The sequence below is a fragment of the Streptomyces sp. DH37 genome, from assembly GCF_029813835.1.
GTDB lineage: Bacteria > Actinomycetota > Actinomycetes > Streptomycetales > Streptomycetaceae > Streptomyces.
Genome location: NZ_JARVKV010000011.1, coordinates 57,042 through 113,400 on the forward strand (window position 1 = coordinate 57,042; position 56,359 = coordinate 113,400).

Genomic DNA, 56,359 nt, shown 5'->3' on the forward strand with positions numbered 1-56,359 from the left:
GAAGTCGCGTCCCTCCCGGCACCACCGGTGCAGTCCGTCGGCGATGTCCAGCATGGCGCTCTCCTCTCGATGCCGTACCGGTCCGGCGTCTCCGGCGCGGTCCGCTGCCGGTTCACTCCCCCGCTCCGCCGGTCCCCACCGCGAAGTGGACGAGGAACACCGCCGTCAGCAGCCACATGAGCGGGCCCGGTTCGCGCCACCGCCCCTGCGCGACCCGGACGGCGGTGTAGGCGATGACGCCCGCGCCGACGCCGGTGGTGATGGAGTAGGTGAAGGGCATCAGGACGACGGTGAGGAAGACCGGGATCGCCGTGGCGCGGTCGGTCCAGTCCACGTACCGGGAGTTCTGCATCATCATCGCGCCGATGACGACCAGCGCGGCGGAGGCCACCTGGCCGGGGACGATCAGCGCCAGCGGGGTGAACAGCAGCGCCGCCGCGAACAGCAGCCCGGTGACGACGGCGGACAGCCCGGTGCGGGCGCCCTCGCCCACGCCCGTGGCCGACTCGATGAAGACGGTCTGGCCCGAGGCGCTCGCCACGCCGCCGACCACCCCGCCCGCGCCGTCCACCAGCAGCGCCCGGCCCAGCCCCGGCATCCGCTCCCGCTCGTCGGTGAGGCCCGCCTGGTGGCCGACGGCGATGATGGTGGCCATCGCGTCGAAGAACCCGGCCAGCACCAGCGTGAAGACGATCATGGTGAAGCCGGTGGCGCCCAGGGCGGCCAGGCCGCCGATCTCCACGTTCCCCAGCAGGCCGAAGTCGGGGGCGGAGACCAGCCGTTCGGGAAGCTCGGGGACGGCGCCGCCCCACTCCTCGTCCCCGATGCCGAAGGCGGCGGTGGCGGCCATCGAGGCGAGGGTGCCGGCGGCGATGCCGACGAGGAGGGCGCCGGGCACCCCCCGGGCCAGCAGCATGAAGATCAGCAGCAGGGTGACGCAGAAGGCGAGCACCGGCCAGCCGGTCAGATGCCCGCCCCTGCCGAGGGTGACCGGGGAGCCGGGCTCGCCCAGGCCGACGAACCCGGCGTTGACCAGGCCGACCATCGCGATGAACAGGCCGATGCCGATGGTGATGGCGTGCTTGAGCGCCGCCGGGATCGCGTCCATGATGCGCTCGCGCAGTCCGGTGACCACCAGCAGGATGATCACCGACCCGTAGATCACGCACATCCCCATCGCCTGCGGCCAGCTCACCTCGGGGGCGACCTGGGTGGCCAGGACGCCCGAGACGCCCAGCCCGGCGGCCAGCGCCAGCGGGGCCCGGCCGATCAGGCCCATGGCGACGGTGGTGACGGCGGCGGCCAGCGCGGTCGCGGTGATCACTTCGGCCGGGTCGAGCCGGTTCCCGTGGCGGTCGGGGACGGACAGCAGCACGGGGTTGAGCAGCAGGATGTACGCCATCGCCATGAAGGTGGTGACGCCGCCGCGCACCTCCCGCGCGACCGTGGAGCCGCGGCGGGAGACGTGGAACCAGCGGTCGAGCGGGGACCGCACGGCCGCCGGGCCGCCGGGGTTCCGGGGTTTCCCGGAGGCCCCGGGCCTCCCGGGGTCCTGCGGGCTCATGTGCCGGTCAGGTGCTCGGGGCGGACGGGCACGCGGGTCAGGGCCCGCCCGGTGGCCGCGCGGATCGCCGCGACGACGGCCGGGGTGGACGACAGGGTGGGGGCCTCCCCGACGCCGCGCAGCCCGTAGGGGGCGTGCTCGTCGGCCAGTTCCAGGTAGTCCACCGGGATGGCCGGGGTGTCGGGGAACGTGGGGATCAGGTAGTCGGTGAAGGAGGGGTTGCGGACCGCTCCCGAGGAGTCCACGAGGATCTCCTCCATCACCGCCAGCCCCAGCCCCTGGACGGTGCCGCCCTGGATCTGGCCGACCACCGCCGAGGGGTTGACCGCCTTCCCCACGTCCTGGGCGCAGGCCAGCTCCACCACCTTGACCAGGCCCAGCCCGGTGTCGACCTCCACGACCGCGCGGTGGGCGGCGAAGGAGTACTGGACGTGGCCGGAGCCCTGGCCGGTGGCCGGGTCGAACGGCTCGGTGGGGCGGTGCCGGAACTCCAGCTCCAGCTCCACCGCCTCCTCCCCCAGCACGTCGGCGAGGGGGGCGAGGACCTCCCCGTCGCGCGAGACGACCTTGCCGCCCTCCAGCCTCAGCCCGTCCGCACCCCACGCCGGGTGGTCCGCGCCGAACCGGCCGCGGCCGATGCGGAGGACCTCCTCGCGCACCGCCCGGCAGGCGTTCCGGACCGCGCCGCCGGTCATGTACGTCTGGCGGGAGGCGGAGGTGGAGCCGGCCGAGCCGACCCGGGTGTCGGCGGGGCGTACGACGACGCGGGCGACGCCCAGCTCGGTGCGGGCGATCTGGGCCTGCACGGTGACGCCGCCCTGCCCGACCTCGGCCATCGCGGTGTGCACCGAGGCGACCGGCTCGCCGCCCACCGCCTCCAGGCGGACCCGGGCGGTGGAGTAGTCGTCGAAGCCCTCGGAGAAGCCGACGTTCTTGATGCCGACGGCGTAGCCGACGCCGCGCACCACGTCCTCGCCGCGGGTGGCGTTGGACGGGCCGCCGGGCAGGAGCCGTACGTCCGCCGTTCCGGGACCGGTCTGCCAGGCGCGTTCCGGCGGCAGCGGCCTCTCCCGCACCCGGCGCAGCAGCTCGGCCACGGGGGCCGGGGAGTCGACGACCTGGCCGGTGGGCATCACCGAGCCCTGCGTCATGGCGTTGCGCCGCCGCAGCTCGACGGGGTCCATGCCCAGCCTCTCGGCCAGCCTGTCCATCTGGGACTCGTAGGCGAAGCACGCCTGGACGGCGCCGAAGCCGCGCATCGCGCCGCAGGGCGGGTTGTTGGTGTACAGGGCCAGGGCCTCGACGTCGACGTTCTCCACCTCGTAGGGGCCGACCCCGAGCGAGGCGGCGTTGCCGACGACGGCCGGGGAGGAGGAGGCGTAGGCGCCGCCGTCCAGCACGATCCGGGCGGCGACGTACAGCAGCCTCCCGTCGCGCGTGGCGCCGTGCTCGTAGCGGAGCCTGGCGGGGTGGCGGTGGACGTGGCCGAAGAAGGACTCGTACCGGTCGTAGACCATCTTGACGGGGCGTCCGGTGCGCAGCGCCAGCAGGCAGGCGTGGGCCTGCATCGACAGGTCCTCGCGGGCGCCGAACGCGCCGCCCACGCCGGAGAGCGTCAGCCGCACCCTCTCCTGCGGCAGGCCGAGGACGGGGGCGAGCTGGGCGCGGTCGACGTGCAGCCACTGGGTGGCGACGTAGAGGTCGACGCCGCCGTCCTCGGCGGGCACGGCCAGGCCCGACTCGGGGCCGAGGAACGCCTGGTCCTGCATCCCCACCTCGTACTCGCCGGTGACGACCGCCGCCGCGCGCTGCCGGGCGGCGGCCACGTCGCCGCGCCGCACCGGCTGGCGGTGGACGATGTTGGGGTGCGGCACGTGGGCGGCCCGGTGGTCGGTGCGGCGGGGGTGGAGGACGGGCGCGCCGGGGGCGGTGGCGGACGCCTCGTCGGTGACGGGCGGCAGCTCGGCGTACTCCACGCGGATGCGCCCGGCGGCGCGGCGGGCGGTCTCGGGGTGGTCGGCGGCCACCAGGGCCACCGGCTCGCCCTGGTGGCGCACCACGTCCTCCGCCAGCACGGGCTGGTCGCGGAACTCCAGGCCGTAGTGGGTCTCGGCGGGCAGGTCGGCGTGGGTGAGGACGGCGTGGACGCCGGGGACGGCCAGGGCCGCGGAGACGTCGACCGAGCGGATCCGGGCGTGCGGGTGGGGGCTGCGCAGGGTGCGGCCCCACAGCATGTCCTCGTGCCACAGGTCGGAGGAGTAGGCGAACGCGCCCGTCACCTTCAGGACGCCGTCCGGGCGGGGGGCGCAGTCGCCGACCCCTCCTCCGGCGTCCCGTCCGGCGGCGGGGGCGCCGGTCCGGGAGGCGTCCGGGGCGTCCGGGGTGCCCGTGGTGCCCATCTCACTCCCCCTTCCGCGCGGCGCCGGCCGCGGTACGGGCCGCCGCCAGGCGTACGGCGTCCAGGATCTTCTCGTAGCCGGTGCAGCGGCACAGGTTGCCCGCGAGCGCCTCGCGGATGTCGGCGTCCGACGGCGTGGGGTTCCGCTCGATCAGCTCGTCGGCGGCGACCAGCAGCCCGGGGGTGCAGAAGCCGCACTGGACGGCCCCGGTCTCGAGGAACGCCCGCTGCACGGGGGCGAGCCCGTCGTGGCCGTCGTGGCCGCCGTCCTCCCCGGACCGGGGCGCCTGCCCGGGCGCGGGACCGTCCCCGGCGGCTCGCCGCCGCGCCGGGCCGGCCAGCCCCTCGACGGTGACGACCTCGCGGCCCTCGGCCTGCCCGGCCGCGACCAGGCACGCGCAGACGGGCCTCCCGTCCAGGCGGACGGTGCACGAGCCGCACTCGCCCTGTTCGCAGGCGTTCTTCGAACCGGGCAGGCCCAGGCGCTCGCGCAGCACGTAGAGCAGGCTCTCGCCCTCCCAGACGTCGTCGGCCCGGTACGGGCGGCCGTTGACCGTGAGGTTCACGCGCATCGCGCGCCTCCCTCCGCCGGGCCGGCCGCTCCGGGGCCGGCGCGGTGCTCCTCCCAGGCCCAGGCGAGCGTGCGGCGGGCCATGACCGCGACCGCGTGGCGGCGGTAGGCCGCGGTGCCGCGCACGTCGTCGATGGGGGCGCAGGAGTCGGCGCACAACCGCGCGAAGTGCTCCGCGACCGAGGGGGCGATGGCCCGGCGGCTGTCCCACAGGCGCTCCTCGGCCAGCGCGCCGTTCAGGAAGTCCTCGGCCCGCCGGGCGCGCACCGGGGTGGGGGCGGCCGAACCGATGCCGGTGCGCACGGTGCGGGTGGCCGGGTGCAGGGCGAGGGCGAAGGCGCACACGGCGATCACCATGGCGTTGCGGGTGCCGGCCTTGGAGAACTGCTGCGGTCCGTCGGCCCTGGCGACGTGGACGGCCCTGATCAGCTCGTCGGGGGCGAGGGCGTTGCGCTTGACCCCGGTGTAGAACTCCTCCACGGGGATGGACCGGGTGCCGCGCACCGAGACCGCCTCGACCTCGGCGCCCGCGGCCAGCAGCGGCGGGTGGGAGTCGCCGGCCGGGGAGGCGGCGCCCAGGTTGCCGCCGACGCTGCCGCGGTTGCGGATCTGCGGGGAGCCGACGGTGCGGGCGGCCATGGCCAGGCCGGGCAGCTGGGCGCGCAGGTGCTCCATGATCCGCGCGTAGGGGACGGCGGCGCCCAGCCGGACGCTCCCCGGACCGGTCTCCCACTCGTGCAGCTCGGCGACGCGTCCGAGGTCCAGCAGCCGCTCGGGGCGCCGCCGCCCGAAGTTGAGCTCGACCATGACGTCGGTGCCGCCCGCGATGGGCACGGCGTCGGGGTGCTCGGCCTTGGCGGCGAGCGCCTCCTCCCAGCTGGCGGGACGCAGGAACTCCATGCTGTGGTCTCTTCTCGGTCGGCCACGGGGCGCCCGCGCCGGGGGCCGTGGCGGGGATCGTGTGCGGGAGGGGACGGGAGAAGGCGGGGAGGGGACGGAAAAGGACGGGGGAAGGCGGGAAGGGGGCGGAGGAAGGCGGGAAGGGGGCGGAGGAGGGGATGCGAACGGGCTACCCCCGTGTTTCACCCGCGTGCACCCAGTGAACCGGCCCGTCGCCCGGCCGGTGCAGTCACCGATGGCATGAAGCACCTGTCTGGCCCATGAACCGGTCTTGTAGATTCGAACGAAGACCGGGGCGTGTCCCGCGTCCCACACACACGAGCGGTACGAGAGATCGGCGGACGACGAGGATGCGGTTGCGCGCGCTGCTGGACAGCCCCTCCCTGGGACTGCGGCTCCTGAGCGGCGAGGAGGAGCTCGACCGGCAGGTGCGGGGCGTGATGACCACCGACCTGCGCGACCCGAGCCGCTACCTGTCGGGCGGCGAGCTGGTCCTGACGGGGCTGGCCTGGCGGCACGGCCCCGAGGACTCCGAGCCGTTCGTCCGCATCCTCACCTCCGCGGGCGTCGCCGGGCTGGCGGCGGGCGAGGCGGAGCTGGGCCCGGTGCCCGCCGATCTGGTGGCGGCCTGCGCACGGCACCGGCTGCCGCTGTTCTCGGTGGACGAGAAGGTCGCCTTCGCCACCGTCACCGAGCACGTGGTGCGGCAGGTCTCGGGCGAGCGGGCCGGTGACCTGGCCGCCGTGGTGGAGCGGCACCGGCGGCTGATGTCCTCCGGCCCCGCCGGGGGCGGCCCGGACGTGGTGCTGGACCTGCTGGGCTCCGACCTGGACCTGCGCGCGTGGGTGCTCTCCCCCACCGGCCGCCCGGTCGCCGGGTCCGGCGCGGACCGGCTGCCGGCCCCCGTCCGCGCGCGGCTGGCCGGCGAGCACCTGGCGGCGGTGCGGGCGGGACGGCACGGGCCGTACCGCGCGGTGGCCGGCGAGACGGTGTACTCGCTGTTCCCCGTGGGCAGCCCCCCGGCCGGGGCGGGCGGGGCGGAGGGGGCCGAGGGGGCGGACGCGCCCGATCCCCGGCGGGCGGTGCTGTCGGCGCTGTCGGGCTGGCTGCTGGCCGTGGAGGCCGACGCGGACGAGTGGCCCGCCGAGCGGCTGGACCTGCTGCACGGCGTCACCCGGCTGATCGCGGTCGAGCGCGAGCGGCGGGACGCCTCCCGCGCGGTGGGGCGGCGCCTGGCCCAGGAGGTGCTGGAACTGGTCCGCACCGGCGCGCCGCCAGCCGAGGTCGCCGCCCGGCTGCGCCTCACGGCCCCCGTGCTGCTGCCCGGAGCCGGCGACGCCCCGCTGTGGCAGGCGGTCGTCGCCCGGCTGGACTGGGAGGGCGGCGCCGGCCCGTCCGAGGAGGAGCGGGCCCGGGCCGCCGGGGCGCTGCTGGAGGAGGCGCTGACCGGCCCCGGCGGCGGGGAGGGGACGGACGGGCGGGTCGCGGTGGCGCCGGACGGCGGGGAGGCCGTCGCGCTCGTACCGCTTCCGAAGGCCGCCGGGGAGGCGGCAGAGGCAGGGGCCGCCGGAGAGGCGGCAGGAGCAGAGGCCGCCGGAGAGGCGGCAGAGGCAGAGGCCGCCGGGGAGGCGGCGGGTGCGGAGGCCGCCGGGTCCGCCCGGGCCGCGGGCGCGTTCGGCGCCGCCGCCCTGCTCGACTCCCTGCGGGGCCCGCTGGAGCGCGGCCTGGACGTCCCCGGCGGGCCCGGCGGCCGGCTGACCCTGGGGGTCAGCGCCGCCGTCCACTCCCCCGAGGGCCTGCGCGGCGCCCTGGAGGAGGCCCGCCACGCGCGGCGCGTGGCCGCCGCCCGCCCGGGGCGGGTGTGCGCGGCGGGGCACGAGGAGCTGGCCTCGCACGTCCTGCTGCTGCCCTTCGTGCCCGACGACGTGCGCCGCGCCTTCACCGCCCGGCTGCTGGACCCGCTGCGCGAGTACGACCTCCGCCACCGCGCCGAGCTGATCCCCACCCTGGAGGCGTTCCTCGCCTCCGACGGCTCCTGGACGCGCTGCGCGTCCCGCCTCCACCTGCACGTCAACACCCTGCGCTACCGGGTGGGCCGCATCGAGCAGCTCACCGGCCGCGACCTGTCCCGGCTGGAGGACAAGGTGGACTTCTTCCTGGCCCTGCGCATGAGCTGACGCCCCGCCGACCCGCCCGGGGAGCGGGAACGGACCCCGGGCCTACGCTGGAAGGGTGTACGCGCGCAGGCGGCACCGCTACTTCGCGCTGATGGCCCTGTGCCTGCCCTGGTGCCTGCCCTGGTGCCTGCCCTCTTCGTCGGCGCCTGGGCCTTCGTGCGCCTGTGGTCGGTCCCGCTGGCCATCGGGATGTGCCTGGTGGCCATGGTGATCCCGCCGGTCGCGGCGGTCGTCGCCGACCGGCGCGGGCCGGACGACCGCTGGTGGGACGAGCGGGAGCACCCGCGGGAGCGGTGAGCGGCCCCGTCCCCCGCCGCCTCCCTCCCCCGGCGTACGGGCCGCGGCGTGCGGGAGGAGCCCGTCCGCGGGACGGCGGACGGAGGCGTTTCCGGGCCGTGTCAAGAGCCGACCAAGATTGTGAAACCGTTCACACTTACCCCTTGGCCGGACCCCGGTGTTCGTGCTGAGATTCGCTCACATCCGGCTCGACGGCGCGCTTGGGGAGGCACTGTGGCGGAGACCGCCATGTCACGTTCGGTACGGCTGGAGGGTTCGGGCTCGGGTGCGCAGGCGGACGGTGATCCGCTCGACCACGCGGTGTGGCGGCTGAGGTCTCGCGGCTGCTGGGAGGACGCGGCGGCGCTGCTGGAGTCGCGCGTCGCGCGGGAGGACGCGGGGGCGGCGCTGCGGCGGGCGGCGCTGCTGGTGGAGCGCTGCATGTTCACCGCCGACGGCTGGGAGCGCGCCGAGGAGGCGCTGCGCACCGCCGAGGCCATGGCGTCGACGGACGAGGAGCGGGGCGGGGCAGCCTGCGAGCGCGGCCATCTGGCCTATGCCGCGACGGTGCTGGGGGTGCGCGACCGGGCCGACGAGGCCCGTGCCGCGCTGGGGCGGGCCGCGGCGCTGCTGCCGCCCACCTCCCCCCGGCGGGCGATGCTGGACTTCCGGCGCGGGCTGATGACCGAGCACTTCGGCGACAACCCCCAGGCGGCGCGGGCGGCGTACCGCCGGGCGCACGCGGCGGCGACCGCGCAGGGCGACGCGCTGCTGTGCTCCTTCACCTGGCGACACCTGGCCGGCCTGGCCCTGCGCGCCGGCGAGCTGGCCGAGGCCCGGCACGGCTTCGCCGAGTCGCTGCGGCTGCGCGAGGAGCTGGGCTACCTGGTGGGCATGGCGCCGGCCCTGGTGGCCCTGGCGGACGTCCGGCCGGAGCCGGAGGCGGAGCGGCTGCGGGCCGAGGCGCAGCGGCTGTTCCGCCTGCTGGACGGAGTGCCGAGCTGGCTGGCCGACCGGCTGGCGGCGTCCGGGGACCGGCCGGAGGCCCCGGACGCCACCCCGGAGGCCGCCGCCCCGGACGCCACCCCGAACGCTGCCGCCCCGGACGCCGCCCCGGAGTGACGCGCGCCACTCGTACGGCCGGGCACTGGAGACGGCACGGATCGATTGAGCTAAGGTAAGCCTTACCTGTTATAGCCGTCGATTCGGTGGTACTCGCATGGCCATGTGCACCCTCGCTCCCGCCCTCGCGCCCGAGGCGTCCACCGCGTCGCCCTTCTCCGCCGCCTACGAACGGCTGACCGAGGTCTTCCCGAGCCTGCGGATCACCGAGGTGCGGGACGCGGGCGACCTGCCGCGCGGCGGCGGCTGGGTGCGGGCCGCGGAGCTGGCCGGGGGCGGCGCCGCCCTGGACGCCTTCCTGGCCTGGGACGACGAGCAGGTGCGGCGCGACTACGGGGAGCGGGCCCGGCCCGACGTGGTCGCCAGCTTCGGCCTGCACCGCTACGCCTGGTCGGCCTGCCTGCTGGTGACCCTCCCCTGGTTCCTGCACCGCCGGGTGCCGCGCGTCCCGGTGGAGTCGGTCGCCTACGACCGCGCCTCGGGCCGGCTGGCGGTGTGCGTCCGGGAGTTCTCCTGCCTGCCCGGCGACCCGGCCGCCGCCCTGCCCGGCGCCCGCGTCGTGGAGGGCGAGGAGGCGCTGCGCGCGGCCGTGCGGGAGGCCGCCGCCGAGCACCTCGGCCCCGTCCTCGACGGTTTCCGGCCGCACATGCGCCGCGGGCCGCGCGCCCTGTGGGGCATGGCGACGGACGAGATCACCGAGGGCCTGTGGTACGTCGGCCACCTGCTGGGCGAGGAGCGGCGCGCGATGGCCGAGGCGGAACTGCTGCTGCCGGGCTCGGTCGCCCCGTTCCCGCGGGGCGCCGCCTTCCGGGAGCTGTCCGGGCCGGACGGCGAGACGTACTCCACCCGGGACCGGGCGAGCTGCTGCATGTTCTACACGCTGCGCCCGGAGGACACCTGCGTCACCTGCCCGCGCACCTGCGACGCCGACCGGGTCAGGCGGCTGAGCGGTTCGCGCGCCTGAGCCGGCCGAACCCTCCGGGACATTCGATCGTCTGACCGGTTATCGACGAGCAGAACGGCTCGCTACACTCCTGTTCGCACGTTCTGGCCACCGTTGGCGGTTTTCTGGGCCCAAAGGGCCTGCCACACAATCTTTTTTCCGCCAGGATGCTGCGGGTCAACGAAGCCAACGCGAGCACGGCGGGGCCGTTCCACGGCATGCCGCCAGGCAAGGGACACCCCCGGATGAGATTGACGGACATATCGATGAACTGGGTGCTGGCGGGTGCCGTACTGCTCGTCGGCGCCCTGGTCGCGGTCGTGTTGATGGGCCGTGGAAAAGGCCGCCACAGGACCGAGGAAGACCAGAACGCGGACTCCTGGGAGCGGATGGAGGAGCGCCGCCGCCGCAAGGAGACGGTCTACGCCATCGCCTCCTACGTCCTGCTCTTCTGCTGCGCCGGCGTCGCCGCCGCACTCTCCTTCCACGGCCTGGTCGGCTTCGGACGGGAGAACCTGGGACTGTCGGGCGGCTGGGAGTTCCTGGTCCCCTTCGGTCTGGACGGCGCGGCCATGTTCTCCGCCGTCATCGCCGTCCGCGAGGCCAGCCACGGTGACGCCTCCCTCGGCTCCCGGCTGCTGGTGTGGCTGTTCGCGGGCGCCGCGGCGTGGTTCAACTGGGTGCACGCCCCGCGCGGCGACGAGCACGCGGGCGCCCCGCAGTTCTTCGCCGGCATGTCGATCGCGGCGGCCATCCTCTTCGACCGGGCGCTCAAGCAGACCCGGCGCGCCGCCCTGCGCGAGCAGGGACTGGTGCCGCGTCCGCTGCCGCAGATCCGGGTCGTGCGCTGGCTGCGCGCGCCGCGCGAGACCTACGCCGCCTGGTCGCTGATGCTGCTGGAGGGCGTGCGGACGCTGGACGAGGCGGTCGACGAGGTCCGCGAGGACCGCCGCCGCAAGGAGGAGGAGCACGCCCGCAAGCGCGAGCAGCGCAAGCTGGAGCGGGCCCGGCTGCGGGCGATCAGCCGGCTGGGCCGCGGCGGCGCCGACGGCCAGCAGGTGGAGCTGGAGGTCAGCGCGGGCACCCCGCAGCCCGCACGGCCGCGCGCCGCGCTCCAGGCCGCCTCGGACGACGCCGCGGGCGGCGGGCGGGGCGCGGACGGGCTGCGCAAGGTCGATCCTCCCCGCCCGGCGGACCCGTTCGGTTCGGACGAGAGCCTGACCAGCCCCCGGCTGGACTCGCTGGAGGCCAAACTCGCCGCCATAGAGAAGCAGTTCGGCTGATCCTCCCAGCCCCTCGCGTACGGCCGCCGCGGTCAGTGTTCCCAGACCGCGGCGGCCGTACGGTCTTCCGCGCACCCCTCGGCCGGCGGCCGTACGCCGGTCAGGAAGTCGGCCAGCCCGGGGGGCTCGGGGGCGGACCAGCGCTCGGCCAGCCGGGCGGCGAGGCCGCCCCCGCCCCGCATCGGCCCGGCCAGTCCCGGTCCGCACATCAGCAGGGTGTCCCCGGGACGGGCGACGGACGCCCGGAAGCGGAACGGCGGCCCCGGCGGCGGCCCGGCCTCCCGCCCCGACCCGGGACCCGGCCTGGGATCCGCTTCCGGCTCCGGTGCGGCGGCGGGCTCGAGGTCCTGCCAGACCCCGTCCCGCAGCCGGAACAGCCCGCCGCCGCCCGTCCCGAAGAACACCCGTGTGCGGCACCGGGGGTCGACGGGCACCAGCAGGCAGCGCACGCCGGCGGCGCGCTCGTCCGCCTCCGGGTCCGGTTCCGCCGTGTCGGCGCGCAGCCCGCCGTAGGCGCGGCCGGTCAGCCGGTGCAGACCGGACTTCAGGGCTCCGCGGCGGGCCCCGCGGATGTCCTCCACCAGCCGCGCGTGGCTGCGGCCGACGAGTTCGCCCAGCCGGTGGCAGACCTCCCGCGCGGCCCGGTGCGCCCCGGGGGCCGTACGGGCGCCGCGGGCGACGGCGACCATCACCAGCGCGTCGTCGCCGCCGCCGAACCGGGCGGTGAGCAGGGTCTCGCGGCGCGGCTCGCCCCGGTGGCGGGCGGTGTCACCGCGGGTGGAGGCGGCGCGCAGGGTGAAGCAGCCGTGGCGCGCCCCGTCGAGCGCGGTGTCGGGTGCCAGGGCGGGCAGTTCGCCGGGGTCGGCCGCGGGCAGGGCGGCCGGTTCGGAGCCGCCCGCGGGCGGGGCGCCGTCGGCGAAGCCGGGGACGGGGGACCGCGGCGGCGGTGCCTGCTGTGTCGTCTGCGATGCTGCCCGCGGTGTCGCCTGCGCTGTCTCCTCCGATGCTGCCCGCGGTGTCGCCTGCGGGCGGCCCCGGCCGACCGTGCGGGCGGCGGAGGCGAACCGCTCGTCGACGCTGTCCCGTGCCGGCGCCCCGCCGGTGTCCGGCGTGTCGCCGTCGTAGAGCCGGCTCCACCAGTCGGGCCCGTCCGCGCGCTCACCTCGTTGGCTCATGTCCCCGATTGTCCACGCCCCGCGCGGGCGGGCCACCCCGCACGTACCGCCCGGACAGGGCGTGTTGGGGCCGTGCGGCCCCGCCCCGGCGGTCCGGGGCGGGGCCCGGAGACCGGCCCCGCCGGTCAGCGGTTCACAGCGCCCCTTCGAGGGAGAGGAGCAGCTTCTTGCGCTCCAGGCCGCCCGCGTACCCCGTCAGCGTTCCGCTCGCGCCGATGACGCGGTGGCAGGGGCGCACCACCATCAGCGGGTTGGCGCCGACCGCGCCCCCGACGGCCCGCACCGACCGCGGTTCCAGCCCCGCCATGGCGGCCAGTTCGCCGTAGCTGACGGTGGCTCCGTAGGGGATCCGCTCCAGGGCGGCCCAGACCCGCTCGCGGAACTCCGATCCCCCGGCGGCCGGGGTGAGGTCGAACTCCTTCAGCTCTCCGGCGAAGTAGGCGTCCAACTGCCGCACGACGCCGGTGAAGGCGGCGTCGTCGCGCCGCCAGCCGGGCAGTACGCGGGCGCCGCCCTTCTGCCCGGGCACGGTGACCGAGGCCGTCACACCGGGCTCGGGGCCCGCGATCAGCAGCTCGCCCAGCGGACTGGGGTGGGTGGTGTAGAAGGTGCTCATCGGTCCTCCGGGGTCTCGGGTCCGGCCGGGGCGAGGGGGGCGTTCCACAGGTGGTGCAGGGCGTAGGAGCGCCAGGGCCGCCAGCCCTCGGCGTCCCGCGCGGCGGCCCCGATCCGCTCCAGCCCGTGCCGTACGCCCGCGTCGCCGGGCAGGAAGACGTCGGGGTCGCCCAGCGCGCGCATCCGGACGTAGCCGGCCGTCCAGGGCCCGATGCCGCGCAGCGCGAGCAGCGCCCGCTCGGCCTCGTCGCGGTCGGCGCCGGGGTCGAGGACGAGGGCGCCGTCGGCGAGGGCGGCGGCGACGGCGCGGACCGCCCGGCGGCGGGAGTCGGGCATCGGCAGCTCGGTCAGGGGCGCCTCGGCGAGGCTGCCGGGGTCGGGGAAGAGGTGGGTGAGGGCGCCGTCGGGGGCGGGCAGCGGCTTGCCGTACGCCGCCACCAGCGCGCCCGCCGGCGTACGGGCCGCGCCCACGGTGACCTGCTGGCCGAGCACGGCGCGCACCGCCAGCTCGTGCGGGTCGGCCGCGCCCGGCGAGCGCAGTCCCGGCCGCCTCCGGACCAGGGGGCCGAGCAGCGGGTCGGCGCCCAGGCGGTCCTCGACGGCGTACGGGTCGGCGTCCAGGTCGAACAGCCGCCGCACCCGCTGCACGGCGGTGGTCAGGTCCCGCAGGTCGGCCAGGTGCAGCCGGCACGGCAGCCAGCCGCCGCCCGTCCCGTCCGTCCCGCCCGTCCCGCCCGTCCCGTCCGCCCTCTCCCGGACCTCCGCGACGCCGTGGCCGTACGGCAGGGCGAGGGTGCGCCGGTAGGTGCGGGCCCCCGGCGCCCCGGTGACCTCCTCGACGCCGGGGACGGCCCGCCGCTCGAAGAAGTCCAGGATCCCGGCGGCGTCGTACGGGCCCCGGTAGGCCAGCCGCAGCGCCACTCCCCCGCCCTCGGCCGGGTCCCCGGCGGACCCGGCGCGGCTGCGGGCGCGCAGTTCGCGCGGGGTGCAGGCGTGGGCCTCGCGGATCGTGTCGTTGAACTGCCGCACGCTGGCGAAGCCGGAGGCGAAGGCGATCTCGGTGACCGGCAGCGCCGTCGTCTGGAGCAGCACCCGGGCGGTGTGGGCCCGCTGCGCGCGGGCCAGGGCGACGGGCCCGGCGCCGAGTTCGGCGGTGAGCTGGCGGCGCACCTGGCGGACGCTGTAGCCCAGCCGCCGGGCGAGCCCCTCGACGCCCTCGCGGTCCACGACCCCGTCGGCGATCATCCGCATCGCGCGGCCGGTGAGGTCGGCCCGCACGTTCCACTCGGCCGACCCCGGCACGGCGTCGGGGCGGCAGCGGCGGCAGGCCCGCAGCCCCGCCCGCTGGGCGGCGGCGGCCGAGGGGAAGAACCGCACGTTGCACCGCTTGGGAGTGACGGCCGGGCAGCTGGGACGGCAGTAGATCCCGGTGGTGAGCACACCGGTGAAGAACACGCCGTCGAACCGCCCGTCGCGGCTGCGGACCGCCTCGTACCTGGTCTCGTCGTCCATCACGCGATCCAGTGTGCGCCGCGCGGCGGGCTCCCACTGGCGGAAATCGGACGCGGCGCTGGGCCTCTGCGCCGGGCACGGGGAATGCCATGCAAAGGAAGCGTTGCAAAATTTCCTTTGCACCCTTACCGTCGTCGTATGACGGACGCCGACGCCAGGTCCCCCATCCGTTCGCTCGATCCGCGCTCCCTGCGCGCGCTCGCCCACCCCCTGCGCATCCGCATCCTCGACGCCCTGCACGAGTACGGCCCCGCCACGGCCTCCCGCCTGGCCGGCCGGCTCGACGAGTCCAGCGGAGCGACGAGCTACCACCTGCGGCAGCTCGCCGCGCACGGCTTCGTCGAGGAGGACACCGGGCGCGGCACCGCGCGCGAACGCTGGTGGCGGGCCGCGCAGCGGGGCACGCGGCTGGACGACGTCGGGGAGTTCGACCGGCACCCCGACCCCGAGGTGCGGGGCGCGCTGGCCCTGCTCATGCACGAGACGGCCACCCGCCACTCACGCGATCTGAGCACCTGGCTCGGCACGATGCACGACTGGCCCGAGGAGTGGCGGCGGGCCGCCGACCTCAGCAGCTTCACCCTGCGGCTGACGCCCGAACTGGCCAGTGAGCTGAACGACAGGCTCCACGCGCTGGTCGAGAGCTACCGGGAGCGGGCCGGGGACGACGGGCGCGCCGAACGCGTCCGCGTCCACCTGCACTCCTTCCCGCGCGCCGAGGACTGACCGGCCCGGCCCGACCCGACCCCGGAGGCATCCGTGCGCCCTCCCCATCCCGACCTCCACCCCGACCTCCACCCCGATGCCCGTCCCGACCCCCACCCCGATGCCCGTCTCCGCCTCGCCCGGAACCGCGCCGCGGAGTCACGGCGCCGGGCGTCGGCCCGGCGCCCGGCCCTGCCGGGCCGGAGCGCGGCGGCGTCATGACCGCCGACCGCCGGCCGCTCGCCCTGATGCTGGCCGCCCACGCCGTCTCGGTCGCCGGCAACGCGCTGACGGTCATCGCCGTCCCCTGGTTCGTCCTCCAGACCACCGGCAGCGCCGCCCGCGCCGGGCTGGTCGCGTTCTGCGCCACGCTGCCGGTGGTCGTCTCGGCCGTCGCCGCCGGGCCCGTGATCGACCGGCTGGGGCGGCGGCGCGCCAGCGTCGTCTCCGACGCCGTCTGCGCCGCCGCCGTCGGCGCCGTGCCGCTGCTGCACCACACCGGGGCGCTGCGCTTCTGGCACCTGTGCGTCCTGATGGCGCTCAGCGGGCTGTTCCACGCCCCCGGCGAGACCGCGCGCGGGGTCCTCCTGCCCGATCTGGCGGAGCGCGCCGGGACGACGCTGCCCAGGGCCGCGAGCCTCCACGACGGGGCCACGCGCGGCGCCCGGATGCTGGGCGCCGCGGCGGGCGGGGTGCTCATCGCGCTGCTGGGCGCGGAGACGGCGCTGCTGCTGGACGCCGCCACCTTCGCCGTCTCCGCGCTGCTGGTGGCCGCCGGGCTGCGCGCCCTGCCGGCCGCCGCCCCGCGCCGCGCGGCCCCGTCCGGCCCGCCGCACTCCCGGCAGGCGTACCTCGCCGAGCTGCGCGAGGGCTGCTCCTACGTGCTGCGCACACCGCTGGTCCTGGGCATCACCCTGATGGTGATGGTCACCAACGGCCTGGACCAGGCGTGGAACGCGGTCCTGCTGCCGGCGCACGCACAGCAGGGTCCGGGCGGGGCCCGGGAGCTGGGTCTGCTGGTGTCCCTGATGGGCGGCGGCGCGCTGGCCGGGGCGCTGCTGTACGGCGCGTTCGGGCACCGGCTGCCGCGCCGGCCGGTGTTCGCCGTCTGCTTCCTGCTGGCCGGGCTGCCCCGCTTCGCCACGGCCGCGTTCACCGACGGCTTCGCCGCCCTGGCGGTGGTGATGGCCCTCTCCGGGCTGGCGGCGGGGGCGCTCAACCCGATCCTGTCCACGGTGCTGTTCGAGACCGTGCCCGGCGCGCTGCGCAGCCGGGTGCTGGGCGTGACGACGGCCGGGGTGCTGGCGGTGACGCCGCTGGGCGGAGCGGCGGCCGGGCTCGCGGTGGAGGGCGTCGGGCTCGCGCCCGCGCTGCTGGCCGCGGGAGGTCTCTACCTCGTGGCGACGCTGAGTCCGCTGGTCCTCCCCGTCTGGCGGACGATGGACCGCCCGGCAGGGGCGGAGACGGAGGCGCAGGCGCGGGCAGGAGACGCCGGGAAGGGCGTCAGCGCTCCGGGAGCCGCTGGAGCAGCCCCCAGGTGAACTCCGCGATCACCTCGTGCCGTCCGCCCGCGCGGTCAGGGGCGGTGAAGGCCAGCCGCCACCGGGTGGGCGCCGAGCCCTCCATCGGGCGGGCGGGCGCGAAGGCGCGGGCGACCTCCTCGACCGTGCACGTCCACGGCAGCAGGTCCTCCACCGTGCGCGGCTCGGGGCCGGGCGCTCCCGGGGCGCGCACCAGCCACTCGTTCCACACCGCGCCGCCCGGCGCGGTCAGCACCTCCAGGCGCAGATCCGGCCAGAGGGGCACCGGCCAGCGCAGCGCCCGGCAGTCCAGGTCGCCGACGCGGCGCGGCAGGTCGGTCTCGGGTTCGCCGAGCACCGAGCGGTAGCGGGCCGCCGCGCCGCGGGCGCGCGGGGAGCCGCCCGCCCGGCTCCAGGCCTGCCAGCGGCGGTTGGCCTCGCGCATCTCGGCCCGGTCGGCGCCCAGTTCGCGCAGCGCGTCGAGCACCAGCTCCGGCTGGAAGTCGGCCATCCGGCGCAGCAGGACGAGCTGGAACTGCCGGGGGCCGAACGGCTGGGCGGGGACGTCGTTCCGGGTGGGCATGGGGGCGACGGTAGCAACCGGCTTCCGCCGCCCCCGTGCCCGCGTCGCGCGGGTCAGCGGCGCGGGCCGCGCTTGCGCTCCATCATGTGGCGGCCCAGCGCCTGCTTCTGCTTCCAGTCGCGCCGCAGCTCCGCCCGCAGCCGGGCGTCGGTGCGGGCCGCGAGGTACTGGTTCTCGCGCAGCAGCTTGCGGTAGCTGTCCAGGCGCCGCTCGGGCAGGACACCCTCGCCGACGGCGGCGAGGACGGCGCAGCCCGGCTCGGTGGTGTGCGCGCAGTCGTGGAAGCGGCAGGCGCGCGCCAGTTCCTCCACGTCCGCGAAGGCCCGGCCGACGCCCTCCTCGGCGTCCCACAGCCCGACGCCGCGCAGCCCCGGGGTGTCGATGACCACCCCGCCGCCGGACAGCGCGAACAGCTCGCGGGTGACCGTGGTGTGCCGGCCCTTGCCGTCACGGGCACGTGTCTCCCGCACGTCCAGCACCTCCTCCCCGACCAGTGCGTTGACCAGGGTGGACTTGCCCGCCCCGGACTGCCCGAGCACCACGGCGGTGCCGCCGGCGAGCGCGGCGGCGAGCACGTCCAGCCCCTCCCCGGTGACGGCGCTGACGGACAGCACCGTCACGCCCGGCGCGACGGCCTCGGCGTCCGCGGCGGCGTGGGCGGCGTCCGGGGCCAGGTCGGTCTTGGTGAGGGCGACCAGCGGCTGGGCGCCGCTCTCCCAGGCCAGCGCGAGGAACCGCTCCAGCCGTCCCGGGTCGAGCGGGACGGCCAGCGAGACGGTGATGACGACGTGGTCGACGTTGGCGGCCAGCACCTGCCCCTCGGAGCGGGTGGAGGAGGTGGACCGCACGAAGGCGGTGCGGCGGGGCAGCAGGGCGCGGGCCGTCCACGGCGCCTCCTGCCCGCCGGGTTCGAGGGCGGCCCAGTCGCCGGTGCAGACGGTGAGCATCGGATCCGGGGAGGTGACGGGCGCGGTGCCGGCCCGTACGGGGCCGTCGGCGGTGGCGGCGTCGCACCGCCCGCGGTCCACACGGACCACGCGGGCGGGGACCATGCCCTGGCGCCCGTACGGGGCGAAGGCCTCGGCGGTGTGCTCGTTCCAGCCGTAGCGGGCGAGCGGGTGTGCGGAGAGGTCGAGAGGACTCAACGCGGATGACCCTTCGGGGAGGGCGGTCCCGGCACGGCGGCGCGTGAGAGGCGTGAGACGCCTGAGAGAGGAGCCGGACGTGGTCAGCCGGAGACCGCGGAAGTGGAACGGACGGGCTCGTTGCCGCGGGCGGTGCCCGCGGCGGCGGTGACGGCGGCCATGAACCCCACCTCCTCGTTCCCCGGTCGTCGACGGCTTCTTCGGGAACCGTGTCCCCGGTCCCCTCGCGCCGCCGAGCCTAGGGCGGCGGCGGGCTCGCGCGCCACCGGTTTTTCCGGCCCCCTCCCGCGCCCGGGGGGACCGCACGGATCCGGTGAACACGGGCGCTCCCCGGGAAGACACACAGCCTCATGTGGTGGAAAATAGGGCATAAGGGTGAAAGTCTCAGAGGAGGTGGCTCCCATGGCCACACCCACGTCGCGCATCGAGGAACACCCTGACCTGATCGGGATGCGTGCACGCTACGCGGAGGCGGCGGCCTCGCCCACGGCGCAGGGGATGGAGGCGCTGACCGTGCTGGCCGGCGTCTTCCTGCTGGCGTCTCCATGGATCGTGGGGTTCAGCCAGTTCAACTCGCTGACCGTCAACAACTTCGTCACCGGCATCGCGCTCGCCGTGATCGGGCTGGCGCTCGCCGTGGCCTTCGAGCGGGCCTACGGCCTGAGCATGGCCGTCTGCGCGATCGGCGCCTGGACGGTCATCTCGCCCTGGCTGACGGCCGGCAACGTGGACACCGCCAGGACGATCCTCACCAACGTGATCACCGGAGGCATCGTCTTCCTCCTCGGGCTGGCGCTCCTGGCCGTCGGCAGGAAGGGCGGCAAGGGCAGCCGCGCGCACAAGAGGGGGTGACCCGGCCTGACGACGACCGCCGGCGCACGGGCCCGGGACGCCGCACGGCGCCCCGGGCCCGTCCCCGCCGGTCCGCCGGCCGGCGGACCGGCCGTCAGCCGCGGCGGCGGGAGCGCAGCCGGGAGCGTATGTCGGTCGGCGGCAGGAACTTCGTCCAGCGCTCGGGGAACTCCGCGGGCGGCTCTCCCCTCTCCCCGTCCCCGTCGGCGCCGCCCTCCGCCTCCCGCATCGCGCGCCGGGCGGCGGCCGCGGCGACGACCTCGGCCGCGGCCTGCTCGCGGGCCCGCTCGCTGGCGCGGCGGGCGGCGGCCGTGGTGACCGAGGGCCACACGTGGTCGATGGCGGCGTTGACGGCCGCGCCGACCAGGACGGCGAAGGCCGATATCCCGATCCACAGCAGCACCGCCACGGGCGCGGCCAGCGACCCGTACAGCGACGGCCCCTCCACCGTGCGGACGAGGTAGACGCGCAGCAGGACGCTGCCCAGGATCCACATCAGCAGGGCGACCAGCGCGCCGGGGATGTCCTCCGCCCAGGGCGAGCGGACGGGCACGGAGACGTGGTAGAGCGTGGTGAGGAAGACGACGGAGACCACCACCACCACGGGCCAGTAGAAGACCGCGACCAGCGGCTCCAGCTGCGGCACCCAGCCGACCACCGCGTCCGGCCCGACGATCATCAGCGGCAGGGCGACCGCGCCCAGCGGCAGCGCGACCAGGTACAGCCCGAAGGCCAGCAGCCGGGTCGCGACGATGCCGCGGTGGCCGTCGAGGCCGTACATGACGGTGATGGTGTCGATGAAGACGTTCACCGCGCGCGATCCGGACCACAGGGCCAGGGCGAAGCCGAAGGAGATGACGTCGGGCCGCCCGCCCTCGATCACGTCGTCGATCAGCGGTTCCGCGATCTGGCTGACGCCCCGGTCGGAGAGGACGGCGGCGGACGCGTTGAGGATGTTGGCGCGGACGCTGTCGATGGTGTCGGTGCCGATCCAGGCGTCGAGGTAGCCGAGCAGCCCGATCAGGCCCAGGAGCAGCGGCGGCAGCGACAGCAGGGTGAAGAAGGCCGCCTCGGCGGCCAGCCCCAGGACTCGGTACTCCATGCAGGAGTTGACGGTGTCCTTCAGCAGCAGCCACGCGAGCTTCCGCTTGGGGACGTTGCGGTACAGGGCGCGTACCCTGCGCAGCGGGTTCGAGGACGGCTTCGGGGGAGAGGGGGCCGGTTGCACGCCCTTAACGTATCCGGCCCGGCGATCGCGACTCACACCGTGGCCTGCCGGTTTCCCCCGGAACCGCGCGGTTCGCACACCGGTGCGGTGGCTCACACGGCGTGGAGGCCGTGCGCGGCGAAGACCTCGCGGGCCCGCGCCACCTGCCCGGGGGTGGGGACCGGGGTGCCGGCCAGGGGGAAGGCACGGCCGACGGCCTCCCACTTGGCGGCCCCCAGCGTGTGGAAGGGCAGGACGTCGACGCGGGTGACGTTGCCGAGGGAGGCCGTGAAGGCGGCGACGCCCTCGATGTCGTCGGGTCCGTCCGTCAGCCCGGGGACCAGCACGAACCGCACCCACACCTCGTTGCCCAGCAGCGCCAGGCGGCGGGCGAAGTCCACGGTGGGGGCGAGTTCGCCCCGGCCGCCGGTGACCTTCCGGTACAGCTCCGGGTCCCAGGCCTTGACGTCCAGCAGCACCAGGTCGGTGTCGGCCAGCAGGGCGTCGGAGGCGCGGGCGCCGAGGAAGCCGGAGGTGTCCAGGGCGGTGTGCAGGCCCAGCTCGTGCTTGAAGCGGTGCAGCAGCTCCCCGGCGAAGACCGGCTGGAGCAGCGGCTCGCCGCCGCTGAGGGTGGCGCCGCCGCCCGCGGCCCGGATGAACGCCGTGTACTTCGCGGCCTCGGCCACCAGCTCGTCGGCGGTGGTGCGCCTGCCGTGGCGCAGCCGCCAGGTGTCGGGATTGTGGCAGTACAGGCAGGCCAGCGGGCAGCCGGCGAGGAAGGCGGTGAAGCGGGTGCCGGGGCCGTCCACGCCGGTGGACAGGTCCCAGGAGTGCACCGATCCGGTGACCGGGCGGCGGGTGGCCGCCCCGGCGGGGGTGGCGGCCCCCGCCGGCGCGGTCGCCCGGATCGGTCCCGTGCCGGCGGGCGCGGTCATCACAGGGCTCCGTGGAAGGTGCGGGCGATGACGTCGAGCTGCTGCTCGCGGGTGAGCTTGACGAAGTTCACCGCGTAGCCGCTGACGCGGACGGTGAGCTGCGGGTACTTCTCCGGGTGCTCCATGGCGTCCGCCAGCGTCCCCCGGTCCAGGACGTTGACGTTCATGTGGAAGCCCCCGGCGGCGGTGTAGCCGTCCAGCACCCCGGCGAGGTTCCCGGCGCGCTCGGCCGGGGTGCGGCCCAGGGCGTCGGGGGTGATGGTGTTGGTCAGCGAGATGCCGTCCTCGGCGTCGTCGTAGTCCAGCTTGGCCACCGACAGGGCCGAGGCGACGTAGCCGTGGCGGTCCCGGCCGTTCATCGGGTTGGCGCCGGGGGCGAAGGGGGCGCCGGCGCGGCGGCCGTCGGGGGTGTTGCCGGTCTTCTTCCCGTAGACGACGTTGGAGGTGATGGTCAGCACCGACTGGGTGTGGACCGCGCCCCGGTAGGTGGGGTGGCGGCGCACCTTCTCCATGAAGCCGTGGACCAGGCCGCGGGCGATCTCGTCGGCGCGGTCGTCGTTGTTGCCGTACGCCGGGTAGTCGCCCTCGATCTCGTAGTCGACGGCCAGCCCGGTGGCGTCGCGGATCACCCGCACCCGCGCGTGCTTGATCGCCGAGAGCGAGTCGGCGGCCACCGACAGCCCGGCGATGCCGCAGGCCATGGTCCGCAGCACCTCGCGGTCGTGCAGGGCCATCTCCAGCCGCTCGTACGCGTAGCGGTCGTGCATGTAGTGGATGACGTTGAGGGCGTGGACGTACGTCCTGGCCAGCCACTCCAGCATCGCGTCGTAGCGCCCGGCGACGGTGGCGTAGTCCAGGTACTCGCCCTCGACCGGCCGGAAGCCCGCGACGACCCGCTCGCCGGTCATCTCGTCGCGGCCGCCGTTGATGGCGTAGAGCAGGGCCTTGGCGATGTTGACGCGGGCTCCGAAGAACTGCATCTGCTTCCCCGTGGCCATCGCCGAGACGCAGCAGGCGATGGCGGTGTCGTCGCCGTACTTGGGGCGCGTCAGCTCGTCGGACTCGAACTGCAGGGCGCTGGTGTCGACCGCGACGCGCGCCGCGAACTCCTTGAAGCCCTTCGGCAGCGCCCGCGACCAGAGGACCGTCAGGTTGGGCTCCGGCGCGGGGCCGAGGTTGTACAGGGCCTGCAGGGCGCGGAAGGCGGTGCGGGTGACCAGCGGGCGGCCGTCCTCGCCCATCCCGGCCAGCGACCAGGTGACCCAGGTGGGGTCGCCGGAGTAGAGCTGGTTGTACTCGGGGGTGCGCAGGAAGCGCACGATGCGGAGCTTGACCACGAAGTCGTCGACCAGCTCCTGGGCCCCGCTCTCGGTCAGCAGCCCGCGCTCGATGTCGCGCTGGAGGTAGACGTCGAGGAAGGCGTCGATGCGGCCGATGGACATGGCCGCGCCGTTCTGCTCCTTCACGGCGGCCAGGTAGGCGAAGTACAGCCACTGGACGGCCTCGCGGCCGGTGGCGGCCGGGCGGGAGACGTCGTACCCGTAGGAGGCCGCCATCTCCTTCAGCTCGCGCAGCGCCCGGATCTGCTCGGCGTTCTCCTCGCGGTCGCGGATGACGTCCTCGGTGGGCCAGCGGCCGTCCAGCAGCGCCCGGTCGGCCTGCTTGCCGGCGATCAGCCGGTCCACGCCGTACAGGGCGACGCGGCGGTAGTCGCCGATGATGCGGCCGCGGCCGTAGGCGTCGGGCAGGCCGGTGATGATGCCGGCCGAGCGGCAGGCGCGGATCTCGGGGGTGTAGGCGTCGAAGACGCCGTCGTTGTGGGTCTTGCGGTAGGAGGTGAAGATCTTCCTCACCTCCGGGTCGGGCTCGTGGCCGTACGCCTTCAGGGCCGCCTCGACCATCCGCCAGCCGCCGGTCGGCATGATCGCCCGCTTGAGCGGGGCGTCGGTCTGGAGGCCGACGATCAGGTCGAGGTCCTCGTCGACGTAGCCGGGGCCGAAGGCGGTGATGGCGGAGGGGGTGGCGGTGTCCACGTCGTACACGCCGCGCTCGCGCTCGCGGGGGAGCATCGCCAGCAGCTTGTTCCACACGGCGGTGGTGCGGTGGGTGGGCCCGGCGAGGAAGGAGCCGTCGCCCTCGTAGGGGGTGTAGTTCCGCTGGACGAAGTCGCGGACGTCGACGGCGTCCCGCCACAGCCCGCCGCGGAAGCCCTTCCAGGCGTCCTGCTCGGCGGGGCGGCCGGGTGCGGCGGCGCCGCGGCGGTACGGGGACTGCGGCTGCGGGATGGTCGTCATGGCTGGTCTCCTGGGGTTCCCGAGGGGGCGGTCAGGCGGCCGGGGTGCGGCCGTAGTAGGCCTGGCGCATCAGCGCCTGCATCTCGTCGAGCATCGGCATCCGGGGGTTGGCGGGGGCGCACTGGTCGGCGTAGGCGTTGCGGGCCTGCCGGGGCAGGGCCGCGACGAAGGCCCTCTCGTCCACGCCCGCCTCCTGGAAGGAGGCCGGGATGCCGCAGAGGGCCCGCAGGTCCTCCACGGCCCGCGCGTAGGACTCCACGCCCTCCTCGGGGGTGGCGGCCGGCAGGCCGAGCGTCTTGGCGATCTCCTGGAAGCGCTCGTGGGCCCGGTAGGTCTCGTACTTCGGCCAGCCGGTGAGCTTGGTCGGGACGCGGCCGTTGTGGCGGATGACGTGCGGCAGCAGCAGCGCGTTGGTCCGGCCGTGGGTGAGGTGGAAGGTGTTGCCGAGGGTGTGGGACATGGCGTGCACCAGGCCGAGGAAGGCGTTGGCGAAGGCCATGCCGGCGATGGTGGAGGCGTTGTGCATCCGCTCGCGGGCCCGGGGGTCCTCGGGGCCGTGGGTGACGCAGCGCTCCAGGTTCTCGAAGATCAGGCGGATGGCCTGGAGGCACAGCCCGTCGGTGTAGTCGTTGGCGTAGACCGAGACGTACGCCTCGGTGGCGTGGGTGAGGGCGTCGAAGCCGGAGTCGGCGGTGACGGCGGGCGGCAGGGACGCGGTCAGCACCGGGTCGACGATGGCGACGTCGGGGGTGAGGGCGTAGTCGGCCAGCGGGTACTTGCGGGCGGCGGCCGGGTCGGAGATGACGGCGAAGGGGGTGACCTCGGCGCCGGTGCCGGAGGTGGTCGGGACCGCGATCAGCTTCGCCCTCTCCCCCAGCGGCGGGAAGGTGAAGGCGCGCTTGCGGATGTCGGAGAACTTCTCCTTGGTGTCGGCGAAGGCGATCTCGGGGTGCTCGTACATCAGCCACATCACCTTCGCGGCGTCGATGGGCGAGCCGCCGCCGAGGGCGACGATGGTGTCGGGCTCGAACTCGCGCATCCGCTCGGCGCCGCGCTCGACGGTGGCCAGCTCCGGGTTGGGCTCGACGTCGTCGATGATCTGCAGGTGCACCGGGTCCCGGCGGGAGCGCAGGATGTCCTTGACGCGGGTGAGGTAGCCCAGCCGGTCCATGTTCCGGTCGGTGACGACGGTGACGCGCCGCATGCCGCGCATGTCGCCGAGGTGGCGCAGGGAGTGGCGCTCGAAGTAGATCTTCGGCGGGACCTTGAACCACTGCATGTTGGTGTTGCGGCGCCCCACGCGCTTGATGTTGAGCAGGTCGACGGCGGTGACGTTGCCGGAGACGGAGTTGCGGCCGTAGGAGCCGCAGCCCAGGGTCATCGAGGGCGGGAAGGAGTTGTAGACGTCGCCGATGCCGCCGAGGCTGGAGGGCGCGTTGGCGATGATGCGCACGGCCTTGACGCGGCGGCCGAACTCCTCGGTCAGCGCCTCGTCGTCGGTGTGGATCACCGCGCTGTGGCCCAGCCCGTCGAACTCGACCATCCGCGCGGCCAGTTCGATGCCGTGCTCGGTGCTCTCCGCGCGCAGCAGGGCCAGCACCGGGGAGAGCTTCTCGCGGCTGAGCGGCTCGGCGGGGCCGACGGCGCCGATCTCGGCGAGGATCACGGAGGTGTCCTCGGGCACGGTGAAGCCCGCCTGTTCGGCGATCCAGTGGGGCGGGCGGCCGACGGCGTCGGCGTTGAGCCTCGCCTCGGCGCAGTTGGCCCCCCGGGCGGTGGCGCCGAAGAGGAACCGCTCCAGCTTCTCCTTCTCCTCGGGGGTGGCCAGGTGGGCGTGGAGCCCGCGGAACTCGGCCACGGCCCGCTCGTAGACCCCGGCGTCCAGGATCGCGGCCTGCTCGGAGGCGCAGATCATGCCGTTGTCGAAGGCCTTGGACAGGACGATGTCGTGCACGGCGCGGGCGACGTCGGCGGTGCGGTGGACGTAGGCGGGGACGTTGCCCGCGCCGACGCCGAGGGCCGGCTTGCCGCAGGAGTAGGCGGCCCGGACCATGGCGTTGCCGCCGGTGGCCAGGATGGTGGAGACGTCCTCGTGGTTCATCAGGCGCCGGGTGGCCTCCATCGACGGCTCCTCGATCCACTGCACGCAGTGCTCGGGGGCGCCCGCCGCCACGGCCGCGTCGCGCACGATCCGGGCCGCCTCGGCGCTGCACCGCTGGGCCGAGGGGTGGAAGGCGAAGACGATCGGGTTGCGGGTCTTGAGCGCGATCAGCGCCTTGAAGATCGTGGTGGAGGTGGGGTTGGTCACCGGGGTCATGGCGCAGACGACGCCGACGGGCTCGGCGATCTCGGTGATCCCGTTCAGCTCGTCGCGGCGCACGACGCCGACGGTCCGCAGTCCGTCCATCGAGTGGGTGACGTGCTCGCAGGCGAAGAGGTTCTTCATCGCCTTGTCCTCGAACACGCCCCGGCCGGTCTCGGCGACGGCCAGCTCGGCCAGTTCGCAGTGCTCGGCCAGGGCGGCCAGGGAGGCCTTCCGCACGATGTGGTCGACCTGCTCCTGGGTGAACGACGCGTACTCCTCGAGGGACTTGACGGCGTGTGCGACCAGGGTGTCGACGGTCGTCTCGGCATCCGCCGGTGCGGCGGGACGTGCGGTGGCTTCTGCCATGGGGATCACCTCTGGTCGGGGGCCTCGGTGATCCCATTGCACGCCGCCGGGGCCGCCGGGCGCAGTCGCCGAAGGGGCCCCGCCCGGCGGCCGAAGGTCCCGTTCCCGGGCGGGACGCGGGCCGAAGGTCCCGGCGCCCGCCGGCGGGCGCTCATCCGTGCGCGGGCCGCCCCGTCCGGTGCGCCCACGGCGGGTCGGCGCCCCGCACCGCGCAGGTGGCGGCGGCGACGGCGGCGCCGGTGGCCAGGGCTTCCTCCAGGGCTTCGGCGGTCAGCGAGTCCAGCCGCCCGCCGAGGGCGCCGCCGGTGTGGAGGGAGTGCAGGAAACCGGCCGTGAACGCGTCGCCGGCGCCGACGGTGTCCACCACGGTGGTGGGCGGGGCGGGCACCCGCAGCCGCAGCCGCCCCGCGCCGCCCGCGCGCTCCATCGAGGCGTAGGCGCCCTCGGGGCCGAGGGTGACGACGACCAGGGGGACGCCGTGGCCGTGGAGGGTGTCGGCGGCCTCCTCCACGCCGGCGCCGGGCAGGAGGTGGCCGAGGTCGTCGCCGGACAGGCGCAGGAGGTCGGCCGCCGCGCACCAGCGCGGCAGCCGCTCGCGGTAGACGGCCGGATCCACCAGGAGCGGCCGGACGTTGGGGTCGATCGAGACGGTGGCCCGCCGCCGCACCCGTTCCAGCAGCCGTTCCACCGCCTCGCCGCCGGGCGGCCTGACCAGTGCCAGTGATCCGGTGTGCAGGCACGCGGCGGGACCGGCCGCCGCCGTCGCCAGCTCCTCGTCCGTCCAGGCCCAGTCGGCGGTGCCCTCGGCGTGGAAGGAGTACTCGGCGCGGCCCTCGGCGTCGACGTCGGCGACGGCCAGGGTGCTGGGCTCGGAGGCCTCCACCACCGCTTCCAGGCCGGCCCCGGAGGCGGCCAGGTGCTCGCGGAAGAGCCGGCCGAAGACGTCCGTCGACAGTCTGCCCAGGAAACGGGTGGGTGTGCCGAGCCGGGCGAGCGCCACGGCGGTGTTGGCGGGGCCGCCGCCGGGCAGGACCTCCAGGCCGATCGCGGGGGTGGACGGCCCGGGGGCGCCGGGCGCGCGGCCCTGCGGCGGGACGGTGAAGGCGTCGGCGACGCACTCCCCCAGGACGGCGACGGGGGCGGCGGACGGGGGGACGGGTTCGGGGGCGCCGTTCGGACGGCTGCTGGTCGGGGGCATGGGGGCATTGTGGTACGCGGCCCGCCCCGCCGCCCGCGCCCCGGGGCCGGGCCCCGGCAGCCGAAGCCGGCGTGTTTCACTGCCCGGTATGAGCAGCACCGTCACCGTCACCACCTGGTCGCTGGAGCAGACCTCCCCCTCCGACCTCTCCCCCGCCCACACTCCGGACGCCGAGTCCGGCATCCGGATCGCCCGGGCGGAGGTCCCCAGCCCGGAGTTCAGCCGCTTCCTCTACACCGCCGTCGGCGCGGACGTCACCTGGACGGACCGGCTGGGCTGGACGTACGCGCGGTGGCGGGAGTTCCTGGAGCGGCCCGCCGTGGAGACGTGGGTGGCGTACGATCGCGGCACCCCGGCCGGGTACCTCGAACTGGACCCGCAGCCCGAGGGGAACGTGGAGATCAGCTACTTCGGCCTGATCGCCGCCTTCCGCGGCCGGCGCATCGGCGGGCACCTGCTGTCGTACGGCACCGCCCGCGCCTGGGACCTGGCGGAGCGCTGGCCGGAGCGCGAGCCCACCCGGCGGGTGTGGCTGCACACCTGCAGCAAGGACGGCCCCCACGCGCTGGCGAACTACCGGCGGCGCGGCTTCCGTCTGTTCGACACCAGGACGGAGGAGGAAGCGGACATTCCGACCCCGGGCCCCTGGCCGGGCGCGGCGGCGTGAGCCCCTCCGGAACGTGAACCCCGTGTGATCGACACCACATCGTCTCGCGGTACGGGACAAGGTTGTCCGAACTGTGGATAAAGGTGGACTGCCGCGAGACACGCATGCCACGCTTCTGCCATGTCTCGAGCTGGAATTGCCTTGGTGAGTCGGCGGCACGTCGACCTCGGCCGCATGTCCAGCGCCATCTGTCCGACGGGCTGACAGTCCCAGCACCGCCGCACATCCGCCGCCCCCGCCGTCGCGGGCAGGCGGTCTTCCCGCCCGCGTCGCCGTCCGGGTCCGCGCACGTCAGCGCGCCGTACGGACCCGGGCCGCTTTCCGCGCAGCCGAGTCCAGCAGAAGGACGAACACACCGTCATGGCCGACACCCCCAAGCCAGCCAGCGCTGCCCCGACCCGCCGCAAGGCCGGCCGCCACCGCGGCGAGGGCCAGTGGGCCGCCGGGCACTTCACCCCGCTCAACGCCAACGAGCAGTTCAAGAAGGACGATGACGGTCTCAATGTGCGGACACGCATTGAGACGATCTACGCCCGCGGCGGGTTCGACTCCATCGACCCCAGCGACCTGCGCGGCCGGATGCGCTGGTGGGGTCTCTACACCCAGCGCAGGCCCGGGATCGACGGCGGCAAGACCGCCGTCCTGGCCCCGGAGGAGCTGGACGACGAGTACTTCATGCTCCGCGTCCGCGTCGACGGCGGACGGCTGACCACCGAGCAGCTGCGCGTCGTCGGCGAGATCTCCCAGGAGTTCGCCCGCGGCACCGCCGACGTCACCGACCGGCAGAACATCCAGTTCCATTGGATCCGCATCGAGGACGTCCCCGAGATCTGGCGCCGCCTGGAGGCCGTGGGCCTGTCCACCACCGAGGCGTGCGGCGACACCCCCCGTGTCGTCCTGGGCTCGCCGGTCGCCGGGATCGCCGCCGACGAGATCGTCGACGGCACGCCCGCGATCGAGGAGATCCAGCGCCGCGTCGTCGGCAACCCGGCCTTCTCCAACCTGCCCCGCAAGTTCAAGACGGCCGTCTCCGGCTCCCCGCTGCTGGACGTGGCGCACGAGATCAACGACGTGGCGTTCGTCGGCGTGCGCCACCCCGAGCTGGGCCCCGGCTTCGACGTGTGGGTGGGCGGCGGCCTGTCCACCAACCCCCGGCTCGGCGTCCGGCTGGGCGCCTGGGTGCCGGTGGAGGAGGTCGCGGACGTCATGGAGGGCGTCGTCTCGATCTTCCGCGACTACGGCTACCGCCGGCTGCGCAACCGCGCCCGTCTGAAGTTCCTCGTCGCCGACTGGGGGGCGGAGAGGTTCCGCCGGGTGCTGGAGGACGAGTACCTGGAGCGGAAGCTGGCCGACGGCCCCGCGCCGGAGTTCCCCGCCCAGCGCTGGCGCGACCACATCGGGGTGCACCGCCAGAAGGACGGCCGCTTCTACGTCGGCTTCGCGCCGCGCGTCGGCCGCGTCGACGGCGCCACCCTCACCAAGATCGCCGAGCTGGCCGAGGACCACGGCTCGGGCCGGGTGCGCACCACCGTCGAGCAGAAGATGATCGTCCTCGACGTGGCCGAGGACCGGGTGGACTCCCTGGTGGAGGGCCTGGAGGCGCTGGACCTGACGACCCGTCCGTCGGTCTTCCGGCGCGGCACCATGGCCTGCACCGGCATCGAGTTCTGCAAGCTGGCCATCGTCGAGACCAAGGGCCGCGGCTCCGCCCTCATCGACGAGCTGGAGCGCCGCATGCCGGACTTCGACGAGCCGGTCACCATCAACATCAACGGCTGCCCCAACTCCTGCGCCCGCATCCAGGTCGCCGACATCGGCCTCAAGGGCCAGCTCGTCACCGACGCCGACGGCCGCCAGGTGGAGGGCTACCAGGTCCACCTGGGCGGCTCCCTGGGCCTGGACCCCGGCTTCGGCCGCAAGGTGCGCGGTCTGAAGGTCACCGCCGCCGAGCTGCCCGACTACGTCGAGCGCCTCCTGACCCGCTTCCGCGAGGAGCGGCAGGACGGCGAGCGCTTCGCCCAGTGGGCGGCACGGGCGGACGAGGGGGCCCTGAAGTGAGCCGGGGACGCGTCCCGGCGGGCGCGGAGGCGACGGGGGAGGCGCCGTGAGCGAGCGCGCCGCGCCGTTCTACTGCCCGTACTGCGGCGACGAGGACCTGCGGCCGTCCGAGGACGGCCCCGGCGCGTGGGAGTGCGCCTCCTGCAACCGCGCCTTCAAGCTCTCGTTCCTCGGACTGCTGGCCGACGGCCTGCGGCGGTCCGGTTCCGCTGAGGGGGACACCACACGATGAACGCCGCCGAGGACCGGCACGACCTGCGGCCGGGCACCGACGAGCTGCGGCGGCTCGCCGAGAAGGCGGGCCGCGAACTGGAGGACGCCTCGGCGACGGAGATCCTGCGCTGGGCCGCCGACACCTTCGGCCGGCGCTTCTGCGTGACCTCCTCGATGGAGGACGCCGTCGTCGCGCACCTCGCCTCGCGCGTGATGCCCGGTGTCGACGTGGTGTTCCTCGACACCGGCTACCACTTCCCGGAGACCATCGGCACCCGGGACGCGGTGGCGGCGGTGATGGACGTCAACGTCATCACGCTCACCCCCCGGCAGACCGTGGCCGAGCAGGACGCCGAGTACGGGCCCCGCCTGCACGACCGCGACCCCGACCTGTGCTGCGCGCTGCGCAAGGTCAGGCCGCTGGAGGAGGGACTGCGCGGATACGACGCCTGGGCCACCGGCCTGCGCCGCGACGAGTCCTCGACCAGGGCGGACACCCCGGTCGTCGGCTGGGACGGGAGGCGGGGGAAGGTCAAGGTCTCGCCCATCGCACGCTGGACGCAGGACGACGTGGACACCTACGTTGCCGAGCACGGCGTCCTCACCAACCCGCTGCTGATGGACGGTTACCCCTCCATCGGGTGCGCGCCCTGCACCCGGCGGGTGCTGGTGGGCGAGGACGCCCGCTCCGGCCGCTGGGCCGGGCGCGGCAAGACCGAGTGCGGACTGCATGGCTGATGGCGAACCCGGAGACCGGACAGGTCCAGACAGTTGAGGAGCGGCAGATGAGCGGGGCGACCGCCTCCGGCACGGAAAGAACCGGCGACACCGGCACCGGAGCCACGATCTGGCTCACCGGCCTGCCGAGCGCCGGCAAGACCACGATCGCCCACGCGCTGGCCGACCGGCTGCGCGGCGAGGGGCACCGGGTGGAGGTGCTGGACGGCGACGAGATCAGGGAGTTCCTCTCCGCCGGCCTGGGCTTCTCCCGGGAGGACCGCCACACCAACGTGCAGCGGATCGGCTTCGTCGCCGAACTGCTCGCCTCCAACGGCGTGAAGGCGCTGGTCCCGGTGATCGCGCCGTACGCCGACAGCCGCGAGGCGGTGCGCAAGCGCCACCAGGCGGAGGGCACGGCGTACCTGGAGGTGCACGTGGCCACGCCGGTCGAGGTGTGCTCCGAGCGCGACGTGAAGGGGCTGTACGCCAGGCAGGCCAACGGGGAGCTCTCCGGGCTGACCGGGGTGGACGACCCGTACGAGGCGCCGGCCCACCCGGACCTGCGGATCGAGGCGCACACCGAGCCGGTGGAGGACTCCGCGGCCCGGCTGTACGCACTGCTCGCCGAGAGGGGACTGGCATGACGATCTCGACCGAACCGACGGCCGAGCCGAACGGGACCGCCACGGGTTCCGGGGCTCCCGGGACCTCCGGCCCGGCGTACGCGCTGAGCCACCTGGACGCGCTGGAGTCGGAGGCGGTGCACATCTTCCGCGAGGTGGCGGGCGAGTTCGAGCGGCCGGTGATCCTCTTCTCCGGCGGCAAGGACTCCATCGTGATGCTGCACCTGGCGCTGAAGGCCTTCGCCCCGGCGCCGGTGCCCTTCGCGCTGCTGCACGTGGACACCGGCCACAACTTCCCCGAGGTCATCGCCTACCGCGACCGGGTGGTGGCCGAGCACCGGCTGCGCCTGCACGTCGCCTCGGTGCAGGAGTTCATCGACCGCGGCGAGCTGCGCGAGCGCCCCGACGGCACCCGCAACCCGCTGCAGACCGTACCGCTGCTGCACGCGATCGAGACGGGCCGCTTCGACGCGGTCTTCGGCGGCGGGCGGCGGGACGAGGAGAAGGCCCGCGCCAAGGAGCGGGTGTTCTCCCTGCGCGACGAGTTCGGCGGCTGGGACCCGCGCCGGCAGCGGCCGGAGCTGTGGCAGCTCTACAACGGCCGCCACGCGCCGGGCGAGCACGTGCGCGTCTTCCCGCTGTCGAACTGGACCGAGCTGGACGTGTGGCAGTACATCGCGCGGGAGAAGGTCGAGCTTCCCGCCATCTACTACGCCCACACCCGCGAGGTCTTCCGGCGCAACGGCATGTGGCTGGCCCCGGGCGAGTGGGGCGGCCCGAAGGACGGCGAGACGGTGGAGGTGCGCCAGGTGCGCTACCGCACCGTCGGCGACATGTCCTGCACCGGGGCGGTGGACTCCGACGCCGTCACCATCGAACAGGTCATAGCGGAGATCGCGGCCTCCCGGCTGACCGAGCGGGGCGCGACCCGGGCCGACGACAAGCTGTCGGAGGCCGCCATGGAGGACCGCAAACGCGAAGGGTACTTCTGACCGATGACCACCGCACCCACTGCTTCCGCCAGTTCCCCCGCCGCCGACGGCGCGGCCGCGGAGCTGCTGTCGGCCACCTCGCTGCTGCGCTTCGCCACCGCCGGATCGGTCGACGACGGCAAGTCCACCCTGGTCGGACGGCTGCTGCACGACTCCAAGTCGATCCTGGCCGACCAGCTGGAGGCCGTCGAGCACGCCTCCCGCAGCCGCGGCGCCGAGGGCCCGGACCTGGCCCTGCTCACCGACGGCCTGCGCGCCGAACGCGAACAGGGCATCACCATCGACGTCGCCTACCGCTACTTCGCCACCGCGCGCCGCCGCTTCATCCTGGCCGACACCCCCGGCCACGTGCAGTACACCCGCAACATGGTCACCGGCGCCTCCACCGCCGAGCTGGCCATCATCCTGGTCGACGCCCGCAACGGCGTGGTCGAGCAGACCCGCCGCCACGCCGCGGTCGCCGCCCTGCTGCGGGTGCCGCACGTGGTGCTGGCCGTGAACAAGATGGACCTGGCCGACTACGACGAGGCCGTCTTCACCGCCATCGCGGGCGAGTTCACCGCCTACGCCGCCTCCCTCGGCGTGCCCGAGGTCACCGCCATCCCCATCTCGGCGCTGGTCGGCGACAACGTGGTCACCCCCTCCGAGCGCATGGACTGGTACGGCGGCCCCACCGTCCTGGAGCACTTGGAGACCGTCGAGGTCAGCCATGACCTGGCGGCCGGCCCGGCCCGCTTCCCCGTCCAGTACGTCATCCGCCCGCAGACCGCCGAGCACCCCGACTACCGCGGCTACGCCGGCCAGATCGCCTCCGGCGCGTTCCGCGTGGGCGACCGGGTCGCGGTGCTGCCCTCGGGCCGCACCTCCACCGTCACCGCCATCGACGTGCTCGGCCAGTCGGTCCAGGCGGCGCGGGCCCCGCAGTCGGTCACCCTCCAGCTCGCGGACGACCTCGACATCTCCCGCGGCGACCTGATCGCCCCGGCCGACGGCGCACCGGCCACCGGCCAGGACGTCACCGCCACCGTCTGCCACCTGCACGACACCCCGCTGCGGGTGGGCCAGCGGGTGCTGATCAAGCACACCACCCGCACGGTCAAGGCGATCGTCAAGGAGATCCCCTCCCGGCTGACCCTGGACGACCTCTCGCACCACCCCGAACCCGGTGAGCTGGTGGCCAACGACATCGGCCGGGTGCGGATCCGCACCGCCGAGCCCCTGCCGCTGGACCCCTACGCGCTCTCCCGCCGCACCGGATCGTTCCTGCTGATCGACCCCGCCGACGGCTCCACCCTCACCGCCGGCATGTCCGGCGACGCCTTCGCCGAGGCGGCCAGGGCGACCCGGTCCGCCGGGGGCGACGGCGCGGAGGACGACGGATGGGACTTCTGACCGCGGCGGGCGCCGCCGTGCACGACGCCTTCTCCACCTTCGACCACACGGGAGGCCGCATCGGCAGCGGCGCCCGGGGCAGCGGGCAGGGCGGACTGGCGGGATGCCGCCGGTGACGCCGAGACCCCCGCTGCCGCACGCCCACCGGTACCTCCGGTACCGCCCGTACCCCCCCGCCGCGCACGCCGGCTCTCCCCCGACGTAGCCGCCCGTCCAGGGTGGCGAACCACGAGAGGACTCCGCTGTGTCCACCGAACTCGCCACCCCCGCCCCGGCGCCGTCCGTCACCGGTGCCGGGGCCGGGCAGGCCCGCCCGTACGCGGTACGTCTCGACCACGTCTCGAAGTCCTTCGGCGCCTCCCCCCGCGTCCGCCAGCAGGTGCTGGACGACATCGGCCTGACGGTGGCGCCCGGGGAGTTCGTCTGCCTGCTGGGCGCCTCCGGCTGTGGCAAGTCCACGCTTCTCAACCTGGTGGCCGGGCTCGACCGCCCGACCTCCGGCGAGGTGCGGGTGCCGCACGGCCGGCCCGCGCTGATGTTCCAGGACCACGCGCTCTTCCCCTGGCTGAGCGCCGGCCGCAACGTGGAGCTGGCCCTCAAGCTCGCCGGGGTGCCCAGGGCCGAGCGGCGCGGGCGCGCCGAGGAGCTGCTGCGGCTGGTGCGGCTGCCGGACGCGTACGGCAAACGGGTGCACCAGCTCTCCGGCGGGATGCGGCAGCGCGTGGCGCTGGCGCGCTCGCTGGCGCAGGGCAGCCGGGTGCTGCTGATGGACGAGCCCTTCGCCGCGCTGGACGCCATCACCCGCGACCTGCTCCACGAGGAGCTGACCCGGGTGTGGCGCGAGCGGGAGCTGACGGTGCTGTTCGTCACGCACAACGTGCGCGAGGCGGTACGGCTCGGCCAGCGGGTCGTGCTGCTCTCCTCGCGCCCGGGGCGCATCGCGCGCGAGTGGGACGTGGACATCCCCTACCCCCGCCGTATCGAGGACTCCGGTGTCACCTCCCTCGCCCGGGAGATCACCGGCCATCTGCACGAGGAGATCGTCCGACATGCCCGCCACTGACACCGAGGACTCCCGGCAGGCCGTCGGCGGGGACGCGGGAGGGTCCGGCGACTCCGACGAGATGGCGTCCGGCCTGGACGCCCTGGAGTCCCCGGTGTCCGCGACCGCGGCCACCTCGCGGCGGCTGCTGGCCATGGCCGCGCCGCCGCTGGCGGCCGTCGCCCTGGTGCTGGCGCTGTGGCAGCTCGCCCACGTGCTGAACTGGTCGGCGACGCTGCCCGCCCCCGCCGCCGTCTGGGGCGAGCTGGCCGCGGCGTGGTCGGACGGGACGCTGCTGCCCTCCCTCGGCCACAGCATGCTGCGCTGCCTCATCGGCTTCGCCGCCTCCGCGGCCATCGGCGTCCCCCTGGGGCTGCTGCTCACCAGGGCGGCGCCGCTGCGCACGGTGCTGGGCCCCATCCTGTCCGCCGTGCAGTCGCTGCCGGCCGCCGCGCTGGTGCCGGTGGCGGTGATCGCGCTGGGGAACTCCGAGGGCGCGGTGTACGCCGTGGTGCTGCTCGGCGCGGTGCCGTCCATCGCCGTCGGGGTCACCGCCGCCGTCGACCAGATACCGCCGCTGCTGCTGCGGGCGGGCCGGTCGATGGGCGCCGGCGGGCTGCGCGGCGCCGTGCACGTCCTGGTGCCCGCCGCGCTGCCCGGCTTCGTGACGGCGCTGCGGCAGGGCTGGACCTTCGGCTGGCGCGCCCTGATGACGGCCGAGCTGATCACCGCCACGCCCCTGCCCGGCATCGGCCGGATGCTGGACGCGGGCAGGCAGAGCGGCGAGCTGAGCCTGGTGCTGGCCTCGGTGGTGCTGATCCTGGCCGTCGGCGTGGTCGTGGAGTCGGTGCTGTTCGCGCCGATGGAGCGCCGCGTGCTGCACAGCCGCGGACTGGCGACGGCGGCCGGAGGGTGAGCGGGCCCGTGCGCACCCTCCGTCCGGTCGCCTCCCGTCCCGCGCTGCTGGTCGTCGCCCACGGCAGCCGCGACCCGCGCCACGCGGCGACCGTGGCCGCGCTGTGCGCCCGGCTGCGCGGGCTGCGCCCCGGGCTGCGGGTCGAGGTGGGCCATCTGGACTTCAACGCCCCCTCGGTGCCGCAGGCGCTCACCCGCCTCCACGCCGAGGGCGTACGGCGGGCGGTGGCCCTGCCGCTGCTGCTCACCCGCGCCTTCCACGCCAAGGCCGACATCCCGGCGGTGCTGGGCGAGACCCTCGCGCGGCTGCCGCGGATCTCGGTGCGGCAGGCAGCCGTCCTGGGCCCGGACCGGCTGCTGACGGCCGCCCTGGAGCGGCGGCTGCGCGAGGCCGGGCTGCGGCCCGGCGACGAGCGCTCGACCGGGGTCGTCCTGGCCTCGGCGGGCTCCTCCGACCCGGAGGCGATCGCAGTGATCGCAGATATCGCGCGGGAGTGGCGGCACATCTCCGGTTGGTGTGCCGTGCGGCCTGCGTTCGCCTCCGCATCCCTTCCCCGCACCGCCGACGCGGTCCGGCTGCTGCGCGCGCAGGGCGTACGGCGGGTGGCCGTCGCCCCGTACGTCGTCGCGCCCGGTTTCCTGCCGGACCGCATCGCCGCGGGCGCCCGCGAGGCGGGCGCGGACCTGCTGGCGCCGGTGCTGGGCGACGCCCCCGAGCTGGCCGCTCTGATGGCGCGGCGCTACGACGAGGCGCTGGCGCGGTGGTCCGGGCACGAGAGCGTGCCCGTCAGCGCCTGACGCCGTCCGGCGGTCGCGGCCCCGGCCACGCCACCCGGCCGGGTGGCTCCGGGTTCAGGAGAGCATCCCCAGCAGTCCGGTGACCGTGCGCCAGTTGCGGCCGGTGACGGTCGTGCCGCGGCAGGCCGCCTCCAGGGCGCCGGGGAGCTTGCTGCGGCCCATGCCGCCGGGGAACCAGCAGTACAGCTCCCGTTCCCCGGCGCGGAACTCGTCGGGCGCGTACGCCGCCGCGTCCACCGCCGCCAGCCGCTCGCGGTCCGGGGCGCGGCCGAGGAAGAGGACCAGCAGCTTGGCCGGATCGAGGCCGGCGGCCGGGTACGGGCAGGCGTCGGCCACCGCGCGCAGCTCGGCGGCGGTGCGGACCAGGCAGGGGACGGTGAAACCGAAGCGCCCGGCGATCGCCGCCTCCAGCCCGGCCGCCAGCTCCTCCGTGTCCCGCTCCCCCGCGGTGAAGACGGCGTTGCCGCTGTTGAGGTGGGTGCGCGCGTCCTCCCAGCCCAGCCCCGCCATCACCTGGCGCAGCTCCGCCATGGGCACCTTCTTGTTGCCGCCGACGTTGATCCCGCGCAGCAGCGCCACGTACTTCTCCGGCCGTCCCGTCATGCCCGCCACCCTAGTGAGGGGGTCCGACAGCGGGACGCGGCGACGGCGGCGTCCCCACGGGCGTCCCACGGCACCCCACGGCACCCCAGGACGTCCTACGTCGTTCCCACGGCGTCCGCCGGCGGCGCTCAGGACACCGGCCGGGAGTCCGTCCAGACCGACTCGAACTCCTCGCGGTAGACGTGGAACAGCCCGCCCTCGCCGCCCTCGTCCGCCCGGCCCCCGCCGCGGGCGCCCCCCTGGGCACCCCCGTGAACGATGTCCCGGCCGCCGCCGCGCAGCACGAGGACGGGCGCCTCCATGCCGCGGATCCGGCGCAGGTACGACTGGACCACCGCGATGCCGTCGGGGCCGTCGCCGTCGACGAGGTAGGCGGTGAAGCGCGGGGTCTCGTCGAAGACGTGGATCTGGAAGGCGTCGGCGTCGCGCAGCCGGGAGCGGACCCGGCGCATGTGGAGGATGTTCATCTCCACCGAACGGCTCAGCTCGCCCTTCTTCAGCCCCAGCTCCCGCTCCCGGCGGCGCACCGCGCTGCTGGCCGGGTTGAGGAAGAGCAGCCGCGCCCGGCAGCCGGACTCGGCCAGCCGCACCAGGCGGCGGCCGGAGTAGTTCTGGACCAGCAGGTTCAGGCCTATGCCGATGGCGTCCAGCCGGCGCGCTCCGCCGAACAGGTCCTCGGCCGGGAGCTGCCGCTGGAGGCGCACCCGGTCCGGGTGGACGCCGACGACGTCGGCGAAGCGGTCGCCGACCAGCTCCTCCACCGCGTCCATCGGCAGCCGGTGGGCGGAGGGGACGCTCCGCCCGGCGCCCAGCAGGTCCAGCAGCCGGGCCGAGATCCGCTCGGCCTGGGCGAGGACGGCCGGGGACAGCGCGCGGTTGCGCGCCACCGCGCTGCGGGCCACCTCCAGCTCGTCCAGGGCCAGCTCCAGCTCGCGCCGCCCGTCGAAGTAGGGCTCGAAGCAGGGCCAGTGCTGCACCACCAGCTCGCGCAGCTGCGGCAGGGTGAGGAAGGACAGCAGGGTGTCGTCGGCCGGGTCGAGCAGATAGCCCTTGCGGCGGCTGACCTCGCGTACGGCGGCGGCCCGCTGGACCCACTCCTGCCCGGCCGGCCCGGCCGCCGCCACGACCCACTCCTCGCCGTGCACCGGCTCGTAGATCGGCCGCAGCACCGCCGCGACCACCGCGCGCAGCCGCTGCTCGACGAGGTTGAGCCAGATGTACGCCCGCCCCGCCCGCTGCGCCCGCAGGCGGACCTCGGCCCACTCCTCGGCGCCCCAGGCCAGGTCGGCGCCGATCTCCATCGGGCGTGCCAGGGAGACCGTGCCGGGCGGCACTCCTCCGGGCGCGTCGGTGGCACCGCTCTCGCCGCCCCCGTCACCTGGGGGGAGCTCAAGCCCTCCCGAGCTCACCTGCGCACCGCCTTCCGGACCCGCTGTTCGATCAAGGAGCCTACTGCCCTCCCGGGAGGGATCGCAGCAGTATCCCGCCACCAAGTTCCTTTGCCCGTACGCTCGTCCGGGGGAAGGTGGACGGCGTGCTCGTCCGGCGGCCGTGTTCCTCGTGCGTTCCGCGTGCGTTTCCCGCGTGTCCCTCGTACGTCCCCCGCGATCTTCCTCGTGCGTCCTGCGTCCGTCCCCCGTGCGCCCCCCGTACGTTCCTCGTGCGTCCCTCGCGCCTCCCGCGCATGTCCTGCGCACGTCCCGAGCACGTCCTGCGCGAGGATGCAGCGAAGCGAAAACGGGTAACGGGTAGAGACCGCGACAGGAAGAGTCGACATGCAGGTCTGGCCTGGACGGGCTTATCCCCTCGGCGCCACGTACGACGGCGCCGGAACGAACTTCGCCGTGTTCTCGGAGGCGGCGGAGCGCATCGAGCTGTGTCTGCTGCACGACGACGGGTCGGAGACGGCGATCGAGCTGCGCGAGTCCGACGCGTTCGTGCGGCACGCCTATCTGCCGGGCGTCATGCCCGGCCAGCGCTACGGCTTCCGCGTGCACGGGCCGTACGAGCCGGAGAACGGCAAGCGGTGCAACAGCGCCAAGCTGCTGCTCGACCCCTACGCCAGGGCGATGAGCGGCGCCATCGACTGGGACGAGGCCGTCTACGGGTACCACTTCGACGAACCCGAACGGCGCAACGACCTGGACTCCGCGCCGCACACCATGGCGTCGGTGGTGGTCAACCCGTACTTCGACTGGGGCGACGACCGGCCGCCGCGCACGGACTACCACCAGACGGTGATCTACGAGGCCCACGTCAAGGGCCTGACCATGCTCCATCCGGACCTGCCGGAGGACCTGCGCGGCACCTACGCGGCGCTGGGCCACCCGGCGATCATCGAGCACCTGACGAAGCTGGGCGTCACCGCGCTGGAGCTGATGCCGGTCCACCAGTTCGTCACCGACCACCGGCTGGCCGACGCCGGGCTGGCGAACTACTGGGGCTACAACACCATCGGCTTCTTCGCCCCGCACAACGCGTACGCCTCCTGGGGCGACCGGGGCCAGCAGGTGCTGGAGTTCAAGCAGGCGGTCAAGGCGCTGCACCAGGCCGGGATCGAGGTGATCCTCGACGTGGTCTACAACCACACGGCCGAGGGCAACCACCTGGGGCCGACCCTCTCCTTCCGGGGTCTGGACAACGCCTCGTACTACCGGCTGACGGACGACCCGCGGTACTACATGGACACCACCGGCACCGGCAACTCGCTGCTGATGCGCTCCCCGCACGTCCTCCAGCTGATCATGGACTCGCTGCGCTACTGGGTCACCGAGATGCACGTGGACGGCTTCCGCTTCGACCTGGCGGCGACGCTGGCCCGCCAGTTCCACGAGGTGGACCGGCTGTCGTCGTTCTTCGACCTGGTGCAGCAGGACCCGGTGGTCAGCCAGGTGAAGCTGATCGCCGAGCCGTGGGACGTGGGCGAGGGCGGCTACCAGGTGGGGAACTTCCCCCCGCTGTGGACGGAGTGGAACGGCCGCTACCGCGACACCGTGCGGGACCTGTGGCGGGGCGAGCCGCGCACCCTGGCGGAGTTCGCGTCCCGGCTGACCGGCTCCTCCGACCTGTACCAGGACGACGGGCGGCGCCCGCTGGCCTCGATCAACTTCGTGACCTGCCACGACGGCTTCACCCTGCACGACCTGGTGTCGTACAACGAGAAGCACAACGAGGCCAACGGCGAGGACAACCGGGACGGCGAGAGCCACAACCGCTCGTGGAACTGCGGGGCGGAGGGCGAGACCGACGACGAGGACGTGCTCGCCCTGCGCGGCCGGCAGATGCGCAACTTCATCGCCACGCTGCTGCTCTCCCAGGGCGTGCCGATGCTCTCCCACGGCGACGAGTTCGCCCGCACCCAGAAGGGCAACAACAACGCCTACTGCCAGGACAGCGAGCTGTCGTGGGTGCACTGGCCGAAGTCCGGCGACACGCATCCGCTGTGCGAGTTCGTGCAGGCGATGGTGGGGCTGCGGCGCGACCACCCCGCCTTCCGGCGGCGGCGCTTCTTCCACGGGCGGCCGGTGGAGGGCACGCACGACGAGCTGTCGGACATCGCCTGGTTCACGCCGGAGGGCGAGGAGATGACCCAGCGGGACTGGCAGGAGGCGCAGGCCAGGGCGCTGACGGTGTTCCTCAACGGCAACGCGATCTCCGAGCCCGGCGAGCGCGGCGAGCGGATCTCCGACGACTCCTTCCTGCTGATGTTCAACGCGCAGTCCACCCCGCGCGAGTTCACGGTGCCGGTGGACCACGGCAGGGAGTGGCAGGTCGTGGTGGACACCTCGCGGGAGGACGGGGTGCCGCCGGGCACCGGGCCCAAGGTGAAGGCGGGCGCCCGGATCACCCTGGTCGACCGGAGCCTGACCGTGCTCCAGCGCCCGGCGTGACCGGCCTGCCGGGTGTCCCCTGAGCGGACCCGCTCGGATTCCGGGCGGGCCCCGGAATCCGGGCGGGTTCCGGGCAGACCCCGGGCGGGTTCCGGGCAGACCCCGGACGAACCCCGGACGAAGGGGTCGCCCGACAGGCGGCGGGTTCGGCGGGCGCCTGCCGGGAAGATGCACCACATGTCCCCTCAGCCCTCCCCCGCACCGGCTCCGCCGGCCGTGCCCACCGCCACCTACCGGCTCCAGCTCCAGCCCGGCTTCCCGTTCGCCGCGGCCGAGAGGGCGGTGCCGTACCTGGCCTCGCTCGGCGTGTCCCACCTGCACCTGTCCCCGGTGCTGGAGGCCGCGCCCGGCTCCGCCCACGGCTACGACGTGACCGGGCACGCCCGGGTGCGCGAGGAGCTGGGCGGCGAGGAGGGGCTGCGGTCGCTGTCGCGCGCCGCGCGGGAGCACGGGATGGGGATCGTCGTCGACATCGTGCCCAACCACATGGGCGTGCCGGCCCCCGAACGGCTCAACGAGGCGCTGTGGGAGGTGCTGCGCGAGGGCCGCGCGTCGCCGTACGCGCGCTGGTTCGACATCGACTGGGACGCCGGGGACGGCCGGGTGCTGCTGCCGGTGCTCGGCGGGCGGCTGGGTGACGAGCTGGGGGCGCTGTCGGTCAAGGGCGGCGTCCTGACCTACCACGACCACCGCTTCCCCCTGCGCGAGGGCACCGAGCACCTGCCGCTGCCCGAGCTGCTGGACGCCCAGCACTACCGGCTCGCCTGGTGGCGGCTGGCCCGCACCGAGCTGAACTACCGGCGGTTCTTCACCGTCTCCGACCTGATCGGCGTACGCGTGGAGGACCCGGAGGTCTTCGCCGCCACCCACGCGTGCGTGCTGCGGCTGGTGCGCGAGGGCCTCGTCCAGGGCCTGCGGATCGACCACCCGGACGGGCTGGCCGACCCGGGCGCGTACCTGCTGCGGCTGGGCGGGGAGACCGGCGGCGCCTGGACGGTGGTGGAGAAGATCCTCGGCCCCGACGAGCGGCTGCCGGTGTCCTGGCCGGTCGCCGGGACCACCGGCTACGACGCGCTGCACCGGATCGACGGCCTCTTCGTCGACCCGGCGGGGCTGGAGGAGCTGAACGCCGTCTACCGGGACTTCACCGGCGCCGGGGCCGACCTGGGCGGCGCGTGGGAGCCGACCGTGCGGCGGGCCGCGCGGGAGGTCGTCTCCCACGACCTGGCCGCCGAGGTCGAGCGGCTGACCCGCACCGCCGCCGCCGTGTGCGGGTCGGCCCCGGGCCTGGCGCTGCGCGACCACGCGCCCTGGGCGCTGCGCACCGCGATCGAGGAGGTGCTGGTGCGGGTACCGGTGTACCGGCCGTACGTCACCGCGGGCGGCCCGGTGGGCGCGGAGGACCGGGCGATGCTGGAGGAGGCGGCCGAGGGCGCGCGGGCGGCGTTCGCCGTGCCGGAGGAGGCCGCGTCGGTGGACGTGGTGCGGGACCTGGCGCTGGGGCAGTTGGGCGACGGGGAGGCGCAGCGGGACTTCTGCGCGCGGTTCGCGCAGGTCAGCGCCGCGCTGCGGGCCAAGTCCGAGGAGGACACCGCCTTCTACCGCTACGCGCCGCTGCTGTCGGCCGCCGAGGTGGGCGGGGATCCGGGCCGTCCGCAGGTCTCGCCGGAGGAGTTCCACGCGTACTGCGCCCGCCTCCAGCGCGACTGGCCGGCCACCGGCACCGTGCTGTCCACGCACGACACCAAGCGCAGCGCGGACGTCCGGGCGGCGCTGGCGGTGCTGAGCGAGTGCCCCGGGCGGTGGGCGGAGCTGCTGGGGCGGGTGACGGAGGAGACGCTGCGCACGTCCGGCGTGGAGGCCCCGGACCGCCATGTGGCGTGGGTGGCGTGGCAGACGGCGTACGGCATGGGCTTCCCGTACCAGGAGCGGCTGGTGCCCGCGCTGCTGAAGGCCGTGCGCGAGGCGGGGCTGCGCACGACGTGGACCGAGCAGGACGCGGCGTACGAGGAGGCCGTCGAGCGCTTCGCGGTGGCGGGGCCGAGCGGGCCGCCGCTGTACGCGGTGGCGGAGTTCGCGCGGGGGCTGGCGGAGCCGGTGCGGGCCAACGTGCTCGGCGCGGCGCTGCTGCACCTGACCATGCCGGGCGTACCGGACCTCTACATGGGCACCGAGCGGGTGTACGCCGCGCTGGTCGACCCCGACAACCGGCGGCTGCCGGAGTTCCCGCCCTTCCGGCCGGGCGCGCCGGAGTCCGCCGACGCGGAGGAGGAGGCGGCCGCCGGGCTGCCGGCGGCCCTGTCGGAGGAGAAGCTGCGCCTGACCGAGGCCGCCCTGCGGCTGCGGCGGGAGCACCCGGAGTGGTTCGGCGCGGCGGCGTCGTACGAGCCGCTGCGGGCCGCGGGTCCGGCGGCCGGGCACTGCGTGGCGTACGCGCGCTCGGGCTCGGTCGTCGCCGTCGCCACCCGGCTCTCGCTGCGGCTGGCTGAGGCGGGCGGCTGGCGGGAGACCGTCCTGGAGCTGCCTCCGGGGCGGTGGCGGGAGCTGCTGGGCGGCCGGGAGGCGGAGGGCGGCGTGCGGACGGCGGAGCTGCTGGCCGAGCGCCCGGTGGCGCTGCTGGTGCGGTCCTGAAACGGCGGCACGGGGGCCGGGAGGCGCCGAGGGGGCGGCGGAGCGCCGGGCGGTGAGGGCGCCTCAGCGGCCGCTGAGGCGGAAGCTGACCCGTCCGAACCGCACGTGGTCCCCCGGGCGCACGCCCACCGATCCGGTCACCCGGCGGCCGTTGACCCAGGTGCCGTTGGACGACCCCAGGTCGCGCAGCACCCACCCCCGCGCCGAGCTGTGCAGCTGGGCGTGCGCCCGGGACACCGTCTCGTCGTTCAGCCGCAGCACCGAGCCGGGCGCGCGGCCGATGCTCATCGGGTACGGGCCGGGCGCGGGCAGCATCAGCTCCGGCAGCCGGGCCGTCTGCCAGGCCCGCCGCAGCCTCCCCGGCAGCGCCGAGACCGCGCCGACGGCCCTGATGAGCAGGGGGTCGGGCGGTCGGGGGCGCAGGTCGTGCACCGCGGCCTCGATCTCGTCGGAGCGGCGGGCGGTGAGGATCAGCTCCATCCGGCGCTCGAACGTCTGGTGCGACACCCGGCCCTCGGCGGCGCTGTCGCGCAGCACCTCCATGGCGCGCTCCCGGTCCTCGTCCGACGGACGCGGCGGGACCGCCCGGAACTCCAGAGATGCCATGAGCAGTCATTGTCCGGACCCGGACCGGGGCTGTCCAGCCTGGGCCGGGCGGGGGCGCCGCGTCCGCCGGACGCGGGCCGGAAAAGCCGTGGACGCGCCGTGTCCCGCCCGATAGCGTGCCGGTCACGCCCCCGAACGGCACGAGAGAGCACGAGAGAGCACGGGAGGGGCACGGGAGGGGAGGTGAGAGCCGTGCAGACCCTGCGCATCCGCAGACACGTCCGTACCGCCGCGCGCTCCCGCCCCGTCCACCGGGCGTTCCTCTTCTGAGAGGGTTCCGACCGGATCTCGACGGGGCCTCGACGGATCCTGACAGAGTCCCGACGGAGTCTTGACGGAGTCCCGACGGATCCCGGCCGGGAGCGCGGCGGCGTCCGCACCGTCCCGGAGGACTCCCATGACCTCGACCTCCCTGGTCGTCCGCGCGCTCGCCGAACACGAGGCGCGCGAGCTGTTCACCTCCCTGCACGACCCCGCCTCCGCCCTGCTGGGCCCGCCGCTGACGGGCCGGCCGTACGCCACCGCCGCCACGGGGGGCGTGTACCGCCCCGAGTGGACGTGGGTGGCCCTGCGCGGCGGCGTCGTCGTCGCGCGCGCCGCGTTCTTCGGCGCGCCCGGCGACACCGAGCCGGTCGTGCTCGACTGGTTCGACTTCACCGACCGCGCCGCCGCCGTGGAACTGCTGCGGCGCCTGCCGTGGCGCGTCGGCTACGAGCTGATGCTGCCGCCGGACTGGCGGCGGCAAAGCGGCGTGCGGGCCGCCGCCGAGGCCCGCGTCGAGGCCGCGGAGGCGGCCGGCTACACGTTCGTGGTGGAGCGCCTGCGCTACACCTGGACCCCGGAGTGCGGCCTGCCCGAGCGGCCCGGACGGCTGGAGTTCCGCCCGGTGCCGGACGGCGGCGAGGGCGAGGAGGCCGTCCTGGACGTACTGCGCCGCGTCCACTCCGCCACCCTGGACGCCCACGCCCGTCTGGCGATCGCCGGGGGCGGCGTGGAGCGGGCGGCCCGCGAGGAGCTGGAGTACTTCCGCTGGTGCTCCTCGCCGCGCTCCTGGTGGCGGCTGGCGTACACGCCGGAGGGCGCGCCGGTCGGCCTCCACGTGCCGGTGCTCATCCCGGCCGGCCCCTGCGTGGGGTTCGTCGGGGTGCTGCCCGGGCAGCGCGGCCACGGGTACGCCTACGACCTGCTGGCCGAGTGCACCCACCAGCTGGCCGCCGAGGGGGCGGAGAGCATCGTGGCGGCGACCGACGTCACCAACGCGCCGATGGCCGCCCACTTCGCCCGCGCCGGGTATCCGGTGGAGCAGCACCGCGTCTGCCTGCGCTGAAACGCCCCGGAACGGGCATGCTGGATCCCTGACGTGCCGTCGGCCGAAGGAGACCTCCAGTGTTGTTCGAGGTGTGGGCACCGGACGCGCGACGGGTCGCGCTGCACGCGGGTGGCGAGGAGCACCGCATGGAGCGCGACCCGGAGCGCGACGGGTGGTGGCGGACCGAGGCGTCCGCCGGGCACGGGACCCGCTACGGCTTCTCCGTCGACGACGGGCCCGTCCTCCCCGACCCCCGCGCCCGCCGGCTGCCCGACGGCCCGGAGGGGCTCGCCGCGGTGGTGGACCCGGAGGCGTACGTCTGGCGGCACGACTGGGAGGGGCGCGATCTGGCGGGCGCGGTCCTGTACGAGCTGCACGTCGGCACCTTCACCGAGGCCGGCACCTTCGAGGCAGCGGCCGGGCGGCTGGGCCACCTGGCCGACCTGGGCGTCACCCACATCGAGCTGATGCCGGTCAGCCCCTTCCCGGGCACCCACGGCTGGGGCTACGACGGGGTGGCGCCCTGGGCGGTGCACGAGCCGTACGGCGGGCCGGAGGGCCTCAAGCGCTTCGTGGACGCCGCGCACGGCCACGGACTGGGCGTGGTCCTGGACGTGGTGCACAACCACCTGGGCCCGTCGGGCAACCGGCTGCCGGAGTTCGGCCCGTACTTCACCGAGCGCCACCACACCCCCTGGGGAGCGGCGGTCAACCTCGACGCGCCCGGCTCGGACGAGGTGCGGGCGTACTTCGCCGGCAGCGCGCTGGCCTTCCTGCGCGACTACCGGCTGGACGGGCTGCGGCTGGACGCGGTGCACGCGCTGATCGACGAGCGGGCCGAGCACTTCCTGGCCGAGCTGTCGGCGGCCGTGGACGCGCTGTCGGAGGAGCTGGGCCGCCCGCTGTTCCTGATCGCCGAGTCCGACCGGAACGACCCGCGCACCACCGCGCCGCGCGAGGCCAACGGCCTGGGGATCCACGCCCAGTGGGACGACGACATCCACCACGCCCTGCACACCGCCCTGACCGGCGAGGCCCAGGGCTACTACGCCGACTTCGCCCGCGCCCCGCTGGCGGCCCTGGCCAAGTCGCTGACCGGCGCGTTCTTCCACGACGGCACCTACTCGTCGTTCCGGGGCCGCCGCCACGGCCGCGCCCCGGACCGCGCCGCCACCGAGGCGCACCGCTTCCTGGCCTACGCCCAGACCCACGACCAGATCGGGAACCGGGCCCGGGGCGACCGGCTCGCCTCCCACCTCTCCCCCGGGCTCGCGGCCTGCGCGGCGGCGCTGGTGCTGTGCGGGCCGTACACGCCGATGCTGTTCATGGGCGAGGAGTGGGGGGCGCGCACCCCCTGGCAGTACTTCACCGACCACCAGGACCCGGAGCTGGCCGAGGCGGTACGGCGGGGGCGGCGGCGGGAGTTCGCCGCGCACGGCTGGTCGGAGGAGGACGTGCCCGACCCCCAGGACCCCGCCACGCGGCTGCGCTCCTGCCTGGACTGGGACGAGCCGCACCGCGAGCCCCACGCCGACCTGCTCGCCTGGCACCGCGCGCTCATCGCGCTGCGCCGCGCCCACGTCTCGCCCCGCACGCGGCTGGCGGACGTCCACGTCGCCTACGACGAGGAGCGGCGCTGGCTGTGCCTGCGCCACGGCGGGCTGCACGTGGCGGTGAACCTGGCCGGGGAGGGCACCGCCGAGATCCCCCTGTCGGTGCACACGGCCGCCGAGCTGGCCTCCTGGGGCGAGTGCGAGGCGCCGGAGGGCGACGGCCTGCTGCGGCTGGGCCCGCACGCGGCGGCGGTGCTGCGGTAGCGCGTCCCCGCGCGGGGCGGGGCGGGGCAGGGCAGGGCAGGGCGGGGCCCGGCGGCGGGTGGTCGCGGCGGTGGAGGCTACGGGCGGCGGCTGCGGGTGGCCGCCGCCGTCAGCCCTCCAGCACCATCCGTATGCCCAGGGCTATCAGCACGCCGCCCGAGACCTGCTCCAGCCGGCGGCGTACGGCCGCGCGGTCGATCAGGCGCCGCATCCGGCCCACGCCCCAGACGTAGCAGGCGTAGTAGCCGGTCTCGAAGACCGCCCACACCGCGGCCAGCGCCACCATCGCGGGCAGCTGCGGGGCTCCGGCGGGGACGAACTGCGGCAGGAAGGACAGGGCGAAGACCGCGGCCTTGGGGTTGGCCAGGTTGAGGGCGAGGCCGGCCCGGTACGACCGCCACGCCGGCTCGTGCACGGGGCCGGTGACCTCCCCGGCCGTCCCCTCCGCGGCCACCGCCGCGCCGCGGGTGCGCCGCGCGGCGCGCAGCGCCTGGACGCCGAAGACCACCAGCACCACCGCGCCCACCAGGCGCAGCGCGTCGTAGGCGAGCTGGGAGGCGGCCAGCAGCGCGGTGAGGCCGAAGGCGGCCACCACGCCCCACACGAAGACGCCGGTCTCGTTGCCGAGGACCGTCGCCATGCCGTGCCGGTGGCCGGCCAGCGACCGGCGGATGATCAGCACGGTGCTCGGCCCCGGGGAGGCGGCGATCAGCAGGCAGGCGCCCAGGAAGGGCAGCAGTGTCTGGTGCATGGCCGCCATCATCCGCCTGCCCGCGTACGGCGGGCCAGCGGGTTTCCCCCGGGCCCGGAGCGGCCCGGAGGGCGCGGCTCCGGGCCCGGGGGTGAGTCCGTCGGCGGACCCGTCAGCCCTCGCCGGGGACCAGCTTCAGGGAGATGGAGTTGATGCAGTAGCGCTCGTCCGTCGGCGTCGGGTAGCCCTCGCCGCGGAAGACGTGGCCCAGGTGGGAGCCGCAGCGCGCGCAGCGCACCTCGGTGCGGACCATGCCGTGGGAGCGGTCCTCCAGCAGTTCGACGGCCGAGGAGTCGGCCGGGTCGAAGAAGCTGGGCCAGCCGCAGTGGGACTCGAACTTGGTGTCGGAGCGGAAGAGCTCGGCCCCGCAGGCGCGGCACGCGTAGACGCCGGTGGTCTTGGTGTGGTTGTACTCACCGGTGAAGGCCGGCTCCGTGCCCGCCTCGCGCAGCACGTGGTACTCGGCGGGGCTGAGCTCCCGCCGCCACTGCTCCTCGCTCTTGTCGATCTCGTAACCCATGGTGGCCTCCTCAGTTCGCCGGGCGGGCCGCCAGCCGGTCCAGCACCGTCGCGCCGAGTTCGGTGACGTCGCCCGCTCCCATCGTGAGAACGAGATCGCCGGGCTCGGCCATTCCTGCGATCAGGGCCGCGGCCGCCGGCTTGTCGGACTCCGGCCGCGTCTGCGCTCCCGCCGCGCGGGCCGCTTCGGTGATGACGGCGCTGGTGACGCCCGGGATCGGGTCCTCGCGGGCCGGGTAGATGTCCAGGACGACCGAGGCGTCGGCCAGCGCCAGCGCCCGGCCCATCTCGGCGCCCAGCTCCCGGGTGCGGCTGAACAGGTGCGGCTGGAAGAGGACCAGCACCCGGCCGCCCCCGGCGGCGCCCCGGATGGCCTCGATGTCGGCGGTCATCTCGGTGGGGTGGTGGGCGTAGGAGTCGATGACCCGCACCCCCCGCGCCTCGCCCTTGGGCTGGAGGCGGCGGTTGACGCCGGTGTAGGAGGCGAGGGCCGCGGCCAGGGCGTCGGCCGGGACGCCCAGTGCCGCCCCGGCGGTGAGGGCCGCGACGGCGTTGTGGGCGTAGTGGCGGCCGGGGACGGAGACGGCGAAGGTGTGCTGCGCGCCGCCGAGGACGACGGTGACCTCGCTGGTCAGGCCCTGCGGGACGACCTTGGGGATCCGCACGTCGGCGTCGTCGGCCTCGCCGTAGGTGACGATCCGCGGGCCGCCCGCCCCCCGGGCGGTCCGGGCCCGGACGCGGGCGGTCAGCTCGCGGGCGCCGTCGTGGTCGGCGGAGACCACCAGGGTGCCGCCGGGGCGGACGCGGTCGGCGAAGGTCTCGAACGACTCGTGGATCTCCTCCATCGAGGCGTAGTTGGCGTGGTGGTCCAGCTCCACGTTGAGGACGATCGCCACCTCGGGGGCGTACTTGTGGAAGCTGCGGTCGCTCTCGTCGGCCTCGGCGACGAAGATCTCGCCGCCGCCGTGGCGGGCGTTGGTGCCGGGGCCGTCGAGGTCGCCGCCGATGGCGTACGAGGGGTCCAGGCCCATCGCGTCCAGGGCGACCGCGAGCATCGAGGTGGTGGTCGTCTTGCCGTGGGTGCCGGCGACGGCGATGGGGCGCAGGCCCTCCATGAGCGCGGCCAGCGCGTCGGAGCGGTGCACGACGGGCACGCCGCGCTCGCGGGCGGCGGCCAGTTCGGGGTTGTCGTCGCGGATCGCGCTGGAGACGACGACGGCGGTGGCGTCGTCGGCCAGGTGGGCGGCGGCGTGGCCGATGTGGACCGTCGCCCCGAGGGCGCGCAGCGCCTCGGCGGTGGCGGAGTCCTTGGCGTCGCTGCCCGCGACCTTCGCGCCGCGCTGGGCGAGGATCTTCGCGATACCGGACATTCCGGCTCCGCCGATGCCGATGAAGTGGGGCCGTTCCATCGCGGGCGGCAGGCCGGGCGCCATGCGGTGTCCTTTCGGAGGTGCTCTGAGCTGTGTGTCGAGGTGTGTCGAGGTGTGTCGGGGTGTCCCCGTGCGGCGGTGCGGCCGGGCCGTCCGCGCGCGGCCCCAGCCTATGCGAGCGGGCCGGGCGCCCGCGGCCGGCGGGCGCGGCGCAACCGGGGCAGGGCGGGGCGGGGGCGGCCGGAAGGGGCCGGAAGCGGCTACTCGCCGTGCGCGAACAGCTTGAGCACCGGGACGCCGACCTTGTGGCGGGCCCGGGAGGCCCAGTCGCGGTGGAAGAACTCCTCCACCAGGTGCGGCGCGGTCAGCACGATCACCTCGTCGGCGTCCGTCTCCCGCACCACCGAGGTCAGCAGGTCCAGGGGGTGGTCCTGGACGATCTGGCCGACGGCCTCCGCGCCCGCCTCGCGCAGCGCGCCCAGCGAGTGCTCCAGCGCCCGCTCGGCCGGCGAGACCGGGCTGCCGGCCCGGTCCTCCTCGCCCTGTCCGGTGGCCTCGCGGACGGCGTCGTCGAGCTCGCCGAGCGCCACGTCGTCCAGGGCGCGCAGCAGCCGGTCCTGGTCGCCGCGCGGCTGCATGAGCACGACGAACGAGACGGGCTCGTCCCCGTGCAGAGTGGTGACGAGCTCGACATCGGTGGGCACCAGCGGCTTCTCGATCATCAATACAGAGGTGAACACGGCAGGTGCCCTTCCTTCTGACGGGTCGGCGACCCGTGCCGAAACGATCTCGCCCCGCCTTGCTGCGGGGCTGCACATTTCACTCTGCGCATCTCATTCTGTACACGTCACACCTTGTCGGCGCGGACAAACAGATCCGGTCATTTCCGCACCGCTTCGCGTGGCCGGCGGTAGCGCGTGAAGAGGAACCCGTCCTCCTCCAAGGCGGACAGCAGTTCGTACTCCACGGGGACCTCGAAGCCGGGGCCGTCGAGGATCCGGGAGGCGCCGCCCGCGGTGATCCGCGGGGAGACGGTCAGGCACAACTCGTCCAGCACGCCCGCCGCCGCGAACCCGCCCAGCAGGCGCGGCCCGCCCTCGGTGAGCAGCCTGGTGTGGCCGTGTCCGGCCAGCAGGCCCGGCACCCGGGCCGGGTCCACCCCGGCGCCCTCGCCCGCGTGCACCACCACCGCGCCAGCCTCGCGCGCCGCCGCCTGCCGGTCGGCCGGGGCCGCGGCTCCGGTGAGCACCAGGGTGGGCACCAGCGGCTCGGTGAACAGCGGCAGGGAGAAGTCCAGGTCCAGGCTCGCGCTGACGACCGCGACGGCCGGGGCCGGCCCCTGTCCGGCGGCCTCGCGCCGGGCGGCGAACACCTCGCGGCGGCGGGCCGGCCGGTACCCCTCCTGGCGTACCGTTTCGGCACCGACGACCACGACGTCCGCCAGCGCGCGCAGCACTCCGAAGATCCGCATGTCGGCGTCCGAGGAGAGCGGCTGGGAGCGGCCGCCGTGGTGGGCGGCGCCGTCGAGCGAGGCGACCATGTTGGCGCGCAGCCAGGGCTCCGGGGCGTCCCCGGCCGCGGCGGCGGGGTAGGCGTACGCGTCGGCGAGCTCTTCCGGGGTCCACGGGCGGTCGGCGGACGGCGGCGGCTCCTCCCGCCCGGGGACCGTCGGTGCTGCGGGGTGCGCGAAGGGAGGGAACAGGCGTCGCATACGGCGCAGTGTGGCACGTGCCACCGGCGCGTTTCGCGCCTCGCCACGCCCCGTAGAGTGATAAGGGTGTCGTCCTCCCCTGCCAAGAACCCCGCCTCGAAGCGTCCGACAGCCGACGGGACCGCTCCGCTGTCCCTGTGCGCCCGCGAGCCGCACGTCCCCGCCGACCGGCTGGTGGCGGAGATGGTGCCGCCGCCGCGCTTCGACTCGGTGCGCTTCGACAACTACATCCCGGACCCCGCCCAGCCCAGCCAGTCCGAGGCCGTGAGGGTGCTGGGCGAGTTCGCGGGCGGGCTCGGCGAGGCGCCGGCGGACGGCGACGGGGGCGGGGGCGGCATCCGGCGCTGGTTCCGGCGCGGGAGCCGGCAGGCGGCGCCGTCCGGACCGCGCGGCGTGTACCTCGACGGCGGCTACGGCGTCGGCAAGACCCATCTGCTGGCCTCCCTGTGGCACGCGACCGAGGCCCCGCCCGAGCGCAAGGCGTTCGGCACGTTCGTGGAGCTGACCAACCTGGTGGGCGCGCTCGGCTTCCAGCAGACGGTGGCCACGCTCGGCGGGCACCGGCTGCTGTGCATCGACGAGTTCGAGCTGGACGACCCGGGCGACACCGTGCTGGTCTCCACCCTGCTGGGCCGCCTGGTCGAGGAGGGCGTGGCGCTGGCGGCCACCTCCAACACCCTGCCCGGCAAGCTCGGCGAGGGCCGTTTCGCCGCCGCCGACTTCCTGCGGGAGATCCAGGGGCTGTCGGCGCACTTCCGCACGCTGCGCATCGACGGCGAGGACTACCGCCACCGCGGCCTGCCCGAGGCACCGCCGCCCGCCGACGACGCCGCGGTGACCGCCGCCGCGCACCGCACGCCCGGCGCGTCCCTCGACCACTTCCCCTCCCTCCTGGACCACCTCTCCCGCGTGCACCCCAGCCGCTACGGCGCGCTGTGCGACGGTGTGGAGGCGGTCTGCCTCACGGATGTCCAGCCCGTACCCGACCAATCCACCGCGCTGCGCCTGGTCGTCCTGGCCGACCGGCTCTACGACCGCGAGGTGCCGGTGCTGGCCTCCGGCGTGCCGTTCGACCGGCTCTTCGGCGAGGACATGCTGAGGGGCGGCTACCGCAAGAAGTACTTCCGGGCGATCTCCCGGCTCACCGCGCTCGCCCGCGACGCGCGGCAACTGGCCGGGGACGGGCCCCGGGACTGACGGGACCGGGGCCGGCGGAACCGGGGGCCGGCGGGCCGGCGGGAGCGGCGGCCCTTACACCAGGAGGGTCGCGCGGCGCACGCCGGTGGGCCGCTCGCGGGCCGCGCCTGGTTCCCGGCGGCCGGACAGCGTGGTACACACAACCGGGTCATCAACCTGTCCGCCAGCAGGGAGTTGCCCATGTCAGCAACGCGACGCCAGATTCTGGGAAGTGCCGGTGCCCTGGGGGCGGGCATCGCCTTCACGGGAGCCCTCTCCGAACTGTTCGCCGGGACGGACGCCGCCCACGCCACCGGCGGGAGGGGCGGCTACGGCCCGCTGGTCCCCGACCCGGACGGCCTGCTCGATCTGCCGAAAGGTTTCCGCTACCGGGTGCTGTCGCGTGAGGGCGAACCCATGCGCTCGGGCCAGGGCCTCGTCCCCGGCAGCCACGACGGCATGGCGGCCCTGGCCGGACCGCGCCCCGGGCGCGTGTGCCTGGTCCGCAACCACGAGAACCGCCACGACGACCCGCACCGCGTCCCCGCCGTCCGCGGGCTGACGTACGACCCGCAGGGCATGGGCGGCTGCACCCTGCTGGAGCTCTCCGGGAGCGACCGGGTGCTGGACGAGCGGGTGGGCATCGCGGGCACCGCCGTGAACTGCGCGGGCGGCCCCACCCCCTGGGGCACCTGGCTGACCTGCGAGGAGACCGAGGACAGGGCCGGCACCAACGGGTACACCAAGGACCACGGCTTCGTCTTCGAGGTCGGCTTCCGGCCCGGCCACCGGACCGTCCCCGAACCGCTCACCGCGATGGGCCGCTTCCAGCACGAGGCCGTCGCCGTCGACCCGCGCGACGGCGTGGTCTACGAGACCGAGGACGCCTTCGACCACCCCTTCGGCCTCTTCTACCGCTTCCTGCCCGACCGGCCCCGCGGCGGCTTCGACTCGCTGCGCGCGGGCGGGAGGCTGGAGGCCATGCGGGTGCCGGGCGTCCCCGACCTGTCGGCCGTGACGGAGCCGGGCGCCTCCTTCGACGGCGTCGAGTGGGTGCCGGTGCCCGACCCGCTGGCGCGGCAGACGCCCGTCCGCCTCCAGGACTTCGGCCGCGGCGGCGTCACCCACGCGCAGAAGCTGGAGGGCTGCTACTGGGGGAGCCACCGGGGGCGGGGGGCGGTGTACTTCGTCTCCAGCTACGCGCGCAGCTCCGAGGGCTCGGCGGCCGACCACTTCGGCCAGGTGTGGCGGTACGAGCCGGACGGCCGCCGGCTGACGCTGGCGGTGGTCTTCGGCCCGGACACCGGTGTGGAGACGCCCGGCGAGTCGCCGGACAACATCTGCCTCGCCCCCGGCGGCGGCCTGATGGTGTGCGAGGACGGCGGCGGCGCCCAGCACGTCTACGGCGTCACCCGCCACGGCGAGGTCTACGCCCTGGCGCGCAACGCCCAGAACACCGGCACGGACCGGGAGCCGGAGTACGGCGAGTTCGCGGGCGCCACCTTCTCGCCCGACCGGCGCACCCTGTACGTCAACTGCTACGAGCCGGGGACCACGTTCGCCGTCACCGGACCGTGGCGGTCCTGAGGACGGGGCCGGGGTGACGCGGGGGTGACGCCGGAGAGCGATGACCCGAACGGGCGTCACTCCGGCCGGGGGTGACGGTAGCCCGACAAGAGCAGCACACCGCGCGGTCACCGCGGATCGTCGTTACGTTCCGATCATGACCGTCTCCGTGCGCCGTACCGCCGTTCCCCTGACCGCCCTCGCCCTGGTCACCGCCGCGGTGGCGGGCTGCGCCGGCCCGGGTGGCGACACCCCCCGGGCCGGCGCCTCCCCGGCCGCGCCCTCCTCCCCGGCCGCCTCCCGCGAGGGTCCCGTCTCCGCCTCCCCGCGCTCCTCCGTCTCCCGCCCGCCGGGCGCCGGCGACCGGGAGTCGTCCGGCCGGTACGCCACCCTGCCCGCCTCCGTCAGCGGCCGTACGCCCGTCTTCCGGCACGGGCCGCGCGAGGAGGACCGGGAGGCCGCGCGCGAGGAGGAGCGCGACGGCCGGGAGGAGCGGGAGGGCGGCGACGAGCGCAGGAAGCGGGAGGACGGGGAGAACCGCGAGAAGGGCGGCGACCGGGGGGACAAGGTGGTGGCGCTGACCTTCGACGCCGTCCTGTCCGCCGAGGACCGCGAGCGCGCCGAGGACGGCGAGCGCCGCGACAACCCCGGGCTGGTCGCCGCGCTGCGCCGCGAGAAGGCGCCCGCGACCTTCTTCATGACCGGCGTGTGGGCGCAGACCTACGAGCACCAGGCGCGCTCCATCGGACGCGACCGGCTGTTCGAGGTCGGCAGCCTCTCCTACTCCCACCGCGCCTTCACCCGCGACTGCGGCGGTCTCCCCGCGCTCGCCCCCGGCGAACAGCTCGCGGACGTGCGCAAGGGCGTGAAGGCGATCCGCGCGGCGGGCGTGAAGAACCTCACGCCGTACTTCCGCTTCCCCGGCGGCTGCTTCGACGACCGGTCCAGGCGGGCCGTCGGCCCGGCCGGGGTGACCGCGGTGGAGAGCGACGTGGTCGCGCCGGACGCCCGGGAGCGGAACCCGGAGAAGGTCGCGGAGAAGGTGCTGAAGGACGTCAGGCCGGGCTCGGTGGTGGCGCTCGACTGCGACCGGAAGGGATCGCCCGCCACCGAGAAGGCGGTCCGCCGGCTCGTTCCGGAGCTGCGGGAGCGCGGCTACCGCATCGTCCCCGTCTCGGAGCTGATCGCGTCGGCCGTGGGCCGGGACTGAGCGCCGCGGCCGGTTCGGGAGGAGCCGGGATGGTTCGGGAGGGGGCGGGACGGCGGGGTCAGCAGGAGCAGGCGACGCGCTCGGCCTCGTGCCATTCGCACACGGGGCACAGCGTCGCGCCGCGCGTGCTCGCC

Annotated in this window: 50 protein-coding genes and 1 pseudogene (2 of these 51 only partly in view); 27 read left to right on the top strand and 24 right to left on the bottom strand. The window is 75.2% G+C overall.

Features of this window, described 5'->3' with window-relative positions:
• The 5 genes in view from QC029_RS08750 to QC029_RS08770 are tightly spaced (at most 58 nt apart) and all read right to left on the bottom strand, a layout consistent with a single transcriptional unit that may run on beyond the window.
• Positions 1–54, bottom strand: the beginning of a protein-coding gene (locus QC029_RS08750; protein WP_279554927.1) for an XdhC family protein. 1,176 nt of this gene lie to the left of the window's left edge; 54 of the gene's 1,230 nt are visible here — the first part of the coding sequence; the start codon lies at positions 52–54; the stop codon falls past the left edge of the window.
• 58 nt (positions 55–112) lie between these two features.
• Entirely contained in the window at positions 113–1,564 is a 1,452-nt protein-coding gene (locus tag QC029_RS08755) for an NCS2 family permease (protein ID WP_279554928.1), read from the bottom strand.
• A complete protein-coding gene (gene pucD / locus QC029_RS08760) occupies positions 1,561–3,963 on the bottom strand; it encodes a xanthine dehydrogenase subunit D (RefSeq protein WP_279554929.1) in 2,403 nt (800 codons plus the stop codon). Before pucD ends, QC029_RS08755 begins: the two co-directional genes overlap by 4 nt.
• 1 nt (position 3,964) lies before the next feature.
• Positions 3,965–4,534, bottom strand: coding sequence for a (2Fe-2S)-binding protein (locus tag QC029_RS08765; protein ID WP_279554930.1), 570 nt, complete (start codon positions 4,532–4,534; stop codon positions 3,965–3,967).
• On the bottom strand, positions 4,525–5,433 hold the full coding sequence (locus QC029_RS08770) for a xanthine dehydrogenase family protein subunit M (protein ID WP_279554931.1): 909 nt from the start codon (positions 5,431–5,433) through the stop codon (positions 4,525–4,527). The genes QC029_RS08765 and QC029_RS08770 overlap by 10 nt, the downstream gene beginning before the upstream one ends.
• Before the next feature lie 350 nt (positions 5,434–5,783).
• Here QC029_RS08770 and QC029_RS08775 point away from each other — a divergent pair, with 350 nt between their 5' ends.
• From QC029_RS08775 to QC029_RS08795, 5 genes and pseudogenes are all read left to right on the top strand, one after another.
• A complete protein-coding gene (locus QC029_RS08775; RefSeq protein ID WP_279554932.1) occupies positions 5,784–7,610 on the top strand; it encodes a PucR family transcriptional regulator in 1,827 nt (608 codons plus the stop codon).
• Between the two features lie 55 nt (positions 7,611–7,665).
• Positions 7,666–7,907: pseudogene (locus QC029_RS08780) on the top strand (DUF3099 domain-containing protein).
• A 228-nt stretch (positions 7,908–8,135) separates the two neighbouring features.
• A complete protein-coding gene (locus QC029_RS08785; protein ID WP_279554933.1) occupies positions 8,136–9,008 on the top strand; it encodes a hypothetical protein in 873 nt (290 codons plus the stop codon).
• A 97-nt stretch (positions 9,009–9,105) separates the two neighbouring features.
• Positions 9,106–9,972, top strand: a complete 867-nt coding sequence (locus tag QC029_RS08790; RefSeq protein ID WP_279554934.1) for a (2Fe-2S)-binding protein — start codon at positions 9,106–9,108, stop codon at positions 9,970–9,972.
• Between the two features lie 224 nt (positions 9,973–10,196).
• Complete coding sequence (locus QC029_RS08795) at positions 10,197–11,234, top strand: DUF2637 domain-containing protein (RefSeq protein WP_279554935.1); 1,038 nt, start codon at positions 10,197–10,199, stop codon at positions 11,232–11,234.
• A gap of 32 nt (positions 11,235–11,266) precedes the next feature.
• Here QC029_RS08795 and QC029_RS08800 read toward each other — a convergent pair whose 3' ends face one another.
• The 3 genes from QC029_RS08800 to QC029_RS08810 all read right to left on the bottom strand — a co-directional run bounded on the left by QC029_RS08800 (position 11,267) and on the right by QC029_RS08810 (position 14,536).
• Positions 11,267–12,409, bottom strand: a complete 1,143-nt coding sequence (locus QC029_RS08800; RefSeq protein ID WP_279554936.1) for a protein phosphatase 2C domain-containing protein — start codon at positions 12,407–12,409, stop codon at positions 11,267–11,269.
• A 133-nt stretch (positions 12,410–12,542) separates the two neighbouring features.
• Positions 12,543–13,025 carry a methylated-DNA--[protein]-cysteine S-methyltransferase gene (locus QC029_RS08805; protein ID WP_279554937.1) on the bottom strand — a complete coding sequence of 161 codons (483 nt, stop codon included), beginning with the start codon at positions 13,023–13,025 and terminating at the stop codon, positions 12,543–12,545.
• On the bottom strand, positions 13,022–14,536 hold the full coding sequence (locus QC029_RS08810) for a DNA-3-methyladenine glycosylase 2 family protein (protein ID WP_279554995.1): 1,515 nt from the start codon (positions 14,534–14,536) through the stop codon (positions 13,022–13,024). Before QC029_RS08810 ends, QC029_RS08805 begins: the two co-directional genes overlap by 4 nt.
• A gap of 138 nt (positions 14,537–14,674) precedes the next feature.
• Between QC029_RS08810 and QC029_RS08815 the strand changes: the two genes are divergently transcribed.
• Together QC029_RS08815 and QC029_RS08820 are read left to right on the top strand one after the other, a co-directional pair.
• On the top strand, positions 14,675–15,262 hold the full coding sequence (locus QC029_RS08815; RefSeq protein WP_279554938.1) for a helix-turn-helix domain-containing protein: 588 nt from the start codon (positions 14,675–14,677) through the stop codon (positions 15,260–15,262).
• Between the two features lie 197 nt (positions 15,263–15,459).
• Positions 15,460–16,782: an MFS transporter gene (locus QC029_RS08820; RefSeq protein WP_279554939.1), complete on the top strand. Its 1,323-nt coding sequence runs from the start codon at positions 15,460–15,462 to the stop codon at positions 16,780–16,782.
• Here the strand turns inward: QC029_RS08820 and QC029_RS08825 are convergent.
• Positions 16,745–17,344, bottom strand: coding sequence for a hypothetical protein (locus tag QC029_RS08825; protein WP_279554940.1), 600 nt, complete (start codon positions 17,342–17,344; stop codon positions 16,745–16,747). The two genes, QC029_RS08820 and QC029_RS08825, sit on opposite strands and share 38 nt — an antisense overlap.
• A gap of 53 nt (positions 17,345–17,397) precedes the next feature.
• Entirely contained in the window at positions 17,398–18,489 is a 1,092-nt protein-coding gene (gene rsgA, locus QC029_RS08830) for a ribosome small subunit-dependent GTPase A (RefSeq protein WP_279554941.1), read from the bottom strand.
• A 402-nt stretch (positions 18,490–18,891) separates the two neighbouring features.
• On the opposite strand from rsgA, the gene QC029_RS08835 reads away from it, so the two are divergent.
• A complete protein-coding gene (locus tag QC029_RS08835) occupies positions 18,892–19,341 on the top strand; it encodes an SPW repeat protein (RefSeq protein WP_279554942.1) in 450 nt (149 codons plus the stop codon).
• Between the two features lie 94 nt (positions 19,342–19,435).
• Here QC029_RS08835 and QC029_RS08840 read toward each other — a convergent pair whose 3' ends face one another.
• From QC029_RS08840 to QC029_RS08860, 5 genes are all read right to left on the bottom strand, one after another.
• Positions 19,436–20,569 carry a YihY/virulence factor BrkB family protein gene (locus QC029_RS08840; RefSeq protein ID WP_279554943.1) on the bottom strand — a complete coding sequence of 378 codons (1,134 nt, stop codon included), beginning with the start codon at positions 20,567–20,569 and terminating at the stop codon, positions 19,436–19,438.
• 92 nt (positions 20,570–20,661) lie between these two features.
• On the bottom strand, positions 20,662–21,483 hold the full coding sequence (gene pflA / locus QC029_RS08845; protein ID WP_279554944.1) for a pyruvate formate-lyase-activating protein: 822 nt from the start codon (positions 21,481–21,483) through the stop codon (positions 20,662–20,664).
• On the bottom strand, positions 21,483–23,777 hold the full coding sequence (gene pflB / locus QC029_RS08850; RefSeq protein ID WP_279554945.1) for a formate C-acetyltransferase: 2,295 nt from the start codon (positions 23,775–23,777) through the stop codon (positions 21,483–21,485). Before pflB ends, pflA begins: the two co-directional genes overlap by 1 nt.
• Positions 23,778–23,808: 31 nt before the next feature.
• On the bottom strand, positions 23,809–26,448 hold the full coding sequence (adhE, locus tag QC029_RS08855) for a bifunctional acetaldehyde-CoA/alcohol dehydrogenase (RefSeq protein WP_279554946.1): 2,640 nt from the start codon (positions 26,446–26,448) through the stop codon (positions 23,809–23,811).
• Positions 26,449–26,599: 151 nt separating this feature from the next.
• Positions 26,600–27,646: a carbohydrate kinase gene (locus QC029_RS08860; protein ID WP_279554947.1), complete on the bottom strand. Its 1,047-nt coding sequence runs from the start codon at positions 27,644–27,646 to the stop codon at positions 26,600–26,602.
• Between the two features lie 88 nt (positions 27,647–27,734).
• Between QC029_RS08860 and QC029_RS08865 the strand changes: the two genes are divergently transcribed.
• The 12 genes from QC029_RS08865 to QC029_RS08915 all read left to right on the top strand — a co-directional run bounded on the left by QC029_RS08865 (position 27,735) and on the right by QC029_RS08915 (position 37,066).
• Positions 27,735–28,313, top strand: a complete 579-nt coding sequence (locus QC029_RS08865; protein ID WP_279554948.1) for a GNAT family N-acetyltransferase — start codon at positions 27,735–27,737, stop codon at positions 28,311–28,313.
• Between the two features lie 120 nt (positions 28,314–28,433).
• Positions 28,434–28,517: a putative leader peptide gene (locus QC029_RS31170; RefSeq protein WP_369126574.1), complete on the top strand. Its 84-nt coding sequence runs from the start codon at positions 28,434–28,436 to the stop codon at positions 28,515–28,517.
• A gap of 156 nt (positions 28,518–28,673) precedes the next feature.
• A complete protein-coding gene (locus QC029_RS08870; protein ID WP_279554949.1) occupies positions 28,674–30,371 on the top strand; it encodes a nitrite/sulfite reductase in 1,698 nt (565 codons plus the stop codon).
• A gap of 46 nt (positions 30,372–30,417) precedes the next feature.
• Complete coding sequence (locus tag QC029_RS08875; RefSeq protein ID WP_279554950.1) at positions 30,418–30,603, top strand: hypothetical protein; 186 nt, start codon at positions 30,418–30,420, stop codon at positions 30,601–30,603.
• The gene (locus QC029_RS08880) at positions 30,600–31,322 is read left to right on the top strand and encodes a phosphoadenylyl-sulfate reductase (protein WP_279554951.1); all 723 of its coding nucleotides are present in this window, start codon (positions 30,600–30,602) and stop codon (positions 31,320–31,322) included. Before QC029_RS08875 ends, QC029_RS08880 begins: the two co-directional genes overlap by 4 nt.
• A gap of 47 nt (positions 31,323–31,369) precedes the next feature.
• Positions 31,370–31,948: an adenylyl-sulfate kinase gene (cysC, locus tag QC029_RS08885; RefSeq protein ID WP_279554952.1), complete on the top strand. Its 579-nt coding sequence runs from the start codon at positions 31,370–31,372 to the stop codon at positions 31,946–31,948.
• Positions 31,945–32,919: a sulfate adenylyltransferase subunit CysD gene (gene cysD / locus QC029_RS08890; protein WP_279554953.1), complete on the top strand. Its 975-nt coding sequence runs from the start codon at positions 31,945–31,947 to the stop codon at positions 32,917–32,919. The genes cysC and cysD overlap by 4 nt, the downstream gene beginning before the upstream one ends.
• Positions 32,920–32,922: 3 nt before the next feature.
• A complete protein-coding gene (locus tag QC029_RS08895; protein WP_279554954.1) occupies positions 32,923–34,311 on the top strand; it encodes a GTP-binding protein in 1,389 nt (462 codons plus the stop codon).
• Positions 34,299–34,427 (top strand): hypothetical protein, encoded by a 129-nt coding sequence (locus QC029_RS08900; RefSeq protein WP_279554955.1) that lies wholly within the window; start codon positions 34,299–34,301, stop codon positions 34,425–34,427. The genes QC029_RS08895 and QC029_RS08900 overlap by 13 nt, the downstream gene beginning before the upstream one ends.
• Before the next feature lie 128 nt (positions 34,428–34,555).
• Entirely contained in the window at positions 34,556–35,374 is an 819-nt protein-coding gene (locus QC029_RS08905; protein WP_279554956.1) for an ABC transporter ATP-binding protein, read from the top strand.
• A complete protein-coding gene (locus QC029_RS08910; protein WP_279554957.1) occupies positions 35,361–36,269 on the top strand; it encodes an ABC transporter permease in 909 nt (302 codons plus the stop codon). The genes QC029_RS08905 and QC029_RS08910 overlap by 14 nt, the downstream gene beginning before the upstream one ends.
• 8 nt (positions 36,270–36,277) lie before the next feature.
• Entirely contained in the window at positions 36,278–37,066 is a 789-nt protein-coding gene (locus QC029_RS08915; protein ID WP_279554958.1) for a sirohydrochlorin chelatase, read from the top strand.
• Positions 37,067–37,120: 54 nt separating this feature from the next.
• Here QC029_RS08915 and QC029_RS08920 read toward each other — a convergent pair whose 3' ends face one another.
• A complete protein-coding gene (locus tag QC029_RS08920; RefSeq protein ID WP_279554959.1) occupies positions 37,121–37,669 on the bottom strand; it encodes a DUF1697 domain-containing protein in 549 nt (182 codons plus the stop codon).
• A gap of 128 nt (positions 37,670–37,797) precedes the next feature.
• Positions 37,798–39,078: an SAV2148 family HEPN domain-containing protein gene (locus tag QC029_RS08925; protein ID WP_279554960.1), complete on the bottom strand. Its 1,281-nt coding sequence runs from the start codon at positions 39,076–39,078 to the stop codon at positions 37,798–37,800.
• A gap of 366 nt (positions 39,079–39,444) precedes the next feature.
• On the opposite strand from QC029_RS08925, the gene glgX reads away from it, so the two are divergent.
• A complete protein-coding gene (gene glgX / locus QC029_RS08930) occupies positions 39,445–41,559 on the top strand; it encodes a glycogen debranching protein GlgX (protein WP_279554961.1) in 2,115 nt (704 codons plus the stop codon).
• A 177-nt stretch (positions 41,560–41,736) separates the two neighbouring features.
• The gene (gene treY, locus QC029_RS08935) at positions 41,737–44,190 is read left to right on the top strand and encodes a malto-oligosyltrehalose synthase (RefSeq protein WP_279554962.1); all 2,454 of its coding nucleotides are present in this window, start codon (positions 41,737–41,739) and stop codon (positions 44,188–44,190) included.
• Between the two features lie 63 nt (positions 44,191–44,253).
• On the opposite strand, the gene QC029_RS08940 is transcribed toward treY, so the two are convergent.
• The gene (locus QC029_RS08940) at positions 44,254–44,796 is read right to left on the bottom strand and encodes a DUF1707 and FHA domain-containing protein (RefSeq protein ID WP_279554963.1); all 543 of its coding nucleotides are present in this window, start codon (positions 44,794–44,796) and stop codon (positions 44,254–44,256) included.
• Between the two features lie 397 nt (positions 44,797–45,193).
• On the opposite strand from QC029_RS08940, the gene QC029_RS08945 reads away from it, so the two are divergent.
• Together QC029_RS08945 and treZ are read left to right on the top strand one after the other, a co-directional pair.
• The gene (locus QC029_RS08945) at positions 45,194–46,123 is read left to right on the top strand and encodes a GNAT family N-acetyltransferase (RefSeq protein WP_279554964.1); all 930 of its coding nucleotides are present in this window, start codon (positions 45,194–45,196) and stop codon (positions 46,121–46,123) included.
• A gap of 59 nt (positions 46,124–46,182) precedes the next feature.
• Positions 46,183–47,922, top strand: a complete 1,740-nt coding sequence (gene treZ, locus QC029_RS08950; protein ID WP_279554965.1) for a malto-oligosyltrehalose trehalohydrolase — start codon at positions 46,183–46,185, stop codon at positions 47,920–47,922.
• A gap of 109 nt (positions 47,923–48,031) precedes the next feature.
• Here treZ and QC029_RS08955 read toward each other — a convergent pair whose 3' ends face one another.
• The 5 genes from QC029_RS08955 to QC029_RS08975 all read right to left on the bottom strand — a co-directional run bounded on the left by QC029_RS08955 (position 48,032) and on the right by QC029_RS08975 (position 52,273).
• Positions 48,032–48,673, bottom strand: coding sequence for a LysE family translocator (locus QC029_RS08955; RefSeq protein WP_279554966.1), 642 nt, complete (start codon positions 48,671–48,673; stop codon positions 48,032–48,034).
• A gap of 112 nt (positions 48,674–48,785) precedes the next feature.
• Positions 48,786–49,193: a peptide-methionine (R)-S-oxide reductase MsrB gene (gene msrB, locus QC029_RS08960; RefSeq protein WP_279554967.1), complete on the bottom strand. Its 408-nt coding sequence runs from the start codon at positions 49,191–49,193 to the stop codon at positions 48,786–48,788.
• A gap of 10 nt (positions 49,194–49,203) precedes the next feature.
• Positions 49,204–50,625: a UDP-N-acetylmuramate--L-alanine ligase gene (murC, locus tag QC029_RS08965; RefSeq protein ID WP_279554968.1), complete on the bottom strand. Its 1,422-nt coding sequence runs from the start codon at positions 50,623–50,625 to the stop codon at positions 49,204–49,206.
• A gap of 197 nt (positions 50,626–50,822) precedes the next feature.
• The gene (locus QC029_RS08970) at positions 50,823–51,302 is read right to left on the bottom strand and encodes an indole-3-glycerol phosphate synthase (RefSeq protein WP_279554969.1); all 480 of its coding nucleotides are present in this window, start codon (positions 51,300–51,302) and stop codon (positions 50,823–50,825) included.
• A gap of 140 nt (positions 51,303–51,442) precedes the next feature.
• Positions 51,443–52,273 carry a pyrimidine reductase family protein gene (locus QC029_RS08975; RefSeq protein WP_279554970.1) on the bottom strand — a complete coding sequence of 277 codons (831 nt, stop codon included), beginning with the start codon at positions 52,271–52,273 and terminating at the stop codon, positions 51,443–51,445.
• A gap of 66 nt (positions 52,274–52,339) precedes the next feature.
• On the opposite strand from QC029_RS08975, the gene zapE reads away from it, so the two are divergent.
• From zapE to QC029_RS08990, 3 genes are all read left to right on the top strand, one after another.
• Entirely contained in the window at positions 52,340–53,470 is a 1,131-nt protein-coding gene (gene zapE / locus QC029_RS08980; protein WP_279554971.1) for a cell division protein ZapE, read from the top strand.
• 180 nt (positions 53,471–53,650) lie between these two features.
• Complete coding sequence (locus QC029_RS08985; RefSeq protein ID WP_279554972.1) at positions 53,651–55,036, top strand: alkaline phosphatase PhoX; 1,386 nt, start codon at positions 53,651–53,653, stop codon at positions 55,034–55,036.
• A gap of 136 nt (positions 55,037–55,172) precedes the next feature.
• The gene (locus QC029_RS08990) at positions 55,173–56,225 is read left to right on the top strand and encodes a polysaccharide deacetylase family protein (protein ID WP_279554973.1); all 1,053 of its coding nucleotides are present in this window, start codon (positions 55,173–55,175) and stop codon (positions 56,223–56,225) included.
• 58 nt (positions 56,226–56,283) lie between these two features.
• On the opposite strand, the gene QC029_RS08995 is transcribed toward QC029_RS08990, so the two are convergent.
• Positions 56,284–56,359, bottom strand: partial view of a hypothetical protein gene (locus QC029_RS08995; protein WP_279554974.1) — the end only. 122 nt of this gene lie beyond the right edge of the window; the window shows 76 of its 198 coding nt (coding positions 123–198); the start codon falls outside the window, past its right edge; it ends in the stop codon at positions 56,284–56,286.

Excerpts from the sequence above, each read along its gene's own strand:
- QC029_RS08800 (WP_279554936.1), bottom strand. The coding sequence starts at position 12,409 with ATGAGCCAACGAGGTGAGCGCGCGGACGGGCCCGACTGGTGGAGCCGG.
- QC029_RS08895 (WP_279554954.1), top strand. The coding sequence starts at position 32,923 with ATGACCACCGCACCCACTGCTTCCGCCAGTTCCCCCGCCGCCGACGGC.
- QC029_RS08825 (WP_279554940.1), bottom strand. The coding sequence starts at position 17,344 with ATGCCCACCCGGAACGACGTCCCCGCCCAGCCGTTCGGCCCCCGGCAG.
- QC029_RS08755 (WP_279554928.1), bottom strand. The coding sequence starts at position 1,564 with ATGAGCCCGCAGGACCCCGGGAGGCCCGGGGCCTCCGGGAAACCCCGG.
- QC029_RS08900 (WP_279554955.1), top strand. The coding sequence starts at position 34,299 with ATGGGACTTCTGACCGCGGCGGGCGCCGCCGTGCACGACGCCTTCTCC.
- QC029_RS08975 (WP_279554970.1), bottom strand. The coding sequence starts at position 52,273 with ATGCGACGCCTGTTCCCTCCCTTCGCGCACCCCGCAGCACCGACGGTC.
- QC029_RS08835 (WP_279554942.1), top strand. The coding sequence starts at position 18,892 with ATGGCCACACCCACGTCGCGCATCGAGGAACACCCTGACCTGATCGGG.
- pflB (WP_279554945.1), bottom strand. The coding sequence starts at position 23,777 with ATGACGACCATCCCGCAGCCGCAGTCCCCGTACCGCCGCGGCGCCGCC.
- treY (WP_279554962.1), top strand. The coding sequence starts at position 41,737 with ATGTCCCCTCAGCCCTCCCCCGCACCGGCTCCGCCGGCCGTGCCCACC.
- QC029_RS08920 (WP_279554959.1), bottom strand. The coding sequence starts at position 37,669 with ATGACGGGACGGCCGGAGAAGTACGTGGCGCTGCTGCGCGGGATCAAC.
- QC029_RS08790 (WP_279554934.1), top strand. The coding sequence starts at position 9,106 with ATGGCCATGTGCACCCTCGCTCCCGCCCTCGCGCCCGAGGCGTCCACC.
- QC029_RS08955 (WP_279554966.1), bottom strand. The coding sequence starts at position 48,673 with ATGCACCAGACACTGCTGCCCTTCCTGGGCGCCTGCCTGCTGATCGCC.
- murC (WP_279554968.1), bottom strand. The coding sequence starts at position 50,625 with ATGGCGCCCGGCCTGCCGCCCGCGATGGAACGGCCCCACTTCATCGGC.
- cysD (WP_279554953.1), top strand. The coding sequence starts at position 31,945 with ATGACGATCTCGACCGAACCGACGGCCGAGCCGAACGGGACCGCCACG.
- QC029_RS08815 (WP_279554938.1), top strand. The coding sequence starts at position 14,675 with ATGACGGACGCCGACGCCAGGTCCCCCATCCGTTCGCTCGATCCGCGC.
- QC029_RS08770 (WP_279554931.1), bottom strand. The coding sequence starts at position 5,433 with ATGGAGTTCCTGCGTCCCGCCAGCTGGGAGGAGGCGCTCGCCGCCAAG.
- QC029_RS08765 (WP_279554930.1), bottom strand. The coding sequence starts at position 4,534 with ATGCGCGTGAACCTCACGGTCAACGGCCGCCCGTACCGGGCCGACGAC.
- msrB (WP_279554967.1), bottom strand. The coding sequence starts at position 49,193 with ATGGGTTACGAGATCGACAAGAGCGAGGAGCAGTGGCGGCGGGAGCTC.
- adhE (WP_279554946.1), bottom strand. The coding sequence starts at position 26,448 with ATGGCAGAAGCCACCGCACGTCCCGCCGCACCGGCGGATGCCGAGACG.
- QC029_RS08865 (WP_279554948.1), top strand. The coding sequence starts at position 27,735 with ATGAGCAGCACCGTCACCGTCACCACCTGGTCGCTGGAGCAGACCTCC.
- QC029_RS08940 (WP_279554963.1), bottom strand. The coding sequence starts at position 44,796 with ATGGCATCTCTGGAGTTCCGGGCGGTCCCGCCGCGTCCGTCGGACGAG.
- cysC (WP_279554952.1), top strand. The coding sequence starts at position 31,370 with ATGAGCGGGGCGACCGCCTCCGGCACGGAAAGAACCGGCGACACCGGC.
- QC029_RS08810 (WP_279554995.1), bottom strand. The coding sequence starts at position 14,536 with ATGGACGACGAGACCAGGTACGAGGCGGTCCGCAGCCGCGACGGGCGG.
- QC029_RS08880 (WP_279554951.1), top strand. The coding sequence starts at position 30,600 with ATGAACGCCGCCGAGGACCGGCACGACCTGCGGCCGGGCACCGACGAG.
- QC029_RS08985 (WP_279554972.1), top strand. The coding sequence starts at position 53,651 with ATGTCAGCAACGCGACGCCAGATTCTGGGAAGTGCCGGTGCCCTGGGG.
- pflA (WP_279554944.1), bottom strand. The coding sequence starts at position 21,483 with ATGACCGCGCCCGCCGGCACGGGACCGATCCGGGCGACCGCGCCGGCG.
- QC029_RS08805 (WP_279554937.1), bottom strand. The coding sequence starts at position 13,025 with ATGAGCACCTTCTACACCACCCACCCCAGTCCGCTGGGCGAGCTGCTG.
- QC029_RS08990 (WP_279554973.1), top strand. The coding sequence starts at position 55,173 with ATGACCGTCTCCGTGCGCCGTACCGCCGTTCCCCTGACCGCCCTCGCC.
- QC029_RS31170 (WP_369126574.1), top strand. The coding sequence starts at position 28,434 with ATGTCTCGAGCTGGAATTGCCTTGGTGAGTCGGCGGCACGTCGACCTC.
- QC029_RS08820 (WP_279554939.1), top strand. The coding sequence starts at position 15,460 with ATGACCGCCGACCGCCGGCCGCTCGCCCTGATGCTGGCCGCCCACGCC.
- QC029_RS08910 (WP_279554957.1), top strand. The coding sequence starts at position 35,361 with ATGCCCGCCACTGACACCGAGGACTCCCGGCAGGCCGTCGGCGGGGAC.
- pucD (WP_279554929.1), bottom strand. The coding sequence starts at position 3,963 with ATGGGCACCACGGGCACCCCGGACGCCCCGGACGCCTCCCGGACCGGC.
- glgX (WP_279554961.1), top strand. The coding sequence starts at position 39,445 with ATGCAGGTCTGGCCTGGACGGGCTTATCCCCTCGGCGCCACGTACGAC.
- QC029_RS08785 (WP_279554933.1), top strand. The coding sequence starts at position 8,136 with ATGTCACGTTCGGTACGGCTGGAGGGTTCGGGCTCGGGTGCGCAGGCG.
- QC029_RS08795 (WP_279554935.1), top strand. The coding sequence starts at position 10,197 with ATGAGATTGACGGACATATCGATGAACTGGGTGCTGGCGGGTGCCGTA.
- QC029_RS08775 (WP_279554932.1), top strand. The coding sequence starts at position 5,784 with ATGCGGTTGCGCGCGCTGCTGGACAGCCCCTCCCTGGGACTGCGGCTC.
- QC029_RS08860 (WP_279554947.1), bottom strand. The coding sequence starts at position 27,646 with ATGCCCCCGACCAGCAGCCGTCCGAACGGCGCCCCCGAACCCGTCCCC.
- QC029_RS08945 (WP_279554964.1), top strand. The coding sequence starts at position 45,194 with ATGACCTCGACCTCCCTGGTCGTCCGCGCGCTCGCCGAACACGAGGCG.
- QC029_RS08870 (WP_279554949.1), top strand. The coding sequence starts at position 28,674 with ATGGCCGACACCCCCAAGCCAGCCAGCGCTGCCCCGACCCGCCGCAAG.